Annotated in this window: 51 protein-coding genes (1 of these 51 running past the window's edge); 37 read left to right on the top strand and 14 right to left on the bottom strand. The window is 65.1% G+C overall.

Translation table 11 applies throughout. The annotated features are described in order from the left end of the window. From FHW58_RS21745 to FHW58_RS21735, 3 genes are all read left to right on the top strand, one after another. Positions 1-710: the 3' portion of a TolC family outer membrane protein gene (locus FHW58_RS21745; protein ID WP_179675275.1), read on the top strand. It extends 622 nt beyond the left edge of the window; the window shows 710 of its 1,332 coding nt (coding positions 623-1,332); the start codon falls outside the window, past its left edge; the stop codon is at positions 708-710. Between the two features lie 144 nt (positions 711-854). Further along, a complete protein-coding gene (locus FHW58_RS21740; RefSeq protein ID WP_179675274.1) occupies positions 855-1,589 on the top strand; it encodes an SDR family oxidoreductase in 735 nt (244 codons plus the stop codon). 13 nt (positions 1,590-1,602) lie between these two features. Then, complete coding sequence (locus FHW58_RS21735; protein WP_179675273.1) at positions 1,603-2,499, top strand: SDR family oxidoreductase; 897 nt, start codon at positions 1,603-1,605, stop codon at positions 2,497-2,499. On the opposite strand, the gene gloA is transcribed toward FHW58_RS21735, so the two are convergent. Genes gloA through FHW58_RS21720 form a run of 3 tightly spaced genes read right to left on the bottom strand, consistent with a single transcriptional unit; the run spans position 2,500 to position 4,533 of the window. Then, the gene (gloA, locus tag FHW58_RS21730) at positions 2,500-2,907 is read right to left on the bottom strand and encodes a lactoylglutathione lyase (protein WP_179675272.1); all 408 of its coding nucleotides are present in this window, start codon (positions 2,905-2,907) and stop codon (positions 2,500-2,502) included. A gap of 38 nt (positions 2,908-2,945) precedes the next feature. Continuing rightward, a complete protein-coding gene (locus FHW58_RS21725) occupies positions 2,946-4,271 on the bottom strand; it encodes a sorbosone dehydrogenase family protein (protein ID WP_179675271.1) in 1,326 nt (441 codons plus the stop codon). A gap of 19 nt (positions 4,272-4,290) precedes the next feature. Beyond that, a complete protein-coding gene (locus tag FHW58_RS21720; protein WP_179675270.1) occupies positions 4,291-4,533 on the bottom strand; it encodes a hypothetical protein in 243 nt (80 codons plus the stop codon). A gap of 131 nt (positions 4,534-4,664) precedes the next feature. Between FHW58_RS21720 and FHW58_RS21715 the strand changes: the two genes are divergently transcribed. The 13 genes from FHW58_RS21715 (at position 4,665) to FHW58_RS21655 (ending at position 18,763) form a co-directional block, all read left to right on the top strand. After that, a complete protein-coding gene (locus tag FHW58_RS21715; protein ID WP_179675269.1) occupies positions 4,665-5,759 on the top strand; it encodes a DUF3667 domain-containing protein in 1,095 nt (364 codons plus the stop codon). A 121-nt stretch (positions 5,760-5,880) separates the two neighbouring features. Continuing rightward, positions 5,881-6,798, top strand: a complete 918-nt coding sequence (locus FHW58_RS21710) for an NAD kinase (protein ID WP_179675268.1) — start codon at positions 5,881-5,883, stop codon at positions 6,796-6,798. A gap of 17 nt (positions 6,799-6,815) precedes the next feature. Continuing rightward, positions 6,816-8,468, top strand: a complete 1,653-nt coding sequence (gene recN, locus FHW58_RS21705) for a DNA repair protein RecN (RefSeq protein ID WP_179675267.1) — start codon at positions 6,816-6,818, stop codon at positions 8,466-8,468. Between the two features lie 56 nt (positions 8,469-8,524). Continuing rightward, positions 8,525-8,761, top strand: coding sequence for a hypothetical protein (locus FHW58_RS21700; protein ID WP_179675266.1), 237 nt, complete (start codon positions 8,525-8,527; stop codon positions 8,759-8,761). Positions 8,762-8,800: 39 nt separating this feature from the next. Then, positions 8,801-9,910 carry a ferrochelatase gene (gene hemH / locus FHW58_RS21695; protein ID WP_179675265.1) on the top strand — a complete coding sequence of 370 codons (1,110 nt, stop codon included), beginning with the start codon at positions 8,801-8,803 and terminating at the stop codon, positions 9,908-9,910. Between the two features lie 212 nt (positions 9,911-10,122). Next, on the top strand, positions 10,123-10,677 hold the full coding sequence (gene grpE, locus FHW58_RS21690) for a nucleotide exchange factor GrpE (protein WP_179675264.1): 555 nt from the start codon (positions 10,123-10,125) through the stop codon (positions 10,675-10,677). A 77-nt stretch (positions 10,678-10,754) separates the two neighbouring features. Next, a complete protein-coding gene (gene dnaK, locus FHW58_RS21685) occupies positions 10,755-12,698 on the top strand; it encodes a molecular chaperone DnaK (RefSeq protein ID WP_179675263.1) in 1,944 nt (647 codons plus the stop codon). A 116-nt stretch (positions 12,699-12,814) separates the two neighbouring features. Next, a complete protein-coding gene (gene dnaJ / locus FHW58_RS21680; protein WP_179675262.1) occupies positions 12,815-13,936 on the top strand; it encodes a molecular chaperone DnaJ in 1,122 nt (373 codons plus the stop codon). 90 nt (positions 13,937-14,026) lie between these two features. Then, a complete protein-coding gene (can, locus tag FHW58_RS21675; protein ID WP_179675261.1) occupies positions 14,027-14,710 on the top strand; it encodes a carbonate dehydratase in 684 nt (227 codons plus the stop codon). A 126-nt stretch (positions 14,711-14,836) separates the two neighbouring features. Further along, entirely contained in the window at positions 14,837-15,454 is a 618-nt protein-coding gene (locus FHW58_RS21670; protein ID WP_179675459.1) for an ANTAR domain-containing response regulator, read from the top strand. A 340-nt stretch (positions 15,455-15,794) separates the two neighbouring features. Then, positions 15,795-16,967 (top strand): CmpA/NrtA family ABC transporter substrate-binding protein, encoded by a 1,173-nt coding sequence (locus FHW58_RS21665; RefSeq protein ID WP_179675260.1) that lies wholly within the window; start codon positions 15,795-15,797, stop codon positions 16,965-16,967. Positions 16,968-16,982: 15 nt separating this feature from the next. After that, positions 16,983-17,945 carry a nitrate ABC transporter permease gene (gene ntrB / locus FHW58_RS21660; RefSeq protein WP_179675259.1) on the top strand — a complete coding sequence of 321 codons (963 nt, stop codon included), beginning with the start codon at positions 16,983-16,985 and terminating at the stop codon, positions 17,943-17,945. A gap of 11 nt (positions 17,946-17,956) precedes the next feature. Beyond that, positions 17,957-18,763 (top strand): ABC transporter ATP-binding protein, encoded by an 807-nt coding sequence (locus FHW58_RS21655; protein WP_179675258.1) that lies wholly within the window; start codon positions 17,957-17,959, stop codon positions 18,761-18,763. 68 nt (positions 18,764-18,831) lie between these two features. On the opposite strand, the gene FHW58_RS21650 is transcribed toward FHW58_RS21655, so the two are convergent. Continuing rightward, positions 18,832-19,899: an RDD family protein gene (locus tag FHW58_RS21650; protein ID WP_179675257.1), complete on the bottom strand. Its 1,068-nt coding sequence runs from the start codon at positions 19,897-19,899 to the stop codon at positions 18,832-18,834. Positions 19,900-20,033: 134 nt separating this feature from the next. On the opposite strand from FHW58_RS21650, the gene FHW58_RS21645 reads away from it, so the two are divergent. Together FHW58_RS21645 and FHW58_RS21640 are read left to right on the top strand one after the other, a co-directional pair. Then, on the top strand, positions 20,034-20,969 hold the full coding sequence (locus FHW58_RS21645; RefSeq protein WP_179675256.1) for a sensor histidine kinase: 936 nt from the start codon (positions 20,034-20,036) through the stop codon (positions 20,967-20,969). Then, positions 20,966-21,694, top strand: a complete 729-nt coding sequence (locus FHW58_RS21640) for a LytTR family DNA-binding domain-containing protein (RefSeq protein WP_179675255.1) — start codon at positions 20,966-20,968, stop codon at positions 21,692-21,694. The genes FHW58_RS21645 and FHW58_RS21640 overlap by 4 nt, the downstream gene beginning before the upstream one ends. Positions 21,695-21,699: 5 nt before the next feature. Here FHW58_RS21640 and FHW58_RS21635 read toward each other — a convergent pair whose 3' ends face one another. Then, positions 21,700-22,623 carry an alpha/beta fold hydrolase gene (locus FHW58_RS21635; RefSeq protein ID WP_179675254.1) on the bottom strand — a complete coding sequence of 308 codons (924 nt, stop codon included), beginning with the start codon at positions 22,621-22,623 and terminating at the stop codon, positions 21,700-21,702. Between the two features lie 40 nt (positions 22,624-22,663). On the opposite strand from FHW58_RS21635, the gene FHW58_RS21630 reads away from it, so the two are divergent. The 10 genes from FHW58_RS21630 to FHW58_RS21585 all read left to right on the top strand — a co-directional run bounded on the left by FHW58_RS21630 (position 22,664) and on the right by FHW58_RS21585 (position 36,339). Beyond that, entirely contained in the window at positions 22,664-23,542 is an 879-nt protein-coding gene (locus FHW58_RS21630) for a hypothetical protein (protein WP_179675253.1), read from the top strand. Between the two features lie 289 nt (positions 23,543-23,831). Continuing rightward, positions 23,832-25,127: an MFS transporter gene (locus FHW58_RS21625; RefSeq protein ID WP_179675252.1), complete on the top strand. Its 1,296-nt coding sequence runs from the start codon at positions 23,832-23,834 to the stop codon at positions 25,125-25,127. 12 nt (positions 25,128-25,139) lie between these two features. Continuing rightward, a complete protein-coding gene (nirB, locus tag FHW58_RS21620) occupies positions 25,140-27,674 on the top strand; it encodes a nitrite reductase large subunit NirB (RefSeq protein WP_179675251.1) in 2,535 nt (844 codons plus the stop codon). Between the two features lie 10 nt (positions 27,675-27,684). Further along, positions 27,685-28,032 (top strand): nitrite reductase small subunit NirD, encoded by a 348-nt coding sequence (gene nirD / locus FHW58_RS21615; RefSeq protein ID WP_179675250.1) that lies wholly within the window; start codon positions 27,685-27,687, stop codon positions 28,030-28,032. Beyond that, the gene (locus tag FHW58_RS21610) at positions 28,029-29,243 is read left to right on the top strand and encodes an FAD-dependent oxidoreductase (protein ID WP_179675249.1); all 1,215 of its coding nucleotides are present in this window, start codon (positions 28,029-28,031) and stop codon (positions 29,241-29,243) included. Before nirD ends, FHW58_RS21610 begins: the two co-directional genes overlap by 4 nt. Before the next feature lie 17 nt (positions 29,244-29,260). After that, entirely contained in the window at positions 29,261-31,990 is a 2,730-nt protein-coding gene (locus tag FHW58_RS21605; protein WP_179675248.1) for a nitrate reductase, read from the top strand. Between the two features lie 42 nt (positions 31,991-32,032). Next, positions 32,033-33,403, top strand: a complete 1,371-nt coding sequence (locus FHW58_RS21600) for a glutamine synthetase family protein (protein WP_179675247.1) — start codon at positions 32,033-32,035, stop codon at positions 33,401-33,403. A gap of 57 nt (positions 33,404-33,460) precedes the next feature. After that, on the top strand, positions 33,461-34,588 hold the full coding sequence (locus FHW58_RS21595) for an ABC transporter ATP-binding protein (RefSeq protein ID WP_179675246.1): 1,128 nt from the start codon (positions 33,461-33,463) through the stop codon (positions 34,586-34,588). 12 nt (positions 34,589-34,600) lie between these two features. Further along, positions 34,601-35,506, top strand: coding sequence for an ABC transporter permease subunit (locus FHW58_RS21590; RefSeq protein ID WP_179675245.1), 906 nt, complete (start codon positions 34,601-34,603; stop codon positions 35,504-35,506). Next, the gene (locus FHW58_RS21585) at positions 35,503-36,339 is read left to right on the top strand and encodes an ABC transporter permease (RefSeq protein ID WP_179675244.1); all 837 of its coding nucleotides are present in this window, start codon (positions 35,503-35,505) and stop codon (positions 36,337-36,339) included. The genes FHW58_RS21590 and FHW58_RS21585 overlap by 4 nt, the downstream gene beginning before the upstream one ends. Before the next feature lie 40 nt (positions 36,340-36,379). On the opposite strand, the gene FHW58_RS21580 is transcribed toward FHW58_RS21585, so the two are convergent. Next, a complete protein-coding gene (locus tag FHW58_RS21580; RefSeq protein ID WP_179675243.1) occupies positions 36,380-37,555 on the bottom strand; it encodes an MFS transporter in 1,176 nt (391 codons plus the stop codon). After that, complete coding sequence (locus tag FHW58_RS21575) at positions 37,552-39,090, bottom strand: PLP-dependent aminotransferase family protein (RefSeq protein WP_179675242.1); 1,539 nt, start codon at positions 39,088-39,090, stop codon at positions 37,552-37,554. The genes FHW58_RS21580 and FHW58_RS21575 overlap by 4 nt, the downstream gene beginning before the upstream one ends. Positions 39,091-39,185: 95 nt before the next feature. On the opposite strand from FHW58_RS21575, the gene FHW58_RS21570 reads away from it, so the two are divergent. The 7 genes from FHW58_RS21570 (at position 39,186) to tal (ending at position 47,084) form a co-directional block, all read left to right on the top strand. Then, complete coding sequence (locus FHW58_RS21570; RefSeq protein ID WP_179675241.1) at positions 39,186-39,938, top strand: gamma-glutamyl-gamma-aminobutyrate hydrolase family protein; 753 nt, start codon at positions 39,186-39,188, stop codon at positions 39,936-39,938. 18 nt (positions 39,939-39,956) lie between these two features. Next, positions 39,957-41,327, top strand: coding sequence for a glutamine synthetase family protein (locus FHW58_RS21565; RefSeq protein WP_179675240.1), 1,371 nt, complete (start codon positions 39,957-39,959; stop codon positions 41,325-41,327). A gap of 11 nt (positions 41,328-41,338) precedes the next feature. Next, positions 41,339-42,727: an aspartate aminotransferase family protein gene (locus FHW58_RS21560; protein WP_179675239.1), complete on the top strand. Its 1,389-nt coding sequence runs from the start codon at positions 41,339-41,341 to the stop codon at positions 42,725-42,727. Positions 42,728-42,738: 11 nt separating this feature from the next. Beyond that, complete coding sequence (locus tag FHW58_RS21555; RefSeq protein WP_179675238.1) at positions 42,739-44,217, top strand: aldehyde dehydrogenase; 1,479 nt, start codon at positions 42,739-42,741, stop codon at positions 44,215-44,217. A gap of 89 nt (positions 44,218-44,306) precedes the next feature. After that, positions 44,307-45,335 carry a phosphogluconate dehydrogenase (NAD(+)-dependent, decarboxylating) gene (gene gnd / locus FHW58_RS21550; RefSeq protein WP_179675237.1) on the top strand — a complete coding sequence of 343 codons (1,029 nt, stop codon included), beginning with the start codon at positions 44,307-44,309 and terminating at the stop codon, positions 45,333-45,335. After that, on the top strand, positions 45,335-46,000 hold the full coding sequence (locus FHW58_RS21545) for an HAD family hydrolase (protein ID WP_179675236.1): 666 nt from the start codon (positions 45,335-45,337) through the stop codon (positions 45,998-46,000). Before gnd ends, FHW58_RS21545 begins: the two co-directional genes overlap by 1 nt. A 13-nt stretch (positions 46,001-46,013) precedes the next feature. Continuing rightward, positions 46,014-47,084: a transaldolase gene (gene tal, locus FHW58_RS21540; protein ID WP_179675235.1), complete on the top strand. Its 1,071-nt coding sequence runs from the start codon at positions 46,014-46,016 to the stop codon at positions 47,082-47,084. 39 nt (positions 47,085-47,123) lie between these two features. Here tal and tkt read toward each other — a convergent pair whose 3' ends face one another. Continuing rightward, positions 47,124-49,196 carry a transketolase gene (gene tkt / locus FHW58_RS21535; RefSeq protein ID WP_179675234.1) on the bottom strand — a complete coding sequence of 691 codons (2,073 nt, stop codon included), beginning with the start codon at positions 49,194-49,196 and terminating at the stop codon, positions 47,124-47,126. 162 nt (positions 49,197-49,358) lie between these two features. Between tkt and FHW58_RS21530 the strand changes: the two genes are divergently transcribed. Then, the gene (locus FHW58_RS21530; protein ID WP_179675233.1) at positions 49,359-50,939 is read left to right on the top strand and encodes a GDSL-type esterase/lipase family protein; all 1,581 of its coding nucleotides are present in this window, start codon (positions 49,359-49,361) and stop codon (positions 50,937-50,939) included. A 7-nt stretch (positions 50,940-50,946) separates the two neighbouring features. Here the strand turns inward: FHW58_RS21530 and panB are convergent, their stop codons facing one another. The 6 genes from panB to FHW58_RS21500 are packed head-to-tail and all read right to left on the bottom strand — an operon-like array spanning position 50,947 to position 56,322. Further along, positions 50,947-51,831: a 3-methyl-2-oxobutanoate hydroxymethyltransferase gene (gene panB, locus FHW58_RS21525; RefSeq protein WP_179675232.1), complete on the bottom strand. Its 885-nt coding sequence runs from the start codon at positions 51,829-51,831 to the stop codon at positions 50,947-50,949. Between the two features lie 17 nt (positions 51,832-51,848). Continuing rightward, the gene (gene folK / locus FHW58_RS21520) at positions 51,849-52,388 is read right to left on the bottom strand and encodes a 2-amino-4-hydroxy-6-hydroxymethyldihydropteridine diphosphokinase (protein ID WP_179675231.1); all 540 of its coding nucleotides are present in this window, start codon (positions 52,386-52,388) and stop codon (positions 51,849-51,851) included. A 13-nt stretch (positions 52,389-52,401) separates the two neighbouring features. After that, a complete protein-coding gene (gene pcnB / locus FHW58_RS21515) occupies positions 52,402-53,841 on the bottom strand; it encodes a polynucleotide adenylyltransferase PcnB (protein WP_179675230.1) in 1,440 nt (479 codons plus the stop codon). Beyond that, the gene (locus FHW58_RS21510; protein WP_179675229.1) at positions 53,834-54,505 is read right to left on the bottom strand and encodes an HAD family phosphatase; all 672 of its coding nucleotides are present in this window, start codon (positions 54,503-54,505) and stop codon (positions 53,834-53,836) included. The genes pcnB and FHW58_RS21510 overlap by 8 nt, the downstream gene beginning before the upstream one ends. Continuing rightward, entirely contained in the window at positions 54,505-55,191 is a 687-nt protein-coding gene (hda, locus tag FHW58_RS21505) for a DnaA regulatory inactivator Hda (protein WP_179675228.1), read from the bottom strand. Before hda ends, FHW58_RS21510 begins: the two co-directional genes overlap by 1 nt. A gap of 45 nt (positions 55,192-55,236) precedes the next feature. Then, entirely contained in the window at positions 55,237-56,322 is a 1,086-nt protein-coding gene (locus tag FHW58_RS21500; RefSeq protein WP_179675227.1) for an AI-2E family transporter, read from the bottom strand. A gap of 172 nt (positions 56,323-56,494) precedes the next feature. Here FHW58_RS21500 and purM point away from each other — a divergent pair, with 172 nt between their 5' ends. After that, on the top strand, positions 56,495-57,538 hold the full coding sequence (purM, locus tag FHW58_RS21495; RefSeq protein WP_179675226.1) for a phosphoribosylformylglycinamidine cyclo-ligase: 1,044 nt from the start codon (positions 56,495-56,497) through the stop codon (positions 57,536-57,538). The last annotated feature ends 133 nt before the right edge of the window (positions 57,539-57,671 follow it).

Raw genomic sequence — 57,671 nt, 5'->3', positions numbered from 1 at the left:
ACAAGCGCACCGCGCTGCAGGTCATCGTCGGCAAGGCCGCCGGCGAGCTGGCGCCGCTGCGCACCGGCGTGACCATCGAGCCGCCGTCGCCGGCCACGGTTGATCCCTGGATCAGCTCGGCCGAGAGCCAGAACTTCTCGGTGGTCGCCGCTGGCCTGAACCTGGAAATTGCCAAGCGCGAAATCTCGCGCAGCCGCGCCGGCCATATGCCGACCGTCAACTTTGTTGCCAACAAGACCCACCAGTACAACACTGGCGCGGGCCAGGGCGGCAACACCGGCAACAACACGGCGGTCGGCGTCAGCTGGAGCATCCCGCTATTCAACGGCTTTGCCGTGACCAGCAAGGTGCGCGAGAACATTGCGCTGGAAGACAAGGCCCGCAACGACCTGGAGGCCACCAAGCGTCAGGCCTCGCAGACCGCGCGCCAGGCCTTCCTCGGCATGACCAGCGGCCTGGCCCAGGTCAAGGCGCTGGAGGCGGCAGAGGTGTCGAGCAAGTCGTCGCTGGATTCAAACAAGCTGGGCTACCAGGTCGGCGTGCGTATCAACATCGACGTGCTGAACGCGCAGAAGCTGCTGTACTCGACCCAGAAGGACCTGTCGAAAGCACGCTACGACACCATCATGAACGGCCTGCGCCTGAAAGCGGCCGCTGGCTCGCTGCGCGAGGAAGACCTGGCGCCGATCAACGCGCTGCTGCAGCACTAAGCTGATGCCGGCCCAGCGCCGGCATTTTTTTCGCCTGTATTATTAGCGAAAATTGCATAGTCATCGCAGGTTTCATGGATTTATTCCATTCGTTTGGAGGCGGATACTACATCCATCGCAACCAAACAACGAAGGAGCAAGACCATGAAACAAGTCGCTATCATCACCGGCGCATCGCGCGGCATCGGCGCGGCAGTCGCCCAACGTCTGGCCAAGGACGGCTTCGCCGTCGTCATCAACTATGCCGGCAACGTGGCCGAGGCCGATAAAGTGGTGGCCGCCATCACCGCCGACGGCGGCACCGCCATCGCCATCCAGGCCGACGTGGCCCAGTCGGCCGACGTGCGCAAGCTGTTCGACCAGACCATCGCCCAACTGGGCCGCGTGGACGTGCTGGTCAACAACGCCGGCATCATGCCGCCGCAACTGCCGCACCTGTCCGCCACCGACGACGACACCTTCGACCGCCTGGTGGCCGTCAACCTTAAGGGCAGCTTCAACGCCATGCGCGAGGCCAGCACCCGCCTGCAGCAGGGCGGCCGCATCATCAACTTCTCGTCCAGCCTGGTCGGCACGCTGTTGCCGGGCTACTCGGCCTATGTGGCCACCAAGGCCGGCATCGAGGGCATGACCACCATCCTGGCCAAGGAGCTGCGCGGCAAGAACATCACCGTCAACGCGGTCGCCCCCGGCCCGACCGCCACCGCGCTGTTCCTGGACGGTAAAACGCCGGAAGTGGTCGAACGTCTGGCCAAGATGGCGCCGCTGGAACGCCTCGGCACGCCGGAGGATATCGCCAACGCTGTGTCCTTCCTGGCCGGCCCGGACGGCGGCTGGATCAATGGCCAGACGCTGCGCGCCAACGGCGGCATGGTGTAAGGAGGAGGCCATCATGAGCAAATCGATTGTTCTCGTCACCGGTGCGGGCACCGGTATCGGCCACCTGTCGGTCAAGGCGCTGGCGCTGGCCGGCCACACGGTGTACGCCTCGATGCGCGACATCCACGGCCGCAACGCCGCCAAGGTGCGCGAGCTGCGCGACTGGGCTTTCGCCAACGGCGCCGATGTGCGGGCGGTGGAGCTGGATGTGCTGTCGCAGGCCTCGGCCAACGCGGCGGTGGACACCATCGTCACCGAGCGCGGCCGGCTGGACGTCGTGGTGCACAACGCCGGCCACCTGGTGATCGGCCCGACCGAGGCCTTTACGCCGGAGGAAATCAGCAAGGTGTTCGACACCAACTTCCTCGGCACCCAGCGGGTCAACAAGGCGGTGCTGCCGGTGATGCGGCGCCAGCAGCAGGGGCTGGTGCTGTGGGTCAGCAGCACTACCGCGCGCGGCGGCTTCCCGCCGTTCCTGGGCCCGTACGCGGCGGCCAAGGCGGCCATGGATTCGATCGCGGTGACCATGGCCTACGAGCTGGCGCGCTTCAACATCGAAACCTCGATCGTGGTGCCGGGCGCGTTCACGGCGGGCACCGACCACTTCGCCAACGCCGGCCATCCGGCCGACGCTGTCGTCAGCGCCGCTTACGATGCGCGTTACGCGGGCTTGATGGATCAGGTGGGGGCACGGCTGAGCGCGCTGATGCCGCCGGAAGCCGATCCAGCGGCGGTGGCGGCCGACATCGCCCGCATCGTCGGCCTGCCGCACGGCACCCGGCCGTTCCGCTCGATCACCGACTTCGTCGATGACGGCGCCACGGCGGTGACCGAGGTGGCCGAGCGGGTGCGGGTGGAGTTTGCCGAGCGCATCGGCATCGCCGACCTGCTCAAGCCCAGCCTGGGGTAATTACAGGCCGCTGCCGGCGCCGTCGAAGCTGCGTTCGATCAGCTCGATCTTGTAGCCGTCCGGGTCGGTCACGAAGGCGATCACCGTGGTGCCGCCTTTGACCGGGCCCGGTTCGCGGGTGACAGTGCCGCCGTTGGCCTTGACCGCGGCGGCAGCAGCGTAAATATCCTCGGTCGAAATCGCGATGTGGCCGTAGGCGTTGCCCATGTCGTAGCTGGTGGTGCCGTAGTTGTAGGTCAGTTCCAGCTCGGCGTGGTCCGGGTTGGCGCCGTAGCCGAGGAAGGCCAGCGTGTATTTGTACTCGGGGTTGTCGCTGGTGCGCAGCAGCTTCATGCCCAGTACCTTGGTGTAGAAATCGATGGAACGCTGCAGGTCGCCGACCCGCAGCATGGTATGCAGAATGCGCATGCTGAAATCCTTGTTGTGTAAGCCGAACGCGGATTTTATCAGCGGCTGGCGGTTTGCGCCGGGGCCGATGCGGCCGGCGCCACGCGCCAGACGGCGTTGCCGACATCGTCCGCCACCAGCAGCGCGCCCTGCTGGTCCACCGCCACGCCGACCGGCCGGCCGCGCGCCTTCTCGTCCTTGTCGAGGAAGCCGGCCAGGAAGTCCTGCGGCGGACCGGACGGCTTGCCGTTGGCGAACGGGATGAACACCACCTTGTAGCCGCTCAGCGGCTTGCGGTTCCACGAGCCGTGCTGGCCGATGAAGACGCCGCCGCGATAGGCCTGCGGGAAGGCCGTCCCTTCATAAAAGGTCAGGCCCAGCGAGGCGGTGTGGCCGCCCAGCGCGTAGTCCGGCACGATGGCCTTGGCCACCAGCTCCGGCTTTTGCGGCGACACGCGGGTGTCCACGTGCTGGCCATAATAGCTGTACGGCCAGCCGTAGAAGCCGCCTTCCTTCACCGAGGTCATGTAGTCGGGCACGAGGTCGTTGCCCAGTTCGTCGCGCTCGTTGACGGTGGTCCACAGCGTCTTGGTCTGCGGCTCCCAGCCCATGCCGTTGGGGTTGCGCAGGCCGGTGGCGTACAGCCGCGACTTGCTGGTGGCAATGTCGAACTGCCAGATGGCGGCGCGGCCGGCTTCGGCCTCGATGCCGTTCTCCGCCACATTGCTGTTGGAACCGACCGTGACGTACAGGTATTTGCCGTCCGGGCTGGCGATCAGGTTCTTGGTCCAATGGTGGTTGATGGTGCCGGCCGGCAGGTCCATCACCTTGGTGCCGGCGGCGCTGATGCTGGTGGCGCCTTCCTCGTACGGGAAGCGCAGCACGGCGTCGGTGTCGGCCACGTACAGGTTGTTGCCCACCAGCGCCATGCCGAATGGCGAGTGCAGGCCCTTGAGGAACACGGTGCGGGTCTGCGCCACGCCCTTGGCGTCCAGCCCGCGCAGCAGCGTGATGCGGTTGGCCGATTCGGTGACGGCGCCGGCCTTCTTCTGCACCTGCTTCATCACCATGCCCTTGACGCCCTTGGCGTCGTCCGGCTTGGGCGGGGCATTGGTTTCCGCCACCAGCACGTCGCCGTTGGGCAGCACGTAGACCCAGCGCGGATGGTCGAGGCCGCGCGCGTACGGCGTCACGCTGAAGCCGGCCGGCGCGGTGGGCTGTTCCTGCGCGCTCCAGGACGAGGCGGTGGCGATGTTGACCGTGGGGATCAGCTTGCGGTCCGGCTCCGGCAACTGCGGATTGGGGCCGAAGCCCACCGGGTAGGACTGGGCCGCGGCCCACAGCGGGAGCAGGGACAGGATGGTGACGATGGTGCGCTGGCGCATGGATGGGGCTCCTCGATGTTCAATCGCGTTTGGTGCCGGGCTGCGGCTGGGCCTGGGCGTTGTCGCGCGGCTTTTGCACGCCGCGCTGGTTGTGCAGGTCGGTGTCGACCATGCCGCTGTCGATGTCCTTGGCGGCCTGCTCGATGATGCTGCGCTGCTGGTGCGCGTGGCCGTCCGGCGCTTCGTCGCGCTCGTGCGGCATGCGCTTGACGCCGTCGTCCTTGGTCTTGGCGTCGGTATTGATGTGCTGTTGTTTCAGCATGGCGGCCTCCGTTACATTGTCTTGATGTCATCTTAACCAGTTGGATTTACGTCAGTCGCCACCTTGAATTTTGACAACTATGACGGGATCTCGTTTATCATTTAGACCATATTTCTTGATCGGGATCCTGCATGAGCACTGCCGCCGCACCGGAGAACTGCGCCAACTGCGACACGCCGCTGGGCGGCCACTATTGTTCCAACTGCGGCCAGGAGGCGGTGCTGCACCACGCCAGCACGCGCGAGTTCCTGCACGAGTTCATCGGCCACTACGTGGCGCTGGAGGGCAAGCTGTGGGGCTCGCTGGCGCGCCTGCTGTTCCGGCCCGGCCTGCTGACCAATGAATACATCCGTGGCCGCCGGGTGCGCTTCGTGCAGCCGCTGCGGCTGTATCTGTCGTTCAGCCTGCTGTTCTTCGCGCTGCTGAAGTTCGCCGGCCCCACCACCGGGCATGGCGAGGACGACCGCGACGAGGCGCCGGCCGCGCAAGTGAGCATGGCCGAGCAGGCGGTCAAGCAGGCCGGCGCGCTGGAGAAACTCAAGCTGAATACGCCGGAGGAGCGGCAAAGCGCGGCAGCTGCCGAGGCGGCCATCGCTGCCATGCAGAAGGACCAGCAGGCCGATGAGCGCGCGCGCAAGCAGTCCGCCGGCGACGCGCAGCAGGCGGCGACCGAGGCGGCCAGACCGGCGCCGGCCGCGCCGGCCAGCGTCAGCGAACCGGCGCACGGCGGCGTCAGCGCCGACCGCCAGATGGCGCGCGACGACGTCGACCGCTGGCTGGAGCAGCGCGGCTGGGAAACCCTGCGCCACAAATGGAACGCGCTCAACGACATGTCGACCGAGCAGCAGAAGGCGGCGCTGCAGGCCGGCTTCTACCACTACGCGCCGTACGCGATCTTCTGCCTGATGCCGGTGTTTGCGCTGTACCTGAAGGTGCTGTACCTCGGCTCCGGCCGCCGCTTCGGCGAGCACGTGTTGTTCGCGCTGCACACCAACGCCTTCGCCTTCCTGATCTTCAGCGTGATGCTGGTGGTGCGCATCGGCATCGTCGACTTTGCGCTGTGGTGCTGGCTGCTGGGCTACCTGCCGTGGGCCATGCGGCGCGTCTACCACAGCAGCCGCGCCGGCACGCTGCTGCGCTGGGCGGTGCTGATGTTCTTCTACATGATCTCGATCGGCGTGGCGCTGGGGCTGGCGGGCGCGCTGGGCGCGGTGACCGCGCACTAGGCGGCCGCTTGCATTAAATACTGTTTAAATGTACAGTGGCGACGCTGGCGGTGATAGCAGAAGCGGGCGATATGGGTTACCCTCCTGCGTGTTCCCGCACTAGCCCAAAGCCGAGATTTTTATGACCGCCACGCACGCTGTTTTCCACACTATCGCACTGGTCGTGCGCCCGAATACCGACGGCATCGCCGATTCGGTCACCAGCGTGGTCGATTTCCTGCGCCACGGCGGCTACGCGGTGGTGTTCGAGGAGCAGACCGCCGCCCACCTGGCGCAACTGGGCATGGACCTCGGCGACGCCCGCGTGCTGGACGCGGCCGGCATCGGCGCCGGCTGCGACGCCGCCATCGTCATGGGCGGCGACGGCACCATGCTGGGCATCGCGCGCCAGCTGGCGCCGTTCAACGTGCCGCTGATCGGCATCAACCAGGGCCGCCTCGGCTTCATGACCGACATCCCGCTGGACGGCATGCTGGACGTGCTGGCCCGCATCCTCAGCGGCAGCTACAAGGCCGAGCGCCGCACGCTGCTGGAGGGGCGGGTGGTGCGCGCCGGCGCCACCATCCACGTGGGCATGGCGGTCAACGACGTGGTGGTGTCGCGCGGCACCGGCGCCGGCATGGCCGAGCTGCGGGTCGACGTCGACGGCCAGTTCATGTACAACCAGCGCTCGGACGGCCTGATCATCTCCACGCCGACCGGCTCCACCGCCTACGCGCTGTCGGCCGGCGGGCCGCTGCTGCATCCGTCGCTGGGCGGCATCGTGCTGGTGCCGATCGCGCCGCACGCGCTGTCCAACCGCCCGATCGTGTTGCCGGAGTCGAGCCAGATCGTGGTGGAGATCATGCGCGGGCGCGACGTCAGCGTCAATTTCGACATGCAAACCTTTGCCAGCCTGCAGACGCAGGACCAGATCGTCATCCAGCGCTCGCCGCACGCGATCACCTTCCTGCACCCGGACGGCTGGAGCTACTACCACACCCTGCGCGAAAAGCTGCACTGGAACGAGTATCCGTCCGGTGAGGGCAAGCTCAATTAACCACTCTACAGGCCTCCATGCTGCGTACGCTGTCCATCCGTGATTTCGTTATTGTCGAGTCGATCGAACTGGAATTTTCCGCCGGCTTTACGGTGTTCACCGGCGAAACCGGGGCTGGCAAGTCGATCCTGATCGACGCGCTGACGCTGGCGCTGGGCGGCCGCGGCGACGCCAGCGTGGTGCGCGAGGGCGCGGCCAAGGCCGACATCACGGCCGATTTCGCGCTCAGCGCGCAGGCGCGCGACTGGCTGGCGGCCAATGAGTTCGCGGTGGAGGAGGGTGGCGCGCTGCTGCGCCGCGTGATCGACAACGCCGGCCGCAGCAAGGCCTACATCAACGGCATCGCGGCGACGGCGTCGCAGCTGCGCGAGCTGGGCGACCTGCTGGTCGACATCCACGGCCAGCACGCGCACCAGTCGCTGATGAAGACCGACGCCCAGCGCGATCTGCTGGACAGCCAGGCCGGCGCCGGCGGCGAAGCGCGCGCGGTGGCGGCGGCCTACAAGGCCTGGCGCGCGCTGGCCAAACAGCTGGAGGAATTCGAGACCAACGCGGCCAACGTGTTGTACGAGCGCGAGCGGCTGGAGTGGCAGGTCAATGAGCTGGAGAAGCTGGCGGTCAAGCCGGGCGAGTGGGCCGAGGTCAGCAACGAGCAGAGCCGCCTGTCGCACGCGGCCAGCCTGCTGGAAGGCGCGCAGGAGGCGCTGGCCGTGATTTCGGAGGCGGAGGAGCATCCGATCCTGTCGCAGCTGTCGTCGCTGAACCTGAAGCTGGGCAAGCTGGCCGACATCGACGCCGGGCTGCAGCCGATTGTCGACCTGATCGAGCCGGCGCGCATCCAGTTGCAGGAGGCGGTGTACGCGCTCAACGATTATCTGGACCGCGTGGACCTGGACCCGGCGCGGCTGCAGGCGGTGGAGGCGCGCATGGACGCGATCCATTCGGCGGCGCGCAAGTTCCGCGTGCCGGAGGACGAGCTGCCGCAGGAGCACGCCAAGCTGGCCACGCGCCTGGCGCAACTGGCCGACGCCACCGACCTGGACGGCCTGCGCAAGCAGGAGGAGAAGCTGAAGGCGGCGTACATGGCCGAGGCGCACAAGCTGTCGGCCACGCGCGCGCGCGCCGCCGCCGCGCTGGGCGAGGCCGTCACCCGGGCCATGCAGGAGCTGAACATGACCGGCGGCCGCTTCGAGGTGGCGCTGCATCCGTGCGAACCGGCGGCGTACGGCGTCGAGCAGGTGGAATTCCTGGTGGCCGGCCACGCCGGCGTGGCGGCGCGGTCGCTGGCCAAGGTGGCGTCCGGCGGCGAGCTGGCGCGCATTTCGCTGGCGATTTCGGTGATCACCTCCAACGCCACCACGGTGCCGACGCTGATCTTCGACGAGGTGGACAGCGGCATCGGCGGCGGCGTGGCCGAGGTGGTCGGGCGGCTGCTGCGCCGCCTGGGGCAGGAGCGCCAGGTGCTGTGCGTGACGCACCTGCCGCAGGTGGCCAGCCAGGCCGGCCAGCACTTCCAGGTGGCCAAGAGCACGCTGGACAACGGCAAGACCGCCTCGCGCATCGACGTGCTGGATGCCAAGTCGCGCGTGGAAGAAATCGCCCGCATGCTGGGCGGCCTGGAAATCACCGCCACCACCCGCAAACACGCCCGCGAGCTGCTCGCCTCTTGATATAAGTCAGGCCAGTCCCTGTGGAATGCACTATGCTTGATTGATGGAGGTGCAGCATGGAAGCGGAGCAGCGGTTCGAGCGCCTGGAGGCATTCAGGGAAGATACCCGGGAGCGGCTGGCGCGGATCGAGGCGCGGCTCGACGTGATCGAGTCGCAGCTTGGTCACATGGCGACCAAGGCCGACCTGGCCGCGCTGGAAACACGGCTGCTGACGTGGTTCATTGCCACCGCCTTCGCGATGACCACGGTGATGAGCGCTATCGCCTTCGCGGCAGTTCGGTTGGCCCATTAAATAGTAAGATAGTGGCTTACGGTAAAACCTAAGCCCCACATGACCTTCCAAAAAGAACCTCCGCACAAGCACGGCACCACTGGCCGCAGCGCCATCGTCCTGGTCAACCTCGGTACGCCCGACGAGCCGACGCGGTCGGCCGTGCGCCGCTACCTGAAGCAATTCCTGTCCGACCCGCGCGTGGTCGAGATTCCCAAGGCGGTCTGGTGGTTCATCCTGAACCTGATCATCCTGCCGTTCCGCTCCGGCCAGTCGGCCAAGAAGTACGCCACCATCTGGACCCGCGAAGGCTCGCCGCTGCGCACCCATACCGCCGCCCAGGCGCTCGGCCTGCGCGCCGCCCTCGGCGAACGCGGCCACGAGGACCTGACCGTCGCCATGGCCATGCGCTACGGCTCGCCGTCGTTGCCCGACGTGCTGGCCAAGCTGAAGGCCGACGGCGCCGACCGCATCCTGCTGCTGCCCGCCTATCCGCAATACTCCGGCACCACCACCGGCTCGATCTACGACGCCGTGTTCCAGCACTACGGCAGCGTGCGCAACATCCCGGAGCTGCGCTTCATCCGCAACTACCACGATCACGACGGCTATATCCACGCGCTGCAGCAGTCGGTGCTGACCCACTGGGAACAGCACGGCCGGCCGGACAAGCTGGTGATGAGCTTCCACGGCGTGCCCAAGCGCACGCTGCTGCTGGGCGACCCCTACCACTGCGAATGCCTGAAGACCGCGCGCCTGCTGGCCGCCGCCCTCAAGCTGACGCCGGACCAGTACGTGGTCACTTTCCAGTCGCGCTTCGGCAAGGCCGAGTGGCTGCAGCCCTACACCGCGCCCACCGTGGCGCAACTGGCGCGCGACGGCGTCAAGCGACTGGACGTGATCTGCCCCGGCTTCATCAGCGACTGCCTGGAAACGCTGGAAGAAATCTCGATGGAGGTACGGCACGATTTCGAGTCCAACGGCGGCAAGGAGTTCCACTACATCCCATGCCTGAACGAGTCGCCGGCATGGCTGGCCGCGCTGGCCGAGATCGCCGAGCAGCACATCATCGGCTGGCCGACCAAGCTGGCGCCCGCCGAGCGCGAGCAACTGAAAAAAGACGCCGAGGCCGGCCGCGCCCACGCGCTGGCGCTGGGCGCCTCGGACTGAAAAGCAACGTTTCCCCCGCCTTCCCACCGTCACCCGACAATCAGCACTTGCGGGTGACGAGTGCCAGCCTGTTAAAATAGCCGCCTGATACCAGCTTAACATTGTCGAAATGGCAGGCAAAATAACCCTTGAAAACGTAGGTTATCGCCCCATTTGCTGCCAGAGCGGTAACAAAAGTAATGTCAAACAAATACGATCGTAGGAGTCTTTAGATGCAAGATCAGGAAAATCAAGCCGTACCACCTAATCCAGAGGCGGCCGCAGCCGCTGCGTCGGCCCCGCCATCGACCCCGGAACAAGCCGCGCAGTCGTCGCTGGAACAACAGCTGGCCGAGACCGAAGCCAAGCTGGCTGAAATGCACGACGCCTTCATGCGCGCCAAGGCCGAGGGTGAAAACATCCGCCGCCGCGCCCAGGAAGACGTGGCCAAGGCCCACAAGTTCGCCGTCGAAAGCTTCGCCGAGGCCATGGTGCCGGTCAAGGACAGCCTGGAAATGGCGCTGAAGGTCGAGACGCCTACCGTCGAATCGCTGAAGGAAGGCGTGGAAATGACGCTCAAGCAACTGTCGTCGGCCTTCGAGCGCAACCGCCTGATCGCCATCGAGCCGGCCCAGGGCGAGAAGCTCGATCCGAACAAGCACCAGGCCGTGGCCGTGGTGCCGGCCGAGCAGGAAGCCAACACCGTTGTTGCTGTTCTGCAAAAAGGCTACATGATCGCCGACCGCCTGCTGCGTCCGGCCATCGTCACCGCCGCGCAAGCGAAATAATTTTTAAGCTCTTGAAAACATAGCGCTTTTCCACATATAAGCACCATCTGAACTCTAGCAAATAAGGAAATAAAATCATGGGTCGTATTATCGGTATCGATTTGGGAACCACCAACTCGTGCGTTGCCGTCATGGAAAACGGTCAGCCTAAGGTAATCGAAAACGCCGAAGGCGCGCGCACCACGCCATCCATCATTGCTTACCAGGATGATGGTGAAATCCTGGTTGGCGCGCCGGCGAAACGCCAGGCCGTCACCAATCCAAAAAACACCCTGTTCGCGGTGAAGCGCCTGATCGGCCGCAAGTTCGACGAGAAGGAAGTGCAGAAAGACATCGGCCTGATGCCTTACGCCATCACCAAGGCCGACAACGGCGACGCCTGGATCAGCGTGCGCGACAAGAAACTGGCGCCGCCGCAAATCTCGGCCGAAGTGCTGCGCAAGATGAAGAAAACCGCCGAAGACTACCTGGGTGAGGAAGTCACCGAGGCCGTCATCACCGTGCCGGCGTACTTCAACGACTCGCAGCGCCAGGCCACCAAGGACGCCGGCCGCATCGCCGGCCTGGACGTCAAGCGCATCATCAACGAACCAACCGCGGCCGCGCTGGCCTTCGGCCTGGACAAGTCGGAAAAGGGCGACCGCAAGATCGCCGTGTACGACCTGGGCGGCGGTACGTTCGACGTGTCGATCATTGAAATCGCCGACGTCGATGGCGAGAAGCAGTTCGAAGTGCTGTCGACCAACGGCGACACCTTCCTGGGCGGCGAAGACTTCGACCAGCGCGTGATCGACTACATCATCGAGGAATTCAAGAAGGTCAACGGCCTGGATCTGAAAAAAGACCCGATCGCCCTGCAGCGCATCAAGGCTTCGGCCGAGCGCGCGAAGATCGAGCTGTCGTCGTCGCAACAGACCGAAATCAACGAGCCGTACATCGCCATGGCGAACGGCGCGCCGGTCCACCTGACGCTGAAGATCACCCGCGCCAAGCTGGAATCGCTGGTGGAAGAGCTGATCAACGCCACCATCGAGCCATGCCGCACCGCCATCAAGGACGCTGGCATCAAGGTCTCGGACATCGATGACATCATCCTGGTCGGCGGCATGACCCGTATGCCGAAGGTGCAGGAAAAAGTGAAGGAGTTCTTCGGCAAGGATCCACGCAAGGACGTGAACCCGGACGAAGCCGTGGCCGTGGGCGCCGCGATCCAGGGCTCGGTGCTGTCGGGCGACCGCAAGGACCTGCTGCTGCTGGACGTCACCCCGCTGTCGCTGGGCATCGAAACCCTGGGCGGCGTGATGACCAAGATGATCCACAAGAACACCACGATCCCGACCAAGTTCTCGCAAGTGTTCTCGACCGCCGACGACAACCAGCCTGCGGTGACCATCAAGGTCTACCAGGGCGAGCGTGAAGTCGCGGCCGGCAACAAGAGCCTGGGCGAATTCAATCTGGAAGGCATCCCGCCAGCGGCCCGCGGCACCCCGCAGATTGAAGTGACCTTCGATATCGACGCCAACGGCATCCTGCACGTCGGCGCGAAAGACAAGGCCACCGGCAAAGAGAACAAGATCACGATCAAGGCCAACTCCGGTCTGACCGAGGCGGAAATCCAGAAGATGGTCAAGGACGCCGAGCTCAACGCCGAAGAAGACAAGAAAGTGAAGGAACTGGCCGAGTCGCGCAACCAGGCCGACGCGCTGGTGCACTCGACCCGCAAGTCGCTGACCGAATACGGCGACAAGCTGGAAGGCGGCGAGAAAGAGAAGATCGAAGCGGCGATCAGCGACCTGGAAGCCTCGATCAAGTCGGGCGACAAGGCCGAGATCGACGCCAAGGTGGCCGCGCTGTCGAGCGCCTCGCAGAAGCTGGGCGAAAAGATGTACGCCGACATGCAGGCGCAGCAAGCGGCCGGCGGTGAAGGCGCGGCCCCTGGCGCCGGCGCCGGTGCCGAACAGGCCAAGCCACAGGACGACGTGGTCGACGCCGACTTCAAGGAAGTCAAAGACAACAAGTAATCGTCACTCCCGTCATTCCCACCCAGGTGGGGATGGCCAGCCGAGTCGTGTGGCAACGCCGCCGGCTCGGCTTTTTCGCATAAATCAGTACAGAATATAAGCAGGATTCCGACACTATGGCAAAGCGTGATTTCTACGAAGTACTCGGTGTGGCTAAAAGCGCATCGGAAGACGAGATCAAGAAGGCCTATCGCAAACTGGCTATGAAGTACCACCCGGACCGCAATCCGGACAGCAAGGACGCGGAAGAGAAATTCAAGGAAGTCAAAGAAGCCTACGAGATGCTGACCAATCCGGAGAAGCGCGAGGCGTATGACCGCTACGGCCACGCCGGCGTCGATCCCAATATGGGCGGCGGCGGCGGTTTCGGCGGCGGCGGCTTCGGCGACGCCTTCGGCGACATCTTCGGCGACATCTTCGGCGGCGGCCGCGGCCGCAGCGCCGGCCCGCAGGTGTACCGCGGCGCCGACCTGCGCTACAATCTGGAAATCACGCTGGAACAGGCGGCGCACGGCTTCGACACCACCATCCGCGTGCCGTCGTGGGACAAGTGCGACACCTGCCACGGCACCGGCGCCAAGCCGGGCACCTCGCCGGTCACCTGCTCGACCTGCGCCGGCCACGGCCAGGTGCGCATGCAGCAGGGCTTCTTCAGCATCCAGCAGACCTGCCCGAAATGCCACGGCACCGGCAAGATCATTCCGGAACCATGCGCGGCCTGCTCGGGCCAGGGCCGCATCAAGCGCAACAAGACGCTGGAAGTGAAGATCCCGGTCGGCATCGACAACGGCATGCGCATCCGCTCGTCCGGCAACGGCGAGCCGGGCACCAACGGCGGGCCGTCGGGCGACCTGTACGTGGAGATCCACATCAAGCCGCACCCGGTGTTCCAGCGCGAAGGCGACGACCTGCACTGCGAAATGCCGATCTCGTTCGCCAAGGCGGCGCTGGGCGGCGAAATCGAGGTGCCGACGTTGTCTGGTAAAGTATCGTTTACGATCCCCGAGGGCACCCAGTCGGGCAAGACCTTCCGCCTCAAGGGCAAGGGCATCAAGGGCGTGCGCTCCGGCTTCGCGGGCGACCTGTTCTGCCACGTGGCGGTCGAGACCCCGGTCAAGCTGACCGAGAAGCAGAAAGAACTGCTGCGTGAATTTGAAAAATCCACCAGCGAGGGCGGCAACAAGCACAGCCCGCAGACGAAAACCTGGCGCGACAAGGTGAAGGACTTTTTTGAGTAACTTCGCCGTCACGCTGGATTGGTAATATCGGACCGCCGCGCTGCCCATTTCGGACAGACCGGCGGTCTTCTTATGTACGAGAGGAGCAACATGGAAACCCTGAAAAACAGCATCTCCCCCCTGCGTCACCTGTTGGAGAACAACCGCAAATGGGCGGCCTCGGAAGTGGAGCGCGACCCGGACTTCTTCAACCGCCTGGCCACGCAAGCAGCGCCGGAATACCTGTGGATCGGTTGCTCCGACAGCCGCGTGCCGGCGAATGAGCTGCTGGGCCTGGCGCCGGGCGACGTCTTCGTCCACCGCAACATCGCCAACGTGGTGGTGCATTCGGACCTGAACTGCCTGTCGGTGCTGCAGTTTGCGATCGAGGTGCTGAAGGTCAAGCACGTGATCATCGTCGGCCACTACGGCTGCAAGGGCGTGCACGCCGCCATGACCGGCACCCGCGTTGGCCTGGTGGACAACTGGCTGCGCCACGTGCACGACGTCCACCAGAAACACGAGCGCTACCTGGGCAGCGTGGTCAACGAGCAGAAGCGCTCGGAGCGCCTGGTGGAACTGAACGTGGTGGAGCAGGTGACCAATGTGTGCGCCACCACCATCGTGCAGGACGCTTGGGACCGCGGCCAGGACCTGACGGTGCACGGCTGGGTCTACGGCATCAACGACGGCAAGCTGATGGACATGGGCATCGCCGTCAGCGGCCGCGACCAGCTGGCCCCAGCGGTGGCCCAGCGCCTGGCGCAATACGACGCTGTAGCAGCCCCGGCGTAACACCCGGACGATAGGGTCGGACCCCGTACGGGGTCCGACCCCGGCGCGCCGCCGTGCGGGTTGGCGCTTCCCGCCCAGTCAGTTCTGACTTAGAATCTGCGCATGACCACCAAAACCCCGCCGGCCATGCCCAAACTGCGCATCGTTGTCGTCAATACCGTCATCCACGACGAGGATGACGAAGCGCTGCATGCGCAAGCCGAGCGTGCGCGGGTGTTGCGTATCGGTCTGCTGGAAGCCGGCTACGACATCATCGCCTCGCTGCCGCCGGACATGTACCTGCCCGAGCGCATCGCCCAGCTGCAGCCGGACATGATCATCGTCGACGCCGAATCGGACGCCCGCGACGTGCTGGAGCATATCGTCATCGCCACCCGCGACGAGCGCCGTCCCATCGTCATGTTCACCGAGGACCAGGACCCGGACAGCATGGAGGCCGCCGTCAACGCCGGCGTCTCCGCCTACGTGGTGGCCGGGCTGCAGGGCGAGCGCATCAAGCCGGTGCTGCAGGTGGCGCTGGCGCAGTTCAAGCGTGAGCAGAAGCTGCTGGACGAACTGTCCGACACCAAGAGCAAGCTGGCCGAGCGCAAGGTCATCGAGCGCGCCAAGGGCCTGCTGATGGCGCGCCAGCGCTTCTCCGAGGAGCAGGCCTACCAGAAGCTGCGCTCCATGGCCATGAGCAAGAACCTCAAGCTGTCCGAAGTGGCGCAGCGCATCCTCGACGTCGAAGACTTGCTGGGCTAAAAACGCCCCCCAAAATGATGCATCGCGCGATTGCGGTGCATTTTTTTCGTCCCCGGATTCCCGCGCTCCCTCTGTAGCCATGCTGGCATAGACATTGCATAGCTGTAATCAAGCGCAATGGTGCGCACGATGTGTCTTGCCAACGGCGGTGAGGCTCACCAGACAATGACGTCTACCAGATCATGAATTCATTCGTGAGGGTAGGCGTTTTTTTTGGCCCATACTGATTGACGACTAAAAATAAGGGGTAGCCATGAAGAACACGGAACGCGAAGCGGGTAACATCGACACCAGGCGCAGGAAAATCATTCATGGTGCAGGTCTGGTAGCGGGAGGAAGCATGTTGGGATTGGCAACGGGTGGCGTGTGGGCAGCGGGGTCGGACAAGCCGGAGAAGGAAGAAATCAAGATCGGCTTCATTCCGCTGACCGACTGCGCCTCCGTGGTGATGGCGTCGGTGCTGGGTTTCGACAAGAAGTACGGCGTCAAGTTCGTGCTCAGCAAAGAGGCCTCGTGGGCCGGCGTGCGCGACAAGCTGGCCAACGGCGATCTGGACGCGGCCCATGTGCTGTATGGCCTGCTGTACGGCGTGCAGATGGGGATCGGCGGCCAGAAGAAGGACATGGCGGTCCTCATGAGCCTCAACAACAACGGCCAGGCCATCACGCTGTCGAAGAAAATCGCCGACAAGGGCGGCGTTGACGGTGCCTCGCTGGCCAGGCTGATGCAGGCCGACAAGCGCGAGTACACCTTCGCCCAGACCTTCCCGACCGGCACCCACGCGATGTGGCTGTACTACTGGCTGGCCGCCAACGGCATCAATCCGCTGAAGGACGCCAAGGTGATCACCGTGCCGCCGCCGCAGATGGTGGCCAATATGCGGGTCGGGAACATGGACGGCTTCTGCGTCGGCGAGCCGTGGGGCCACCGCGCCATCATGGACGGCGTCGGCATCACCGCCATCACCACGCAGGACATCTGGAAGGACCACCCCGAGAAGGTGCTGGGCTCCACGCTGGAATTCGCCAAAAAAAATCCGAACACCTGCCGCGCGATGATGGCCGCCATCCTCGAAGCGGGCAAGTGGATCGATGCCTCGCTGGCCAACAAGAACAAGATGGCCGAGGTCATCGCCGACAAGTCCTACGTCAACACCAGCAAGGACGCGATCGACCAGCGCATCATGGGCCGCTACCAGAATGGCCTGGGCAAGACCTGGGACGATCCGAATCACATGAAGTTCTACAACGACGGCGCGGTCAACTTCCCGTACCTGTCGGACGGCATGTGGTTCATGACGCAGCACCGCCGCTGGGGTCTGCTGAAGGACGATCCTGATTACCTGGCCGTGGCCACCGCCGTCAACCAGATCGACTTGTACAAGGACGCGGCCACCATGACCAAGACGCCGGTGCCCAAGAGCCCCCTGCGCAGTTCGAAGCTGATGGATGGTTCCGTGTGGGACGGCAAGAACCCGAAAGCGTTCGCCGCCTCGTTCAAGATCAAAGCCTGATAACGGGAGAACGCCATGAACGCCATGCTGAAACCCGACGCCGCCGCGTCGGCGCCGCCCGACGCACGCCCGGACGCAGCGGCGGCCGACGTATCGACCGCCAACGCGTCTACCGCCGAGGCAGCGCCGGATGCCGCCGCGCCGGCGCGCCGTCCACGCCGCCCGCTGGCCGCCAACTCCACGGCGCGCGCGCGCCGGCAGGTCTCGGCCACCGTGCTGAAAATCGTCGCGCCGGTCGTGGGTGCGGCCTTGCTGGTCGCCGTATGGCAGCTGATCACGATGAACAACGCCACCTTCCCGACGCCGGCGGCCACGCTGGACGAAGCGGTCAAGCTGTTCTCCGATCCGTTCTACCGCAACAGCCCGAATGACCAGGGCATCGGCTGGAACCTGCTGGCGTCCCTGCAGCGCGTGGGCATCGGCTTTGGCCTGGCGGCGCTGATCGGCATCCCGCTCGGTTTCCTGATCGGCCGCGTGCAATTCTTCGGCAGCATGTTCGGGCCGATCATCAGCCTGCTCAAGCCCGTGTCGCCGCTGGCCTGGCTGCCGATCGGCCTGCTGGTGTTCAAGTCGGCGAATCCCGCCGCGATCTGGTCGATCTTCATCTGCTCGATCTGGCCGATGATCATCAACACCGCCGTCGGCGTGCAGCGCGTGCCGCAGGATTACATGAACGTGGCGCGGGTACTGAATCTCTCCGAATGGAAGGTGCTGACCAAGATACTGCTGCCATCGGCGCTGCCCTACATCCTGACCGGCGTGCGCCTGTCGATCGGCACCGCGTGGCTGGTGATCGTGGCGGCCGAGATGCTGACCGGCGGCGTGGGCATCGGCTTCTGGCTGTGGGACGAGTGGAACAACCTGAACGTACCGCACATCATCATCGCCATCGTTTCGATTGGCCTGGTCGGGCTGCTGCTGGAGCAGGCGCTGATGGCGCTGGCCCGTGCCTTCACCTACGAACAAGTATCCAACTAAGGAGCGCGATCATGGACGAATCACGATTCATCGATATCGAAGGCGTGGAGATGGTGTTCCACACGAAGAAGGGCGTGTTCCATGCGCTGCGCGAGATCGACCTCAAGGTGGCCAAGGGCGAATTCATCACGCTGATCGGCCACTCCGGCTGCGGCAAGTCGACCCTGCTCAACCTGATCGCCGGCCTGCTGCAGCCGAGCGACGGCGTGCTGTTGTGCGCCAACCGCGAAATCGCCGGGCCCTCGCCGGAGCGCTCGGTGGTGTTCCAGAACCACTCGCTGCTGCCGTGGCTGACCTGCTACGAGAATATCCACCTCGGCGTGGAGCGCGTGTTCGGCAAGGCGGAATCGAAGGCGCAGCTGAGGGAGCGCACCTTGCAGGCGCTGGCGCTGGTGGGCCTGACGCATGCGGAGAACAAGCGGCCGAATGAAATCTCGGGCGGCATGAAGCAGCGCGTTGGCATCGCCCGCGCGCTGGCGATGGAGCCCAAGGTGCTGCTGATGGACGAACCGTTCGGCGCGCTGGACGCGCTGACGCGCGCGCATCTGCAGGACGAGCTGCTGAAGATCGTCGCCGCCACCAAGTCCACCGTGGTGATGGTGACGCACGACGTGGACGAAGCGGTGCTGCTGTCCGACCGCATCGTCATGATGACCAACGGCCCGGCCGCCACCATCGGCGAAATCGTCGAGGTGCAGCTGGACCGTCCGCGCGACCGCGTGGCGCTGGCGGCCGACGCGCAGTACATGGCATACCGCACGGCGGTGCTGGAATTCCTGTACCGAAAACAGGCCCACCCGGCAAAGGAAGCCGCGTGATGGAGCGCGTCGCCGGCAAGCTGCGTGAATGATGGTCGAAGCGCGCTGGAGGCGGCCGGCCACGCGCTCTATCTGGCGCGCCACTCCCGCGGCGTGCGCACATAGTTCACGCTGCGCCAGACCTGGGCGATGCCGATGTCGAAACCGGAACTCAGCGTGACGGTCACGGTTTTCATCTGGTCGACGTTGGCGTAATTTTCCAGCGCGGCTTTGGCGACGCGACGCGCCAGCGCCTCCGGGTTCTGCGCCGAAGCATCGGTGACCGCCGTCACGGATAACGTCCTGGCGTTCTGCGGTCCGTAGTTGAGCATGACAGAGGCATTGCTGACGCCGGGCAGCGACATAACCGCCTGCCGGACCCGCAGCATGTCGCCGAGCGAACCCGGTAGCGCCATCCACACGCCTGCCACGCAGAACGCCACCAGCGCCGCTGTAACGATGGCGGCGTGGCCGCGCCACACGCGTTCCGTCGGCAGCGCCAGCGGCCCGCGCGCATCGTTGACGACAAATGCGCCCACCGCCAGATCGTGCAGCGTCTGTCGCGTCTTGCGATTGAAGATGAGCAGGTAAGTGGAACAAGCACCCACGCCAAAGATCAGCATCGAAAGGGCTGACGCCACCCATGCATTCAGCCCGCTGAACGCCGAGGGCAAGCTGCCGAGGAAATACGACAGGCAGAAAATGCCGGCACGGAGTAGCGACGCGCCCACGCTCAACGGCGTGCCACTGGCCGTGACGACTCTCAGGCCAAGCACCTTCATGCCGAGCGACTGGCCGTCGCCGACATGGCTTTGCGAGACGCCAAAGTACGCCGTGGCGATGGCAAAGCCCAACACCCGGCCCCATGGCCCCAGCACCGTCAACGGCTCATACAGGCATGCGCCGGCAATCGCGCCAACTATGCCCAGCAGCGCGAAATCGAGGACGAAGGCGACGGCGCGGCGCCAGAGACGCGCGCTCGTCACCGGCGACAGGTCTTCGTCAACGGAAGTGGTATCGCGCGGCACGGCGGCCAGCGCGGTGAGACGGGCTTCGATTTCCGCCACCCGCTCAGGATAGCGATCCGCATCGATATGCTTGCGAACCTGCCTGAGTTCCTGTTCCGAGTATTTGCTGTAGTCCGGCTGCTGGTCCATCCACTATCCATTTAAACTTTTGATAACTTAGTATATCGTCTTTTGAGGACGCCAAACCGTCGTTCGTCTCATGTATGCTGTCAAGCCGCCGCGCATGGCGTAGGCTGCACATGTGATCAACGATAGAGGCCGCCATGAAACAACGATTATTCACCGCCGCCTGCTGGCTGTTCGGCGTTCCGCTGCCGGACCATGGCCAGCCCACCGCGACGCGCCCGCTTGCACGCTTCGTCGTCACCCTGCTGCTGGGCGCCGTCATTGGCTATGTCATTGTCTGTTGCGCCGACGCCGCCCAGGATTTCGTCAACGGCTTTAACGCCGGTTGGCACAAGGATGAACCGCTGCCGCCGGAAGTGCGGTGGAGTGTCCCGTTGGGCGGCCTGATAGGCGCGTCGCTGGTGGCGCTGCTGTTCGCGCAAAGCCGCGTCATGAAATCCGCCATCCTGCTGACCGGCGACCGCCTCAATCTGGAGCGCGAACGCGCCAATCGTCAGCAACTGGAGGCGGAGCTGCGCCTGATGAAGGCACAAATCGAACCGCACTTCCTGTTCAACACCCTGGGCGCGGTACAGCAGCTGGCGGAAGACAAGGCGCCACAAGCCGCCGCGTTGACGGCGGAGCTGATCACCTTCCTGCGCGCCACCATGACCAGCCTGCGCGCCGACACCATCCGGCTGGCGGACGACAGCGCGGTATGCGCCGCCTACCTGCGCATCATGCAGGTCAGGCTCGGCGCGCGACTGGCGTTTTCCGTGGACTGCCCGCCCGATCTGGCGGACTTCCCGCTGCCAACCACCTTGCTGCTCACACTGGTGGAGAACGCCGTCAAACACGGCATCGAGCGCGCGCCCGCCGGTGGCCGCATCGACATCACCGCGGCCCGGCAGGAGGATCGTGTAATCATCATGGTGGCCGACACCGGCGCCGGCTTCGGCGCCACGATAGGGCAGGGCGTCGGCCTGCAACACATCCGCGAGCGCCTGGCGCTGGCCTACGGCGACAACGCCCGCCTGACGCTGGAAGAAAACACGCCGAGCGGCGCGATTGCCCGTCTCTATTTGCCGCTATGAAGATCCTGATCGCCGAAGACGAACCGCTGATGCGCGAGCGCCTGCTGGCGCAACTGGCGCAGGCCTGGCCGCAGGCGCGCGTGGTGGCCGTGGCGGAAAACGGCAACGACGCCTGGGACGCGTGGCTGGAGCACGAGCCGGACGTGGTCTTCCTCGATATCCAGATGCCCGGCCTCACTGGCCTGGAAGTCGCGCGCCGCATCGCCGAGCGCTCCCACATCGTTTTCGTGACAGCCTACAACCAGCACGCGCTGGAGGCGCTCCAGCGCGGCGCGGTGGATTATCTGCTCAAGCCGGTGGAGCTGGCCGCGCTGGAGCGCACGGTGGAACGCCTGCGTCGCCGCACACAGCGCCCGGCCGCGCTGGCGCCGGTACTCAGCGAGATCGCACAAGCGGCGCCGCAGCGCCTGACGTGGCTCAAGGCCAGCGTCGGCAAGCGCATCCGCCTGATTAATGTGAACGACGTGCTGTTCCTGCAGTCGGACACCAAGTACACCCGCGTGGTGCTGGCGGACGGCGACGCCCTGATCCGCATCGCGCTGAAAGACCTGCTGGAAGGACTCGACCCGGATCTGTTCTGGCAAATCCACCGTGGCACCATCGTCAACGCCCACGCCATCGCGGCGGTTGAGCGGACCGGGACCGAGCGCCTGCACCTGACCGTGAAAGGCAGCAGCGAGGTGCTGGTCGTCAGCCGCACCTTTACCCACCTGTTTCGCGACTAGCCTGGTCAACGCGGCGCTGGCCGGCGTCCTTTCAACCAGTCGGCAAGGCCGGCGATGTAATCCTGCAGGTGCGCCTTGTCCGGCGCCTGCAGCGCGTGGCTGGCGTTGGGGTATTCGATGAAGGTGAAGTCTTTCTCCGGATGGCGCGCGAAGTCGTCGCGCAACGCGCGGCCGGATTCGATGGCTTCGCTGTCGTCCTTCTCGCCCATGGCGGCGATGATGGGGATGTCCAGCTGCCTATAGGTGACCAGCGGATCGTAGAACAGGTGCGAGCTCCAGTAGCGGTAGGGGTGGCCCATGAACTCTTTTTGGAGGCTGTCCGGATCGGCCTTGATGGCGGCGTAGGTCCGCTGGAAGATATCGCGCGACAGCGGATCGGCGTAGGGCTTGACGCCACGGTCGGCGAAGATCAGGAAGCCTTCACTCTGCGGCAGACCGCCGCTGCCGCCGGTGGCCAGCCAGCCGATACGCTTGCTGCGCAACGCCACCAGCGGCGCCACCACGCCGCCCTCGGAAAAGCCCAGCACCGCCAGGCTGCGCGGGCCGAGCGCCTTCAGTGCAGGCAGGCTGTCGATAAAGGCCAGATTGTCGCTGACGCGGCGCTCCAGATAATCCGCCTCATTGTAGGCGGCGCTGCAGGTGTCGCCAGTGTCGCCTTTCCCGATGCCGGTCTTCTCCAGAAAATACACATCCACTGGCGCCGGGTAGCGCTCAAAGAAGAACGGCACGCGGCTGCCGAAGTCCTTGCATCCCGATCCGCTGATCAGCAGTATTGGCGTGCCGTTACCGGCGGCTTCGGTATCGTGCAGATGATAGTAGCGGCGCGGCTGGCCGTCGATGGTGATCGGCGCTTCGTCCAGCACGCGCGCGGCGAATGCGGAGGAGGCGAGCACGGTTGCGGTGGCGGCAAATAGGAGATGTCGATTCATGTGACAATATTAATCTATTGGCAAAAAAATGAGTATTTGAATGAAGACGATCGCTTACAGCTTGTTATTGGCGGCCAGCCTGGCCGCCTGCAATCGTGTCGAGAAAGCCGTGGAGCCGCCCAAGTCCGCAGTGGCCGCGCCGCCCACGTCGCCGATGCCGGCGGCAGCGCCACAGCCGCCCACCGCCGCCAGAATCAACGAAACGGAACTGATGCGCGCCATCTTTGGCGATGCCTACAAGCCGGCCGACAAGAAAGCCACCGCCACACTGGTCATCGAAGGCAGCGAAATGCTGCATGCGATGACGCCGGTCGCCAGCACGCAGCTGGCCGACGGCCGCGTCGTCCTCATCGTCAACGGCGCGCCAGCCGCCGACGATGGCTCGGAAATAGCGAGCCACGTGTCGTCCGGCATACTGAATGTCTACCTGCTGCGGCGCGAGGGCGATGGCTGGAAGGTATTGCAGCGTCATGAAAATCTCGCCGAGCTGGGATCGGAAGGCTTTATTGGCAGCGTCAAATGGGTGACGCTGGGACCGGGCAAACCAGGGTTCATCGTTTCCAATGGCGGCGTGTGGCAGGGCTATTCGATCAGCCATGCCGCCATTTTTGAACTGGGCAGCGAGGTGCGCGGTCTTGGCAGCTTCAAGGAAGCCTCCAGCAATGAAGGCGGCTGCGGGCCAACCAGCGGACAATGCTGGGACGTGGCGGGCGAGATCCGCTTCGCCCCCGAGCCACAGCAGAGCGGCTATAACGACATCATCGTCAGCTTCACCGACAAGCGCTTCACGGTCACCGAGGATAAAAACGCCGACTTCGTCATACACCCCGGGACCACTACCAAAACGAGCGCCCGCTACCACTTCGATGGCAAGGCATATGTGCTCGCCAGCGGCGCCAACCCGGTGCCCGACATCTGATCCACGCACCGCGATCGCGCACCGATAGTGTGCGCCGTGCACCGTCACATCGCAGCTCACCAATTTAAAAAACGTCATCAAATCGTGCTTCCCCTCTGAGCACAGCGCTCGCGAGGGGTGGCACGGCTCTTGCAACGCATAGGCCAAGGGATCAACGGCGATCTCCCCGAAGTACACGAATACATAGCTGGTCCAAGGACGGACTGGCAGGACAACGGCGTCCGCCCAACCCGGTCTTTGAGGCCTGTGGTTGTGCGGACGCCTTTTTGTTTTCTGAACGGGATAAAAAATGGCCAGCAAAGCTACCAGCATCAAGCTCTTCTCGATTTCAACGCCTCAGATGCGGGCGTTCCACTTGACCTGGATGGCGTTCTTCGTCTGCTTCTTCGCGTGGTTCGCCTGCGCGCCGCTGATGCCGGTGATTAAAGGAGAATTCGGCCTGACGCCAGGGCAGATCGCCAACATCAACATCGCCGCCGTTGCCGTCACCATCATCGTGCGCCTGATCGTCGGCCCGCTGTGCGACCACTTCGGCCCGCGCAAGGCCTATACCGGCCTGCTGCTGATCGGCGCCATCCCGGTCATCGGCGTGGCGTTCGCGCAGAGCTACGAGAGCTTCCTGTTCTTCCGCCTCGCCATCGGCGCGGCTGGCGCCAGCTTCGTCATCACCCAGTACCACACCTCGGTGATGTTCGCGCCCAAGGTGGTGGGCACGGCCAACGCCGCAGCCGCTGGCTGGGGCAATGCCGGCGGTGGCGTCGCGCAAGCCGTCATGCCGCTGCTGATGACTGCCATGGTCATGCTGGGCGTGAGCGAGGGCTTCGGCTGGCGCGCCGCGCTGATCGTGCCGGGTGTGCTGATGATTGTCATGGCCTTTGTTTACTACCGCTACACGCAAGATTGCCCGCAAGGGAACTTCAAGGAACTGCGCGCCGCCGGCGTTGCGATTGATGGTGGCAAGAAGGGCGGCTGGGAGTCGTTCAAGCTGGCCGCCGTCAACTACCGCGTGTGGCTGCTGTTCATCACCTACGGCGCCTGCTTTGGCATCGAGATCTTCATCCACAACATCGCCGCCACCTACTACGTCGATCACTTCAAGCTGACGCTGGCGCAAGCCGGCATGGCGGCCGGCAGCTTTGGCCTGCTGGCGTTGTTCGCCCGCGCGCTGGGCGGCTGGGTGTCGGACAAATTCGCCGCCAACGGCAACCTGAATAACCGCGTCACGCTGCTGTTCGCGCTGATGCTGGGCGAGGGCGCCGGCCTGCTGATGTTCGCCCACGCCGGCAACGCCCTGCTGGCCGTCGCCGCGATGCTGTTCTTTGGCCTGTTCACCCACATGGCCTGCGGCGCCACCTACGCCGTGGTGCCCTTCGTCGACAAGCGCGCCCTGGGCGGCGTGGCCGGCATCATCGGCGCCGGCGGCAACGTGGGCGCGGTCGCCGCCGGCTTCCTGATGAAGGGCACGGGCGACGTGCAGCAAACCCTGAGCATCCTCGGCGTGCTGGTCGCCATCTCCGCCTTGTGCGCACTGGCCGCGCGCTTCAGCAGCGCCACCGTGCAGGAAACCGCAGTCGCCACCGCATAAAGGAATCGCATCATGAAAATTATCGTTATCGGCCACGGCATGGTGGGCCACAAGTTCCTGGAAAGCCTGGCCACTGGCGGCCGCGCCAACCTGCAGGTGACAGTGCTGTGCGAGGAGCCGCGTCCCGCCTACGACCGCGTGCACCTGTCCGAATTCTTTTCCGGGAAAACCGCCGAAGACCTGTCGCTGGTGAAGCCGGGCTTCTTCGAACAAAACGACAGCATGGTGCTGCGCCTGAACACCCGCGCCACCGCCATCGACCTGAAAGCGAAGACTGTCACCACTGGCGAAGGCGAGGTTCTGCCCTACGACAAGCTGGTGATCGCCACCGGCTCGTTCCCCTTCGTGCCGCCGCTGCCGGGCAAGGACCGCAAGGACTGCTTCGTCTACCGCACCATCGAAGACCTCGAAGCGATGCTGGAATGCGGCCAGCGCGCGAAGACCGGCGTGGTGATCGGCGGCGGCCTGCTGGGCCTCGAATGCGCCAAGGCGCTACGCGACATGAAGCTGGATACCCACGTGGTCGAGTTCTCGCCGCGCCTGATGGCGGTGCAGGTGGACGACCACGGCGGCCGTGTGCTGCGCCGTAAGATCGAAGAACTGGGCGTGACCGTCCATACCGGCAAAAACACCACCGCCATCGTTGACGGCACCGAAGCCACGCACCGCATGGAGTTCGCGGACGGCGGCCACCTGGAAGCGGACATGATCGTGTTCTCGGCCGGCATCCGCCCGCGCGACATGCTGGCGAAAGAAGCCGGCCTGGCCATCGGCCCGCGCGGCGGCATCGAAATCAATAACAACTGCGTTACCTCCGATCCGCACGTCTACGCCATCGGCGAGTGCGCGCTGTGGGGCGGCTTGATCTTCGGCCTGGTGGCGCCGGGCTACGAAATGGCGCGCGTCGCCGCCAGGCATATGCTGGGCGAGGCGGCGGAATTCGCCGGCGCCGACATGAGCACCAAGCTGAAACTGATGGGCGTGGATGTGGCGTCGATCGGCGACCCGCATGGCAAGGAAGAGGGCAGCCACGCGTATCAGTTCATCGACGAGCGCAAACAGATCTACAAGAAGATCGTGGTGTCCAGTTGCGGCAAGTACCTGCTGGGCGGTGTGATGGTTGGCGACGCCAGCGAATATGGCACGCTGCTGCAGATGATGTTGAATAAGATCGAGCTGCCTGAATCGCCGGAATTCCTGATCCTGCCGCAGTCCGACGGCGCGGCTAAGCCTGCGCTGGGCGTGGATGCGTTGCCGGATTCGGCGCAGATCTGCTCCTGCAATAACATCTCCAAGGGCCAGCTGTGCGCCGCCGTGCAGAATGGCGCCACCACCATCGGCGAGCTGAAATCCTGCACCACCGCCGGCACCGCGTGCGGCGGCTGCGTGCCTCTGGTAACGCAGGTGATGAAAGCCGAGATGAAGAAGCAGGGCATGGAAGTGAACAACCATGTGTGCGAACACTTCGCGTATTCGCGCCAAGAGCTATTCCACCTGATCAAAGTCGGCAAGATCAGCACCTTCAACGATCTGCTGCACAAGCACGGCAAGGGCCTGGGCTGCGACGTCTGCAAGCCGCTGGCGGCCAGCATCCTCGCCACCATCAACAACGAGTTTGTGCTGAAGAAGGAACACGCCAGCCTGCAGGACACCAACGACTACTTCCTCGGCAACATCCAGAAGGACGGCACCTACTCGGTCGTGCCGCGCATGCCGGCTGGTGAAGTGACGCCGGACGGCCTGATCGCGGTCGGCCAGGTCGCCAAGAAGTATGGCTTGTACACCAAGATCACCGGCGGCGCGCGGGTTGACCTGTTTGGCGCGCGCGTCGAGCAACTGCCGCTGATCTGGGAAGAACTGATTGCCGCCGGCTTCGAGTCCGGCCACGCGTACGGCAAGTCGCTGCGCACGGTGAAGTCCTGCGTGGGCTCGACCTGGTGCCGTTACGGCGTCGATGATTCCATCGGCCTGGCGATTGAACTGGAAAACCGCTACAAGGGCCTGCGCACGCCGCACAAGATCAAATTCGGCGTCTCCGGCTGCACCCGCGAGTGCGCGGAAGCGCAGGGCAAGGACGTGGGCGTGATCGCCACCGAGAAGGGCTGGAATCTTTACGTGGCCGGCAACGGCGGCATGAAGCCACGCCACGCCGAACTGCTGGCGACGGAGCTGGACAAGGAAACGCTGGTCAGATACATCGACCGCTTCCTGATGTTCTACAGCCGCACTGGCGACCGCCTGCAGCGCACCAGCACCTGGCGCGAGAACCTGGAAGGCGGCCTCGATTATCTGAAGGACGTCATCGTCAAGGACAAGCTGGGCATCGGCGCCGAACTGGAAGCCGACATGCAGCACGTGGTCGATACCTACGCTTGCGAGTGGAAGGAGGCGGTGGAAAATCCTGAAACGCGCAAACGTTTCCGCCACTTCGTCAACAGCGACAAGGCCGACGAGAACGTGGTGTTCATGGAGGAGCGCGGCCAGATCCGCCCGGCCACCATTGAAGAGCGCAAGCGCGTTATCCCTATCGCAGTCAATGCAGCTTGAGGAGAAGAGTATGCACCGTGATGTTCATACCGATAACTGGATCGCCGTCTGCAACCTGGACGACATCGTGCCCAACACCGGGGTGTGTGCGCTGCTGAATGATATGCAGGTGGCCGTGTTCCACGTCGACGCCGGGGAGTCGCGCGTGTTCGCCATCGATAACTATGATCCGAATTCCGAGGCCTCGGTCTTGTCGCGCGGGCTGGTTGGTTCGCTGGGCGAACGCATCGTGGTGGCGTCGCCGATCTACAAGCAGCACTTCGATCTGCAAACCGGCGAGTGCCTGGAAGCGCCGGAGCATTCAGTGGGCACCTATCCTGCCCGCATCGAAGATGGCAAAGTCTGGGTAGGCCTGTGAAACCCGCGCTGGTCGTCATCGGCAATGGCATGGCCGGCATGCGCACGGTCGAGGAGCTGCACAAGCTGGCGCCGGATATGTACGACATCACCGTGTTCGGCGCCGAGCCGCACGGTAACTACAACCGCATCCTGCTGTCGCCTGTGCTGGCGGGCGAGAAAAGTATGGACGACATCATGCTCAACACGCGCGAATGGTATGTGCAGCACGGGATCACGCTGCACGCTGGCGACCCGGTCGAGCATATCGACCGCCGCAAGCGCATCGTGCGCGCGAAGTCGGGGCTGGAGGTCATGTACGACCGCCTGCTGATCGCCACCGGCTCCAAGCCCTTCATCATCCCCGTGCCGGGCCATCAGCTGAACGGGGTGCTGGCCTTCCGCGATATTCAGGATGTGGAGAACATGCTGGCCATGGCGCGCAATCACCGCAACGCGGTGGTGATCGGCGGCGGCCTGCTGGGGCTCGAAGCGGCCAATGGCCTGCAGCGCCAGGGTATGAATGTCACTGTGGTGCACGTGACCGACGCGCTGATGAACCAGCAGCTCGATAAGCCCGCTGCCGCGCTGCTGCAAAAAGCGCTGGAAGCCAAGGGCCTGAATTTCATGATGGCCGCGCAGACCGAGGAAATCCTCGGCCCGGACCGCGTGACCGGCGTACGCTTCAAGGATGGCACCGAGATCCCGGCCGACCTGGTGGTGATGACCGCCGGCGTGCGTCCGAATATCGAACTCGCCAAATCGGCCGGCCTGCATTGCGAGCGCGCCATCGTGGTGGACGATACGCTGCAAACCTACGACCCGCGCATCTACGCCGTCGGAGAATGCGTGCAGCACCGCAGCGCCACCTTTGGCCTGGTGGCGCCGATCTGGGACCAGGCGCGCGTTTGTGGCGCCCACCTGGCCGGCGCCGGCGTACGCCGCTACGTGCAGCAAACGTCGCCAACGCGGCTGAAGGTCACCGGCGTGGATCTGTATTCGGTGGGCGATTTCATCGGCGGCGAGGGCAGCGAAGACCTGGTGCTGCGGGACGCGCGGCGTGGCGTCTACAAGCGGCTGGTGATCAAGGACGGCCGCGTGACCGGCGCCGTGCTGTACGGCGACGTCAAGGACGGCCCCTGGTACTTCAACCTGATTCAGAACCGCACCGACATCACGCCGATCCGGCAAACCCTGTTATTTGGCGAGGCGCTCAGCGCCCGCGCCGCCTGACTGAGCGAGCAAGCATCTTGAACCTGTCCACCGATCATCTGGCTGTCCGTACCACCTGTGCCTATTGCGGCGTGGGCTGCGGCGTACAGGCCACGCAGAAGGACGATGGCAGCTTCGCCATCAGCGGCGACAAGCTCCATCCCGCCAACCAGGGCCGCCTGTGCGTAAAGGGTTCCACGCTGGGGGAAACCGTGGGGCTGGAAGGCCGCCTGCTGTATCCGCAAGTGCGCGGCGATGACGGCGCGGGCTTGCGACGCGTGTCGTGGGATGAAGCGCTGGGCAAGGTGGCCGACGCGTGGAAGGCCATCATTGCCGAACATGGCCCGGATGCGGTGGCGCTGTACGTCTCCGGCCAGCTGCTGACCGAGGACTACTACGTCGCCAATAAACTGATGAAGGGCTACGTGGGCAGCGCCAACATCGACACCAACTCGCGCCTGTGCATGTCATCCGCCGTGGCGGGCTACAAGCGCGCCTTTGGCGAAGACCTGGTGCCGGTCTGCTACGACGACCTGGAACTGGCCGACATGATCGTGCTGGTGGGCTCCAACACGGCGTGGTGCCATCCGATCCTGTTCCAGCGCATTCTGAAGGCGAAGGAAGCTCGGCCCGGGATGAAGCTGGTGGTAGTCGATCCGCGCCGCACCGCCACCTGCGAGCTGGCCGACCTGCACCTGCCGGTCAAGGCCGGCACCGACGTGTGGCTGTTCAACGGCCTGTTAAGCTACCTGTCGCGCATCGGCGCCGTCGATCCGCGCTTTATCGAGCAGCATACCAATGGCTTCGATGCCGCACTGGATGTGGCCAACGCCGATTGCGCCGATCCCGCCGTGGTGGCGAAGATCTGCCGCATCGAACTGGCGCAGCTGCTGGCGTTCTATGAATTGTTTGCCGCCACCCGCAAGACCATCACCGCCTACTCGATGGGCGTCAACCAGTCGTCGGCGGGCACGGACAAGGCCAACGCCATCATCAACTGCCACCTGATCGGCGGCCGTATCGGCAAGCCCGGCATGGGACCGTTCTCGATCACCGGCCAGCCCAACGCCATGGGCGGCCGCGAAGTGGGCGGCCTGGCCAACATGCTGGCCGCGCACATGGACCTGGAAAACGCCGGCCATCGCGACGTGGTGCAGACCTTCTGGGAGTCGCCGGCCATGGCCGACAAGGGCGGCCTGAAAGCGGTAGACCTGTTCAAGGCGATTGAAGAAGGCAGGGTCAAGTCGGTGTGGGTGATGGCGACCAATCCGGTGGTCAGCCTGCCGGACGCCGACCAGGCGCGCCGCGCGCTGGAAAAGTGCGATCTGGTGATCGCCTCCGACATCATGCAGGACACCGACACCACCGCTTACGCCGATGTACTGCTGCCGGCGCTGGGCTGGGGCGAGAAGGATGGCACAGTCACCAACTCCGAACGCCGCATCTCGCGCCAGCGCGCCTTTCTGCCGGCGCCGGGCGAGGCGCTGCCGGACTGGAAGATCCTGTCGTTGTTCGCGCAGCGCATGGGCTACAGCGGCTTCGATTACGCCGGCCAGCACGACGTGTTCAATGAACACGCAAGCCTGAGCGGCTTCCGCAACGCCATCGGCGACGTGCCGCGCGCCTTCGATATGTCCGGCCTCGCCGGCCTCAAGCAGCGTGAGTACGATGAGCTGGAGCCAGTGCAGTGGCCGATCCGCCGCACCGTGGGCGGCGAGCTGCAGGTGGAGGCGCGGCTGTTCAAGGACGGCGTGTTCGCCCACGCAGACGGCAAGGCGCGCTTCATCGCCACCGCGCCGCGCTTGCCGCGCCACGCCGTCAGCGAAGACTATCCGCTGTCGCTCAATACCGGGCGCGTGCGCGACCAGTGGCATACGATGACCCGCACCGGCAAGTCCGCCACGCTGGCCGACCATATCGCCGAATCGTTCGTCGATATGCACCCGCAGGATGCGCTGCTCAGTGGCGTGAAGGAGGGCGAACTGGCGCGCGTCACGTCCGAATGGGGCGCGATGGTGGCGCGCGTGCAGCACGGCGGGGGTATCCCGCGCGGCAGCGTGTTCATTCCTATCCACTGGAACGGCCAGACCGCATCCGACGCGCGCGTGGGCGCGGTGGTCAACCCGGTGGTCGATCCGGTGTCCGGCGAGCCTGAGTTCAAGCACACGCCGGTGCGCGTGGAGCAGTTCCGCGTCAACTGGCACGGCTTTATCCTGAGCCGCGATGCGCTGAATCTCGACAGCATCGCCCACTGGACGCGCATCCAGGGCCGCGAGTTCAGGCGCTACGAGCTGGCCGGCCGCAACACCATCACCAATTATGCCGAGTGGGCGCGCGCGCTGCTGGGCGTGACCGATCCCGATGCGGACTGGCTGGAATACGAGGACAAGACCGCCGGCGTGTACCGCGCCGTGCACGTGGTGGACGACCGCATCGCCCAGTGCCTGTTCATGTCGCCGCGCCAGGACATGCCGTCGCGCGCGTGGCTGGCCAGCCTGTTCGCCAAGGAGCAGCTCAGTGAGATCGACCGTGTCGGCCTGCTGGTCGGCATGCCGGTGGAGAAGGGCGCGGATACCGGGCCCACCGTGTGCTCCTGCTTCGGCGTCGGCCGCAACACCATCTGCAACGCCATTGTCGAGCGAGACCTGAAGACCGTGCCCGAAGTGACGGCCTGCCTGAAGGCCGGCGGCAACTGCGGTTCCTGCGTCCCTGAAATCAAAAAAATCCTGGTGCAGACACGCGTGGAGGCAGCGGAAGCAAGGTTGTGATTATGGTAAGCTAGACCTGTCGATAGCAACTTAGAGTTCGTCATGTCTATTCGTGAAAATTTCTCCGACGCTGATATGGACCAGTGGCTCAACGATAACCGGGTCACTGAGATTGAATGCCTGGTGCCCGACCTGACCGGCGTGGCGCGCGGGAAGATCCTGCCGCGCGCCAAATTCACGCAGGACCGCGGCATGCGCATCCCCGAGGCGGTGCTGGGCATGACCGTCACCGGCAACTACCCGACCGAGGACCTGGCCTACAACCGCGCCATCTCCAACACCGACCGCGACATGATCCTGCGCGCGGACCCCGGCAGCATCACCACCGTCCCCTGGGCCATCGACCCCACCGCGCAAGTCATCCACGATTGCTATTTCGCCGACGGCACGCTGGTGGACTTCGCGCCGCGCTCCGTGCTGCGCCGCGTGCTCAAGCTGTATGCGGACAAAGGCTGGAAGCCGGTGGTGGGGCCGGAGCTGGAGTTCTACCTCACCGAAAAGAACATCGACCCCGACCTGCCGCTGCGCGCGCCGATTGGCCGCAGCGGCCGCGCCGAGACCACGCGCCAGGTCTACAGCATCGATGCGGTCAACGAGTTCGATCCGCTGTTCGAGGATATCTACGACTACTGCGCAATGATGAATCTCGACGTCGACACGCTGATCCACGAAACCGGCGCTGGCCAGATGGGCCTCAACTTCCAGCACGGCGACGCCATGGCGCTGGCCGACAATGTGTTCTATTTCAAGCGCACCTTGCGCGAGGCGGCGCTCAAGCACGATATGTATGCCACCTTCATGGCCAAGCCCATGGCCGGCGAGCCCGGATCGGCCATGCACGTGCACCAGAGCGTGAGCGATGCCGACACCGGCCGCAATATCTTCAATCTGCCGGATGGCTCGCCATCGCCTCAGTTCCGACACTACATCGGCGGCCTGCAGCGCTACACGCCGTCGGCGATGGCCATCCTGGCGCCGTACGTCAACTCCTACCGCCGCATCGTGCGCCACACGGCGGCGCCGATCAACGTCCAGTGGGGCATGGACAACCGCACCGTGGGCTTCCGCATTCCGATTTCCGGTGTCGAGCAGCGCCGGGTCGAGAACCGCATCATCGGCGCCGACGCCAATCCCTATCTGGCCATGGCGGTCACGCTGGCCTGCGGCTATCTCGGCCTGGTCGACCAGCTGGAGCCAACGCCGATGTACACCGGCAGCGCCTACGATCATCTGTATGAACTGCCGCAAGGCCTGCCGCAGGCGCTGCAACTGATGCGGCGCGAAGACCGCCTGCGCGAGGTGCTGGGGGAGCGCTTCGTCGACGTCTACACGGCCATCAAGGAACTGGAACACCAGGAGTTCATGACGGTCATCAGCCCGTGGGAGCGGGAACACCTATTGCTGCATGTTTGAGCGCTGCTGGCTTTATAATCACCGGTTTGGCAAATATTATTTTACCTTTTTAATAACATGACCATAGAGCGAGCTGCTGAACCTTTCCTCCTGATCCGCAACCTGGTTAAGGAATTCGACGGCGTCCGTGCCGTCAATGACGTATCGGTCGCGATCAACAAGGGCGAAATCTTCGCACTGCTGGGCAGCTCGGGCTGCGGCAAATCCACCCTGTTGCGCATGCTGGCCGGCTTTGAAACGCCGACCTCCGGCAGCATCACGCTGGCGGGCCAGGATATCGTCAGCGTGCCGCCGTACCAGCGTCCGATCAACATGATGTTCCAGTCGTACGCGCTGTTCCCGCACCTGACGGTGTGGGACAACATCGCCTTCGGCCTGCGCCGCGACGGTCTGCCGAAAGACGAAATCGCCGCGCGCGTGGAGAAGATGCTGGCGCTGGTGCAGTTGACCGAGTACGCCAAACGCAAGCCGCACCAGCTGTCCGGCGGCCAGCAGCAGCGCGTGGCGCTGGCGCGCTCGCTGGCCAAGCGTCCGCAGTTGCTGCTGCTGGACGAGCCGCTGGGCGCATTGGACAAGAAGCTGCGCGAACGCACCCAGATGGAGCTGGTGTCCATCATCGAGGAAGTGGGCGTGACCTGCGTGATGGTCACCCACGACCAGGACGAAGCCATGAGCATGGCCACCCGCATCGCCGTCATGAGCGCCGGCCGCATCCTGCAGGTGGGCGCGCCGGATGAAATCTACGAAACGCCGAACTGCCGCTTCGTGGCCGACTTTATCGGCAGCGTCAATCTGTTCAACGGCGCGGTGGCGGAAGATGAGGCAGACCACGTCATCATCGATACGCCCGAGGGCAAGCATTACGTCACCCACGGCATCACCGGCACCATGGGCATGCCGGTGTCGGTGGCCGTGCGTCCGGAGAAGATTGCCGTGCAGGCCGAGGCGCCCACGCTGGAGCAGCGCGCCAAGGCGGCCGAACATGGCTACAACTGCGTGCAGGGCGTCATCACCGGCATCTCCTACTTCGGCAACGAGACCAGCTACCACGTCACGCTGGACAGCGGCATGGTGCTCAAGGTCTCCCGCACCAACGCGGCGCGCCACGACGACGCGGCGCTGAAGCGCGACCAGCGCGTGTACGCATGGTGGGACGGCGCCGACGTCGTCGTGCTGACCAGCTAAGGCGGGACCGGCATGAACTTCCTCAAGAACCTGTTCAAGCATCCGGGGCGCGCGGCGGTCATCTCCGTGCCGTTCCTGTACCTGGCGTTTGCTTTCCTGATTCCATTCCTGATCGTGTTGCGCATCAGCTTCACGGACCTGGACAGCGGCGACGGCAGCCCGTTCGGCACGTTGATGACGGTGGCGGACGGCGTGCTGACGCTGAAGATCAAGATCGCCAACTACCTGTTCATCGCGCAGGACGAGCTGTATGCGCTGACCTATCTGAACTCGATCAAGTTCGCCGCCATCACGGCGGCGCTGTGCCTCATCATCGGCTACCCGTTCGCCTACTTCATGGCGCGCGCCAAGCCGACCGTGCGCCCGGTGCTGCTGATGCTGGTGATGATGCCGTTCTGGACTTCCTTCCTGCTGCGCATCTACGCGTGGAAGGGCATCCTGGCCAACAACGGTATCCTCAACAGCTTCCTGCTCGACATCGGCGCCATCACGGAACCGCTGCACCTGATGAACACCCAGTTCTCGCTGATCATCGGCATGGTGTATGCGTACCTGCCGTTCATGATCCTGCCGCTGTATGCCAACCTGGTGAAGATGGACGTGCGCTACCTGGAGGCGGCGGCCGACCTGGGCGCGACGCCGTGGCAGACGTTCTGGCGCATCACCGTGCCGCTGTCGAAGTCGGGCATCATCGCCGGCACCATGCTGGTGTTTATCCCGGCGGTGGGCGAGTACGTGATTCCCGAACTGCTGGGCGGGCCGGAGACGCTGATGATCGGCCGCCAGCTATGGGACGAATTCTTTACCAATAACGATTGGCCGCTGGCGTCCGCCGTGACGGTGGTGGTGATCCTGTTCATTCTTGTGCCGATGGCGATCTTCAACAAATACAAGGCAGACCAGGAGGCGCGCAAATGACGCAATTCCTGCATCGTTGGTTCGGGCGTGGCTGGCTGTCGCTGGGCTACCTGTTCCTGTACATCCCGATTGTGGTGCTGGTGGTGTTCTCATTTAACAGCTCGCGCCAGGACATGGTGTGGAGCGGCTTCTCGCTGCAGTGGTACGCGGCGCTGGCGAGCGACACGGAAATCATCAGCGGCTTCGGGCTGTCGCTGCGCATCGCGCTGCTGACGGCGTGCGGCTCGGTCATCCTCGGCACCTTTGCCGCGTTTGTGCTGGACCGCTACCAGCGCTTCAAGGGCCGCACGCTGTTCGCCGGCATGGTGAGCGCGCCGCTGGTGATGCCGGAGGTGATTATCGGCCTGTCGCTGCTGCTGATGCTGGTGTCGGTGCAGAAGATGTTCGGCTTCCCGGAGCGCGGCCTGGTCACGATCTGGCTGGGCCATACCTTGCTGGGCATGGCCTATGCGACGGTGGTGGTGCAATCGCGTTTGCAGGAGATGAACAAGTCGCTGGAAGAAGCGGCCATGGACCTGGGCTGCCGGCCTTTCCAGGTGTTCTTCCTGGTGACGCTGCCGAACATCAAGCAGGCGCTGGGATCGGCATGGCTGTTGACGTTCACGCTGTCGCTGGATGACGTGGTGCTGTCGGCGTTCCTGTCCGGCCCCGGCTCGTCGACCATGCCGATCGTGATCTTCTCGCGCGCCCGCCTGGGCCTCGACCCGCGCGTGAACGCGGTGGCGGCGCTGACGATACTGGTGGTATCGATCGGGGTCATCGCCTCAAGCCTCTACATCGCCCGCGCCGAGCGCCTGCGCTCGAAGCAGTTGGCCGCCGCCGCCAAAGGCTAAAAACAGCACCCCAGACGATGGGGTCTGACCCCGTACGGGGTCAGACCCCGCGCCGCACCGGTGTGCGGGTTTCGCGGGTGCCGTCCGCCCGCCTATCCCACGCCGCGCTGGCGATGAAAATCGCCGCGCCAACCCACAGAACGGCCGGCAGCGCATTCACGCCGGCCGTCTGCATCAGTACCCCCGTCACCAACGGCCCACCCGCGCTGGTGACGCCCCAGCTGGCATTGACCACCGCGCTCGCCGCCACCAGCGACTGTCCCTCGAACCGCTCGCCGCACGCCACCAGCGACAGCATGTAAATCGCCCCCGCCACCGCGCCGAGCAAGAGCAGCACCGTCCACCAAAGCCACGGCGTACCCGCCGCAAACGGCAACAGCGGCAGCAACACGCACACCGCGATCCCGCAGCCGACGTGCACCTTGCGCCGCCCCACATGATCGGCCAGCCAGCCGAACGCAAACTGCAGCGCGGTATCGCCCACCAGCACCACGCTGGCCGACAGCACCGCCAGTTCGGTCGCTATGCCATGACGCATCGCATACACCGGCAGCAGACTCAGCGCCACCGTATCGAACATGGCGAAGAACGCGGCGCCAATGGCGATCATCCACATGCGCGGCAGGATGCGCTGCCAGGCCACCGGCGGCTCATCCTCATGTCCCTGCGCGCCGCCGCGAATCAGCAGCATGCCGGGCAGCGCCAACAGAAACAGCATCCCGCAAGCCGCAAACGGCAGCGCCACCTTGCCCGCCAGCGCCGCCACGAGCGCGGGACCGATCAACTGGAACAGCGTGAACGCGGTGGTGTAAATCGCCACCACGCGCCCACGAGAATTCTCCGGCGCCAGGTTGTTGACCCATGCCTCGCCGATGGTGAACAACATGCCCATGCAGGCGCCAAACACAAAGCGCAGCAGCCCCCACGCCAGCAGACTGTCCGTGGTCTCCATCAGCGTCGTGGAGAGCGCGGCAAGCGCAATCGCGCCGATCATGCAACCGCGCGGCCCGTGGACGGCCACCCAGCGCGAGACGAAAGGCGCCGCCGCCAGAATGCCTACCGCACTGACGGCCGTAATGACGCCGATGATGTCGGTGCCTGCGCCGCGCTGGTCCAGCGTCAGCGCGGTCAGCGGAATCGTCGCGCCCAGCCCCAGGCCCACCACGCCGATGCTGGCAACCAGCGCGCAGAAGTCGCGCCACGGCATATTCTTCATGCCGCCACCTCCGCTGCGATGATGGCGCCCAGCTTGCGCCCGTAGTCGGTAATCTGCTCCGGCGTGCAGTAGGCGTAGCCCACCAGCAGGCCGCGCCGCACGCGCTTGTTGAGGTAATACGTCGACAGCGCCTTGACCGAAATCTCTTGCGCCGCCGCGCGCTGCGCGAGCGCGACATCATCCACATGGTCCGGCAATTCCACCACCAGATGCAGGCCAGATTCCTCGCGCGAGATGGTGACGCCGCGCGGCAGTTTTTGCGCCAGCATGTGGCGCAGCAGTTCGCGCCGCGCGCCGTAGGTCTGGCGGATCTTGCGCACGTGGGCGGTAAAGTGGCCGAGCGTGATGAAGTCCGCCAGCGTGGCCTGCACCGTCAGCTGGCCGGGACGCTGCAGGTCATACAGCGCGCTGCGGAAGGCGGCAATCAGCGCCGGCGGCACCACCAGGTAACCGACCTTGATGCCGGGGTAGAGCACCTTGGAGAAGGTGCCCATGTAAAGCACGCGGTCATCGTTGTCCAGGCCTTGCAGCGCGGCCAGCGGGCGGCCGGTGTAGCGGAATTCACTGTCGTAGTCGTCCTCCAGTATCCATGCGTCCTTGCGCACCGCCACGTCCAGCAGCTCGCGGCGGCGCGCGAGGCTCATCACCGCGCCGGTGGGGTACTGGTGCGATGGCGTGACGTAGATCAGGCGCGGGTGGGTGGACAGGTCGGCGGCCGAGATGGCGATGCCGTCGCTGTCCACCGTGATCGGCCGCAGCTTCAGCTCGCGCGCCTGGAACACGCGGCGCGCGCCCCAGTAGCATGGATCTTCCACCCACGCGGTGTCGCCGGCATCGGCCAGCAGTTGCGCGCACAGGTCCAGCGACTGCTGCGTGCCGGCGGTGATCATCACCTGTTCCACCTCCACCTTGACGGAGCGCGAGATGCGCAGGTATTCGGTGATGGCCTGCCGCAGCGGCAGGTGGCCGCCGGACTGGCCGTAGTCCAGCAGATCGTTGCGCGCCTCGCGCCAGACGCGGTTCTGCAACCGCTGCCATAGCTTGAACGGGAACGATGAGAAGTCCGGATCACCCGGCGCAAACGGCTGGATCTCGAATCGCGGACCGGCGGCAACGCTGCTGAGTTCCCGCCCCCGACGCGATAGCCCGGCCGCGCCGCTCGCGGAGCGCGCCGCGGCAGCGACGACGCCGGAACCAGCGTTCGCGCCCGCCGCCAGGCGACCCTGTGGTGCGCCGCCCACACCACGCATCGACGCGCTGTGCGCCTGCAAATCCGCCACGTAGGTGCCGCTGCCGCGCGCGCTGACCACGTAACCTTCGGCCGCCAGCTGCTCAAACGCGGCGATCACCGTATTGCGCGCCATGCCCAGATCCCGCGCCAGATCACGGCTGGAGGGCAGTTTGCTGCCGGCGCCAAGGCGCTGCTGGTGGATCGCGGCCTTGGCGGCTTCGTACAACCTGCGCTGTTGCGGAAGACGCGGATGGAAGCCGGATTGCGCCAGCGCGGCGGCCAGCAGGTCGGAAGTCGGGGACATCTACAAAGTGGTTCTATCAAATGTCAAAAAGTGGCGCTCACAATAATACCAAAATAGGCATATCATTTAGTTAAATCAAATAGATGAAAGCTTCTATGCGTAGCCCTGTCGTTTTGGTTCCCGCCTGCGTCAAGCAGATCGGCGCACATCCGTATCACACCGCGCAGCTCAAGTACGTGGCCGCCGTGGCGGACGGCGCGCGCTGCACGCCGCTGATCGTGCCGGCCCTCGGCGCGGCCACCGACTTTGAGGCGCTGCTGGCGCTCGCCGATGGCGTGATGCTGACCGGTTCTCCCTCCAACGTCCACGCCAGCCTGTATGGCGAGGCATTGCTCGATCCATCGCTGCCGCTCGACCCCGCGCGCGATGCCACCACGCTGCCGCTGATCCGTGCCGCCATCAAGCGCGGCATACCGCTGCTGGCCATCTGCCGCGGCTTCCAGGAAGTGAACGTGGCGCTGGGCGGCTCGCTGCATCAGGCGGTGCAGGACGTGCCGGGCATGGCCGACCACCGCGAACGCGAGGACGACACGCTGGAACAGCAATACGCGCCATCGCACCGCGTGCTGCTGGATCCCGGAGGGCGCCTGGCGCAGATCCTTGGTGGAGCTTCCGGGATCATGGTCAATTCGCTGCACGGCCAGGGCATCCACCGGCTGGCTGACGGGCTGGCGGTGGAGGCGCGCGCCGACGACGGTCTGGTGGAAGCCTACCGCGTCGCGGACGCCAAAGGATTTACGCTCGCGGTACAGTGGCATCCAGAATGGCGCTTTTCCGAGAATCCGGACGCCGTCAAATTATTCAGCGCCTTTGGCGACGCCTGCCGCGCCTACAAGGCCGCCCGATAACAACAAAGAGAGAAGCAAATGGCAATCCGAGAGAACTTTACCTATACCGATATGGACCTGTGGCTGAACGAGAAACGCGTCACGGAAATCGAATGCCTGGTCCCCGACCTGACCGGCGTGGCGCGCGGGAAGATCCTCCCGCGCGGCAAATTCACCCAGGAGCGCGGCATGCGCATTCCGGAGGCGGTGCTGGGCATGACCGTCACCGGCAATTATCCGACCGAGGACGCGGGCTACGACCGCGCCATCTCCAGCACCGACCGCGACATGATACTGAAGGCCGATCCCACCACCATCACCATGGTGCCCTGGGCCGCCGACCCGACCGCGCAGGTGATCCACGACTGCTACTTCGCCGATGGCCGCCTGGTCGATTTCGCGCCGCGCTCCGTGCTGCGCCGCGTGCTCAAGCTGTACGCCGACCGTGGCTGGAAACCGGTGGTGGCGCCGGAACTGGAGTTCTACCTCACTGCCAAGAACAGCGATCCCGATCTGCCATTGAAACCGCCGATCGGTCGCAGCGGCCGTGCCGAAACCAGCCGCCAGGTCTACAGCATCGACGCGGTGAACGAATTCGACCCGCTGTTCGAAGACATCTACGATTACTGCGACATGATGGGCCTGGACGTGGACACGCTGATTCACGAAATCGGCGCCGGCCAGATGGAAATCAACTTCCTGCACGGCGAGCCGCTGGGCCTTGCGGACAAGGTGTTCTTCTTCAAGCGCACCCTGCGCGAGGCGGCGCTCAAGCACGATATGTACGCCACCTTCATGGCCAAGCCGATGGCCGGCGAACCGGGATCGGCGATGCACGTGCACCAGAGCGTAGTGGACGCGCACACCGGCAAAAACATCTTCAGCGCCGAGGACGGCTCGGCGTCGCCGCTGTTCAAGCACTACATCGGCGGCCTGCAGCGCTACATGCCATCGGCGATGGCGATTGTGGCGCCGTACGTGAATTCGTACCGCCGCATCGTGCGCCACACGGCCGCGCCGATCAACATCCAGTGGGGCATGGACAACCGCACGGTGGGCTTCCGCGTGCCGGAATCCGGCGTGCAAGACCGCCGCGTGGAGAACCGCATCATCGGCGCGGACGCCAATCCATATCTGGCGCTGGCGGTCACGTTGGCCTGCGGCTACCTCGGCATGGTGGACCAGCTGGAGCCGACGCCGATGACCACCGACAGCGCCTACGACTTGCGCGTGGAGCTGCCGCAAGGCCTGCCGGAAGCGTTGCAATTGCTGCGCGCCGAAGACCGCCTGCGCACCGTGCTGGGCGAGCGCTTCATCGATGTCTACGCGGCCATCAAGGATCTGGAGCATCAGGAATTCATGACCGTCATCAGCCCGTGGGAGCGCGAGCACCTGCTGCTGCACGTTTAACCGGAGGCCATATGAGCGACTACGATACCGCCGCGATTCAACAGCTGGATAACGCCCACTACCTGCATCCCTTCACCGACCACCAGGCGCTGGGTCAGAAAGGCGTGCGCGTGATGGTGCGCGGGGATGGCATCTACCTGTGGGATTCGGAGGGCAAGAAGATCATCGACGGCATGTCCGGCCTGTGGTGCGTGAACGTGGGCTATGGCCGCACCAGCATCTCGGAGGCGGTGTACCGGCAGATGGAGACGCTGCCGTTCTATAACAGCTTCTTCAACACCACCAATGTGCCGGCGGTGCAGCTGGCTGCCAAGCTGGCGCGCATCTCGCCGCCGCAGTTCAACCATGTGTACTTCACCAGCTCCGGCTCGGAGGCCAACGACACCAATGTGCGCATGGTGCGTCGCTACTGGGATGTGCTGGGATACAAGGAGCGCCACACCATCATCAGCCGCCACAATGCCTACCATGGCAGCACCATGGCCGGCGCGTCGCTGGGCGGCATGGAGGGCATGCACGCGCAGGGCGGCTTGCCGATACCCGGCATTGTGCACATCGGCCAGCCGAATTATCTGGAATCCGGCAAGGGCATGACCGAGGACGAATTCGGCATCGAGGCCGCGTCCTGGCTGGAGAAGAAGATACTGGAAGTGGGGCCGGAAAAGGTGGCGGCGTTTATCGGCGAGCCGATACAGGGAGCGGGGGGCGTGATCATTCCGCCGTCCACCTACTGGCCGGAGATCCAGCGCATCTGCGACAAGTACGGCATTCTGCTGATTGCCGACGAGGTGATCTGCGGCTTCGGCCGGCTCGGGCGCTGGTTCGCGTCCGAACTGTTTGGCATCAAGCCGGACCTGATCACCTTCGCCAAGGGCGTGACGTCGGGCTATGTGCCGCTGGGCGGTGTGCTGGTGGGTGATCGCGTGGCCAGGGTGCTGATCGAGCAGGGCGGCGAGTTCAATCACGGCTTCACGTATTCCGGTCATCCGGTCGCCTGCGCGGCGGCGCTGGAGAATATCCGCATCATCGAGGAAGAAAAGCTCGTCGAACGCGTGGCCAATGACACCGGCCCCTATCTGAAACAGCGCTTTGCCGCGCTGGCGGATCACCCGCTGGTGGGCAGCGCGAACAGCTGCGGCTTTGTGGCCGGCCTCGATCTGGTGCGCAGCAAGGGCGCCACGGTGCACGAGAACGTGGCGTTCGATGAATCGCTGGCTGTCGGCATGGTGTGCCGCGGCTACATGTTCAACAACGGCATGATCATGCGCGCCGTCGGCGACCGCATGATCATCGCGCCGCCGCTGGTGCTGACCAGGGCGCAGATCGACGAGATGGTGGCGCTGATCCGGCACTGCCTGGATCTGACCTACGCCGATGTGAAAGAACGCGGCTGGCTGTAAAGGAGACGCACATGGGACAATGGCACGACAAGGCGGCCGCGCTGCAAGCGGATGGCCGCGCCTTCATCGGCGGTGAGCGGGTATGGGCGAAGTCCGGGCAGCAGTTCGAGAATCTGTCGCCCATCGATGGCCGCTCGCTGGGCATGGTGGCGCGCTGCGATGGCGCCGATGTGGACATTGCGGTGGCGGCCGCACGGGCGGCGTTCGAGGACGGACGCTGGGCCGGCAAGTCGCCGGCGCAACGCAAGCGGGTGCTGATCAGGTTTGCGGACCTGATGCAGCAGCACGTCGAAGAGCTGGCGCTGCTGGAGACGCTGGACATGGGCAAGCCAATCAAGTACAGCCAGACCGTGGACGTGGGCGGTGCGGCCAACTGCATCCGCTGGTATGGCGAGGCGATCGACAAGGTGTACGACGAAATCGCGCCGACGCCGGCCAGCAGCCTGGCGCTGATCACGCGCGAGCCGGTCGGCGTGGTGGCGGCCATCGTACCGTGGAATTATCCGATGCTGATGGCGGCGTGGAAGATCGCGCCGGCGCTGGCGGCGGGGAACAGCGTGGTGCTCAAACCATCCGAGAAGTCGCCGCTGACGGCGCTGCGACTGGCGGAGCTGGCGCTGGAAGCGGGCGTGCCGCCCGGCGTGTTCAATGTGCTGCCGGGCTTCGGCGCGGAGGCCGGCGCGGCGCTGGCGCTGCACATGGATGTGGACTGCATCGGCTTTACCGGCTCCACGCGCGTGGGCAAGCAGATCATGCAGATGGCCGGGCAGTCGAACCTCAAGCGGGCGTGGACGGAATTGGGCGGCAAGTCGGCCAACATCGTGTGCGCCGACTGCCCGGATCTGGATGCGGCGGTGGAGGCGGCGATAGGCTCCATCTTCTTCAACCAGGGCGAGAGCTGCAACGCGCCTTCGCGCCTGTTTGTCGAGGACTCGATCAAGGACTGCTTCATCGAGAAGGCACTGGCCATGGTGCCGGCCTATCAGCCGGGCGACCCGCTGGATGAGAGCACCGTCATGGGTGCGATTGTCGACGCGACGCAGCTCAAGACCGTCATGGGCTACATTGATGCCGGCCGCGCTGGCGGCGCGCGGCTGCTGGCCGGCGGCAGGCAGGCGCGCACGGAAACCGGCGGCTACTACGTTGAGCCGACGCTGTTCGATCAGGTGGACAGCGGCATGGTCATCGCGCGCGAAGAAATCTTCGGCCCGGTGCTGTCGGTGCTCAGCTTCAGCGACGTGGAGGACGCGGTGCGGCAGGCCAACGCCACACCGTACGGCCTGCATGCCGCCGTGTGGACGGCGGACCTGAGCAAGGCGATACGGACGTCGCGCGCGCTGCGCGCCGGCACGGTGCACGTCAACCAGTACGACGGCGACGACATCACTGTGCCGTTCGGCGGCTACAAGCAGTCCGGCAATGGCCGCGACAAGTCGCTGCATGCCTTCGACAAGTATACCGAGCTGAAAACAACCTGGATACAAATCTGATCGCTGGAGCGGGCCATTATGTGGCCAATCTAACCGAACTCATCCTTATCGAAGTCTAAGCTGCAAGCCTCAACGCGAAGGATATTGCTATGCAAATTGGTATGATTGGACTGGGGCGCATGGGCGCCAATATGGTTTGGCGTCTGGCGGCGGCCGGGCACCAATGTGTGGCCTACGCGCGTCATGTGGAAACCGTCAACGCGGTGCTGCGTGAAGGTGTGACCGGCGCCTCGTCGCTGCAGGACCTGGTGGGCAAACTGGAGCGCCCGCGCGTCTTGTGGCTGATGGTGCCGGCCGCGTCGGTCGACGCCACCCTGGATACGCTAAAGCCGCTGCTGTCGCCGGGCGACATCATCATCGATGGCGGCAATTCGCATTATCACGACGATATCCGGCGCAGCGCGCAGTTGAAGGAACAGCAGCTGCATTACGTTGATGTGGGCACCAGCGGCGGCACCCATGGCCTGACCCGCGGCTACTGCCTGATGATTGGCGGCGAAACGGACACCGTCAAGCATCTGGAGCCGCTGTTCGCGACGCTGGCGCCGGGGCGTGACGCGGCCACGCCCACACCCGGCCGCGACAAGCCTGGCAGCAGCGCCGAACAGGGTTATCTGCATTGCGGCCCGAATGGCGCCGGCCACTTCGTCAAGATGGTCCACAACGGCATTGAGTACGGCATCATGGCCGCTTACGCCGAAGGCCTGAACATTCTGCGCCACGCGAACATCGGCAAGCTGGAACAGCAGGTGGACGCCGAGACCACGCCGCTGCGCCATCCCGAACATTATCAGTATGATCTGGATCTCGGCGAGGTCGCCGAGCTTTGGCGGCGCGGCAGCGTCATCAGTTCCTGGCTGCTGGACCTGACCGCCGACGCGCTGCTCAAGGACCCGCAACTGGACGCCTTCGCTGGCCGCGTGTCCGATTCCGGCGAGGGCCGCTGGACCATCGCCGCCGCCATCGATGAAGGCGTGCCGGTGCCGGTGTTGAGCAATGCGCTGTTTGAGCGATTCAGCTCGCGCGGCAATGCGGAATTCGCCGGCAAGGTGTTGTCGGCGATGCGCGCGGGGTTCGGCGGTCACGTGGAAAAAGCCGCTGGAAAAGGGACGGCGTGATGGCCGACGACATTGTCTTCCTGATCGATGTGGACAATACCTTGCTGGACAATGACGGTGTGCAGCAGGATATCCGCGCTTATCTGGAGCGGCAGTTCGGCGTCGCGGGGCGCGACCGCTACTGGGACATCTACGCCAGGCGCTTTGCGGAGCTGGGCTATGCCGATTATCTGGGCGCGGCGCAGCAGTTCCGCCTGGGCGCGTTAAGCGATCCAGACATGCTGCTGCTGGGCGAGTGGCTGATGGACTACCCGTTTGCAGAGCGCCTGTATCCGCAGGCGCTGCAGGTAATCGGTCACCTGTCGCAGTGGGGCAAGGTGGTCGTGCTGTCGGATGGCGACGCCGTATTCCAGCCGCGCAAAGTCCGGCGCGCCGGGATATGGGACGCGGTGGAAGGGCGGGTGCAGATCTATGTGCACAAGGAGACCATGCTGACGGAGATCGAGCAATCCTGTCCCGCGCGCCGTTATGTGATGATCGACGATAAGGTACGCATATTGGCGGCGATGAAGCAGGGCTGGGGCGAGCGCCTGACGACCGTGTTTCCGCGCCAGGGGCATTATGCCTTCGCCCCTGATGTCGCCAGTTTCACGACGCCGGATGCGACGATTGAGCGCATCGGCGACCTGCTCGACTATGACTTGCCGGCTTTCGCTGGCACGTAAAGGAGACACCGATATGAATTCCGCTTTACAGTTGCACCAGCTGGGCCAGCGCCTGTGGCTGGACAATATCACGCGAGGCCTGCTGACCAGTGGCACGCTGAAACAGTATATCGATGATTACGACATCAGCGGCCTGACCTCCAATCCCAGCATTTTTGAGGCAGCCATTCATGGCGCCGATTTCTACGATGAGGCCATTCGCGCCAAAAGCACGGCCGGCAGAGAGGGCGAACAGTTGTTCCTGGAGTTGGCGCTGGAAGATTTGCAGCAGGCGGCCGATCTGTTCCTGCCCATGCACGAGGAGTCGCACGGCCTGGATGGCTGGGTGTCGATGGAGGTGTCGCCCTTGCTGGTGCACGATGCCGAGGGCACGTTGCGCGAGGCGCGGACCTTGCATGAACGCTTGCAGCGCAAGAATGCGTTCATCAAGATCCCCGGCACCGAGGCGGGTGTGAAGGCGATCGAGGAGGCGATTTTCGCAGGCATTCCGGTCAATGTGACGCTGCTGTTTTCGCGCGCCCAGTATCTGGCGGCAGCCGAGGCGTATCTGCGTGGCGTGCAGCGCCGCCTGGATGCGGGCCTGGACCCCAAGGTGGCGTCCGTGGCATCGTTGTTCGTCAGCCGCTGGGATGCCGGCGTCAAGGACACGGCGCCGGCGGCGCTGCAGAACAAGCTGGGTATCGCGGTGGCTCGCCAGACGTATGCGGCGTATCGCGAGTTGCTGGCGTCACCGCGCTGGCGCAAGCTGGCGGAGGCTGGCGCGCTGCCGCAACGCTTGCTGTGGGCAAGCACCGGCACCAAGGACCCGGAGGCGTCGGATGTGCTGTATGTGGAATCGCTGATGGCGCCACAGACCATTAACACGGTGCCGGAAAAAACGCTGAAGGCGTTTGTCGATCACGGCGTGGTGAATGGCAGCATGCCGCCCGAGGGAGGCGATGCTGAAAAAGTCCTGGCGCAGTTTGCCGACGCTGGCGTTGATGTCGAGGCGCTGGCGGCGCGGCTTCAGCACGAAGGCGCGGAGTCGTTCAGCAAGTCATGGCGGCAGCTGATGGATGTCATCGCCGAGAAGAGCAAGGCCTGAATGGTCTTTCCGGCGTGCGCCGGAACGACGGTATTAGTATTAGAGGTTGCGGGCCAGCACCGCGTGCGCCAGCAGGCAGACGTTTTCCACGCTGAAGCCGTATTCGCGCAGCACGCGCTCGCCGGGCGCGGAGGCGCCGAAACGGTCGATGCCCAATACCTCCCCGCGTGTGCCCAGATAGCGATGCCAGCCCTGCGAGGCGCCCGCCTCGATCGCCAGGCGGGCCGTCACGGCCGGCGGCAGCACCTGGTCGCGATATTCCTGCGGCTGATCTTCAAACAGCTCCCAGCTCGGCATCGAAACCACCCGCGCGCGCACGTTGTCCGCATGGAGCTGGGCTTGCGCGGCCAGCGCCAGGTGCACCTCGGAGCCGGTGGCGATCAGGATGATCTGCGCTGCGCCGCCCTGTGCCTCGCTCAGCACATAGGCGCCGCGCCGCAAGCCGTCGGCTGCGGGGAATTGGGCGCGGTCGAGCGTCGGCACATGCTGCCGCGTGAGCACCAGCGCCACCGGGCGGGCGACCGATTGCACCGCCACGCGCCAGGCCTCCGCGGTCTCGTTGGCGTCGGCCGGGCGTATCACCACCAGTCCCGGCATCGCCCGCATGCTGGCCAGATGCTCAACCGGCTGGTGGGTCGCGCCGTCCTCGCCGAGGGCGATGCTGTCGTGCGTGAACACATACACCACCTGCAATCCCATCATCGCCGACAGGCGCATGGCTGGACGAAGATAATCGGCAAACACCAGGAAGGTGGCATTGAATGGCAGCGCGCCGCCGTGCGCGGCGAGGCCGTTGCAGATGGCCGCCATGGCGTGCTCGCGCACGCCGAAATGGAGATTGCGGCCGGCGCGGCTCCAGCCGCCGCCATTCGAGCCCTGGCGGTCGCCCGCTTCTTCGGCGCCGGGCGGGCTGTCCGGCTGGAAGTCACCGAAGTTGGCCAGCGCGGTAAAGGTCGACGGGTCCAGGTCGGCCGAGCCGCCGATCAGCGCCGGCAGTCTGGCGGCGATGGCGTTGGCCACCTTGCCGGCCGCCGTGCGCGTGGCCACGCCCTTGGCATCGGCCGGGAACAGCGCAATGTCGGCATCCCAGCCGTCCGGCAGGCCGCCGCCGCCTTCCATCAGCTGGCGCAACTCGCGGGCCAGTTCGGGGAAATCCCGGGCATAGGCGTCCATGCGGTCGCGCCACTCGGCTTCCTGGTGGCCGCCGCGCGCGCCGGCTGTTGCATATGCCATGCGCGCCTCCTCGGGAATCAGGAACGCCGGCTGCTCCGGCCAGCCCAGCGCGCGCTTGGTCAGCGCGACTTCGTCGGCGCCCAGCGGCGAACCATGGGCGTCGATCTTGTCCTGTTTATTGGGCGAGCCATAGCCCAGGTGACTGCGCACCAGTATCAGCGACGGCTTGTGCACTTCGGCGCGCGCGGTGGCCAGCGCCTGCTCGATGGCGGCGATGTTGTTGGCGTCGTCCACCGTCTGCGTGTGCCAGCCGTAAGCGGCAAAGCGCGCGGCGCGGTCTTCGCTGAAGGTCATGTCCGCGCCGGCCGAGAGCGTGACCTGGTTGTCGTCGTACAGGTAAATCAGCTTGCCCAGTTTCAGGTGGCCGGCCAGCGACGCCGCTTCCGAGGCGATGCCTTCCATCAGATCGCCGTCGCTGACGATGCCATAGGTATGGTGGTCGATCACGTTGTGGCCCGGACGGTTGTAGCGCGCTGCCAGGCTGGCCTCGGCGATGGCCATGCCGACGCCGTTGGCGAAGCCCTGGCCCAGCGGCCCGGTGGTGATCTCGACGCCGGGCGTGACGCCGCGTTCAGGATGGCCGGGCGTGATGCTGTCCCATTGGCGGAATTGTTGCAACTGCTCCAGCGGCACGTCGTAGCCGCTCAGGTGCAGCAGGCTGTATAGCATGGCCGAGCCATGGCCGGCCGACAGCACGAAGCGGTCGCGGTCGAACCAGCGCGGATTGGCGGGATGATGCTTGAGGAAGCGCGTCCACAGCACGTAAGCCATCGGCGCGGCGCCCAGCGGCAGGCCAGGATGGCCGCTGTTGGCCTTTTGTACCATGTCGACACTGAGGAAACGCAGGGTGTCGATATTCAGTTGATCGGGAGAGGTCATGCGTGCATCCTTCGAAGACAGTCTCACTGCACAGTAGCGCTGGCGGCGGCGCCACTCTGTGCGGCACGCCACTTAGGCGGCCGCGCAGCGCACGGCTGCACTGCGCCGTGGATTTGTATTTCTTGCTATGTTGCGAGGACGATCATCCTTTTGGAGAAACGCATGCATGCCAGTTTGCAAAACCTTGGCCGGGTCCTGCTTGCCGCGCCGCTGATCGCGGCCGCCATGGTCGCCATGCCCTCGCGCGCCGCCGATGCCGTTCCCTGGACCGGCACCTGGTCGGTCACGCCCTGGACCACCGACGATGCCGGCTTCCGCAACCAGACGATCCGGCAGATCGTCCACACCAGCATCGGCGGCACGGCGGCGCGCATACGCCTGTCCAATCGCTTCGGCACCCAGCCGGTGACGCTGGGACCGGTCTATATCGCGCTGCGCGCCAGCGAGGCGGCGACGGTGCCGGGCAGTGGACGGCAGGTGCTGTTCAATGGCCGGAGTACTGTCACCATACCCGCCGGCGCGGAAGTCAGCAGCGACACGGTGGCGTTCGCGGTGCCGGCGCTGAGCGACATCGCGGTCAGCCTGTACGTGCCCGGCGCCACCGCGCCGCGCGCCACCGGGCATGGCGGCTCGCTGCAGGACGTGTATATCGCCCCGGGCAATGCCGCCGCCGATACCAATATGCGCAGCGTGAGCACCAATTCCGCCAGTGGCCAGGCTTACTATTTCCTCACCAATGTCGATGTGCAAAACGCCGCCGCCACCGGCGCCGTGGTGGCGTTCGGCGCCTCGATCACCGATGGCGTGGCCTCGCGCCCCAACGTCAATCTGCGCTGGACCAACGACCTGGCGCTGCGGCTGCAGCAGGCCGGCATGACGGTGGGGGTACTAAACCAGGGCATCAGCGGCAATAACTTCTTTAGCGACGGCGCCGGCCAGGCCGGCCGTACGCGCTTTGCGCACGACGTGCTGCAGCAGCCGGGCGTGAAGTGGGTGATCGTGTCGGATGATGCGGTGAATAACCTGAACAACGCCAACCCGGTGCCGGCTGCCGATCTGATCGCGGTGCTGAAGGAACTGATCGCCGCCGCCCACCAGTCCAACGTCAAGTTCCTGTGCTCGACGCTGACGCCGTTCCATGGCACGCCGCAGTGGACCCAGGCGGCGGAGGAGAGCCGCGCGCAACTCAACGCCTTCATGAAGAGCGCCAACAGCGGCTGCGACGCGGTGGTCGACCAGGCGCTGGCCACCAGCGATCCCGCCGACCGCAGCCGCTATCTGGCGCAGTACGATGCCGGCGATAGCCTGCATCCCAACGAGGCGGGCCTGCAGGCGATCGCCGATGCCGTGCCGCTGACGGCATTGGGGCAGCCGTCGTCGCTGCCGCCGGTGGCCGCGCCGACCCAGTGCGGCCAGCTGCTGCCCGGGCAGGGGCTGAAACGCGGCCAGCAGCTGCAGTCCTGCGACGGCCGGTTTGGTCTCAACTTGCAGAACGATGGGAATCTGGTGATTTATCTGGGGGCGACACCGCTCTGGAATACCGCCACCCAAGGCAGCAGCGCGGCGCTGTTGCTGATGCGGGACGACGGCAACCTGGTGGAATACGATGCCGCCGGCGGCATCCTGTGGCAGAGCGGCGTCCATGTTTCCGCCAGCGTTGCCACCTATCTGCAAAATGACGGCAACTTCGTCACCTACAGCGCCGGGAAGCCGGTGTGGTACACCGGCACCTGTTGTCACTGAGCGCGGCTTAGAAGCAGTGTTCCGGCGCCGGGAAGCTGCCGTCTTTTACCCCGCTGACGTAGGCAGTGATGGCGGCGTCGATGCTGGTCTGACCTTCCATGAAGTTTTTCACGAAGCGCGCCTTGCGGCCCGGGAAGACGCCCAGCAGGTCGTGCATCACCAGCACCTGGCCCGAGCAGTCCGGGCCGGCGCCGATGCCGATCGTCGGAATCGACAGCAGCTCGGTCACTTCCTTGCCCAGCTGCGATGGAATCGCCTCCAGCACCAGCAGCGAGGCGCCGGCCGCTTGCATGCGCAGCGCATCGGCGCGCAGCAAGTCCGCGCTCTCGGTGGTTTTGCCCTGTACCTTGTAGCCGCCCAGCTGGTGCACCGACTGCGGCGTCAGGCCCAGGTGCGCGCATACCGGAATCGCGCGCTCGGTCAGGAACTTGACCGTGTCCGCCAGCCACGCGCCGCCTTCGATCTTGATCATGTGGGCGCCGGCCTGCATCACCTGCACGGCGTTGGCGTAGGCGGTTTCCGGGGTGCCGTAGGCGCCGAACGGCAGGTCGGCGACGATCATGGCGTTCTTGGCGCCGCGCGCCACCGAGGCGGTGTGGTAGACGATGTCGTTGACGGTGACCGGCAGCGTCGACGTGTGACCGGCGCAGACCATGCCCAGCGAGTCGCCGATCAGCAGGATCTCCACGCCGCAGCGGTCCATCAGCGAGGCGAAGCTGGCGTCGTAGCAGGTCAGCATGGTGATCTTTTCGCGCGCGGCGCGCAGCGCCTGCAGCGTGTTGACGGTGACGGCCTTGTTGACCACCGCCTTGGCGGGCGCCGGTGCGGGGGCGTTGGCGTCGGCAGGCTTTTGGCCCGCGGCCAGCTCGTTGCCTTGCAGGTATCCAGACATGGTAAATCCTTTACTGATTAAATCGGGTTGATGCCCTGGTCGGCCACGCCGGCGGCGTACTGCGACGCCGCGCCATGGCCGGGTATGTGTATCGATGGCGCCAGTTCCAGCAACGGCACCAGCACGAACGCGCGTTCGGTCATGCGCGGGTGCGGCACGGTCAGCGTGGGACTGTTGATGACGGCGTCGCCGTACAGTAGCAGATCCAGGTCGAGCGTGCGCGGGGCGTTGCGGTAGGGCCGCTCGCGCCCGTGCGCCTGCTCGATGCCGTGCAGCGCCTGCAGCAGCGCCTCGGCATCCAGCGTGGTGGCGATGCGGGCGACGGCGTTGATGTAGTCGTCGCCGCTGGAATCGATCGGCGCGGTGCTGTACAGGCTGGATGCCGCCAGCAGCGTGCAGCCGGGCTGGCGTTGCAGCCGCGCCAGCGCATCCTGCACGTTGGCGCGGGCATCGCCCAGGTTGGCGCCGATGCCGATGTAGGCGATGGTGAACGCGAACGGCGCCTTGTCGTCCGGGGCGGAGGCGGGCGCCAGTCCTGCGGAAATTGCGGTGTGCATGATGCCGGAGAGTTTACTCGGCGCCGCCGTCGTGCGCTGGCGCCGGCGCGTCGGCGTTGCCGCCTTCGCCGCCACGGCCGCCGCGATTGCGGCCGCCACGGCGCGGGCCGCGTTTGCGCTTGGCGCCGCCGCCGGCGCCACCGCCACCGCCTGCGCCGCCACCGCCGCCTTCACGCGGCGCGCTGGCCGAGGCGATCAGCTCTTCGCGGGTGATCTCGTCGCCCTCGTAGAAGGCGGTCCACCAGTCGCCGATTTCGGCGTCGATCTCGCCGGAGGCGCAGCGCAGCAGCAGGAAGTCGTAGCCGGCGCGGAAGCGCAGGTGCTCCAGCAGCTTGTACGGCGCCTTGCCGGTGCGGCGCTCGAAGCGCGGCTGCATCGACCAGATGTCGCGCATGTCGGTACCGATCTTGCGCTGCAGGGCCAGCTTTTCGGTCTGCGAATCGAGCACGTCGTCGGCCGCCAGGTGCAGCGCCGGAATGGCCTGCTCGCCGGACGCACGGTAGGCGGTCCACTTCTCCAGCACCTGGTGCCACAGCAGGGAGGCGAACAGGAAGCCCGGCGACACGGTCTTGCCGGCGTGGATGCGGGCGTCGGTCGAGTCCAGCGCCAGCGTCACGAACTTGACGCCCAGCGGCTGCTCCAGCACCACGTCCAGCAGCGGCAGCAGGCCGTGGTGCAGGCCCTCCTTGCGCAGCTGCTGCAGGCAGGCCAGCGCGTGGCCGCTCATCAGCAGCTTGAGCATTTCGTCGAACACGCGCGCGGCCGGCACGTTGTTGATCAGCGGCGCCATGACCTTGATCGGCGCGCCGGTTTCCGGCTCGATGGTGAATTTCAGCTTGGCGGCAAAGCGCACCACGCGCAGCATGCGCACCGGGTCTTCGCGGTAGCGCGCTTCCGGCTGGCCGATGATGCGCAGCGTCCTGGCGCGGATGTCCTCGATGCCGCCGTGGTAGTCCAGCACCTGCTGGGTGGCCGGGTTGTAGTACATGGCGTTGACGGTGAAGTCGCGCCGCTCGGCGTCTTCCGCCTGCGAGCCGAAGGTGTTGTCGCGCAGGACGCGGCCATGTTCGTCCTTGGGCGCGTTCTCCGACGTGGTGCCGCGGAAGGTGGTCACTTCCAGCAGGTCCTGACCGAACATCACGTGCACGATCTGGAAGCGCTTGCCGATGATGAAGGCGCGCCGGAACAGGCGCTTGACCTGCTCCGGCGTGGCGTTGGTGGCGATGTCGAAGTCCTTGGGCTTGACGCCCAGCAGCAGGTCGCGCACGGCGCCGCCGACCACGAAGGCTTCGTAGCCGGCTTCCTGCAGCGTGCTGGTGACGCGGATGGCGTTGTTGGACAGCAGGCGCGGGTCGATGCCGTGGGCTTCCGGCCCCAGCACCACCGGCGTATTCGTGTCGCGGGCCGCTTTACTCTTGGTGCCGAGGATTTTGCGGATCAGTTTCTTAATCATTGAACAGCTCAATTAATGGCCAGCCTTGTGCGGCGGCGTGCGTTTTCAGTTTTTCGTTGGGGTTGGTCGCCACCGGATGGCTGACGATGGACATCAGCGGCAGGTCGTTGTGCGAATCGCTGTAGAAGTGGACGGTGCCAAAGTCTTCCAGCGTCTTCCCCATTTTTTCCAGCCACGCCTTGGTGTGGACGATCTTGCCCGGCCCTTGCGTCGGCGTGCCAAGCAGGCGGCCGGTCAGGTTGCCGTCGGCGTCCACTTCCGGCATGGCGGCGATCAGGTGCTCCACGCCCAGCGCCTTGGCGATCGGCGCGGTGACGAAGTGGTTGGTGGCGGTGACGATGGCCACCAGGTCGCCGGCGTCGGCATGCTTTTTCAGCAGCGCCAGCGCGGCCGGGCGGATCGCCGGCTGCACCACTTCGGCCATGTACTGCGCCTGCATCGCCGCCAGCCGCGCGCGCGGAAAACCGGCCAGCGTGCCCAGGGCGAACTCCAGATATTCTACCGGATCGAGGGTGCCGGCCTGGTATTGGGCGAAGAAGGCCTTGTTGCGGCGGTCGAATTCGACGGCATCGACGGCGCCGGTGCGCACCAGGAACTGGCCCCATTCGTAGTCGGAGTCGATCGGCAGCAGGGTGTGGTCGAGGTCAAAGAGGGCGAGATTCATCATTCTTTCGCTTCCGCCTGCAACCACTCGCGCAGCAGCGGCAGAGTGATCGGGCGTTGGGTTTCAAGGGAATACTGGTCCAGCGAGTCGAGGATGGTCGACAGCGACCGCATGTCGCGCTGGAAGTGCGACAGCAGGTAGGGTATCACGCCGGCCGACAGCGTCAAGCCGCGGGCCGCCGCCGCCGCCGCCAGCGCGGCGCTTTTCTCGTCGTCGGTCAGGCCGTGGATCTGGTAGATCAGGCCCCAGCCCATGCGCGTGCGCAGGTCCTCGCGCACCGGCAGCACGGCCGGCGCCACGTTGCCGCTGCAGACCATGAAGGCGTTGTTGGCGCGGATTTCGTTGAACAGGGCGAAGGCGTCGATCTGCGCCACCGGCGACAGCTTCTCGCAGTCGTCCAGCAGGTACAGGTCCACCTCCGGCGAGTAGACGAATTCGGACTCGATCGAGAACGGCGAAATGTAGCGCGCGCGCGCCTGCTCGGCCTCGGAGCCGCTGCTGGCCAGGGCCTTGAGCAGGTGCGACTTGCCGACGCCGACCGCGCCCCACAGGTAGGCGAAGTGCTCGCGCGCCGTGCGATCGGCGAACTGCCGCATCAGCGCTGCCGCTTCGGCATTCTGTCCCACCTCGAACGATGCGAGGCTGTGCGTTGGTTCCGCGCCTAAATCGAGCACCAGTTGTTTCATGGCGTTCGCCTTGTGGTCTTTTGCATAACGTTTATCTGTTTCACATCATGCATTATAAAAGCTGCTCGCCAGATAGTGGCGTCTGAGGTGGCGGAAGGCCACCATCAGCACCGCCGACGCGGGCAACGCCAGCAGCACGCCGACAAAGCCGAACAGCTGGCCGAAGGCCAGCAGCGCGAAGATCACGGCCAGCGGATTGAGGCCGATGCGCTCGCCCACCAGCCGCGGCGTCAGCACGAAACCTTCCAGCACCTGGCCGAAGCCGTAGATGATGGCGACGGCGATGACGCCGCTCCAGTCGGCGAATTGCAGCACGGCCGAAATCAGCGCCAGCACCAGGCCGAAGCCAAAGCCGAGGTAGGGGATGAACACCAGCAGGCCGGTGATGATGCCGACCGGCAGGGCGACGTCGAAGCCGGCGATGGCCAGCGCCGCCGAGTAGTAGATGGCCAGCACCAGCATCACCAGCAACTGGCCGCGCAGGTACTGGGCCAGCAGCGTGTCGACCTCGCGCGCCATGCCCATGGTCGGCGCGATGTAGCGGCGCGGCACGCAGTTGGCCACGCGCGCCAGCATGGCCGGCCAGTCCAGCAGCAGGTAGAACAGCACCACCGGGATCAGCGTCAGCGTGGCCAGCCAGCCGACGATGGCGGTGCCGCCGACGCGGGCGGAATTCAGCACGGCGGCCCAGATGGCGTCGCCGGACGCGGCCAGCTGCTCGGACGCCAGCTGCTTGATGCCGGCGCTGTCCAGCCGCACCTTGACGCCGAGGTCCTGCAGCCGTGGCGCCAGCAGGTCGTTGGCCTTGGCCAGGAAGGCCGGGATCTGCGCCTGCAGCAGCGGGATCTCTTTTTGCAGCACCGGCACCACGATCAGCACCAGCGCGATGATGGCGGCGAAGAACAGCGTGACCACGATGGTCACCGACAGCGGGCGCGGCATGCTGAAGCGGCGGCCGAAGCGGATGCGGTCCAGGCGGTCGACGCCGGGGTTGAGCGCGTAGGCGAAAATGGCGGCCGCCAGGAAGGGCGTCAGCACCGGGCCGAGGGTCATCAGCAGGAACAGGAATGCCGCCCACACCGCCAACCAGAATGCCGTTTGCTTTTGCTCTACCGAGAGGGGAAATGGCATGGAGGTGAATTCGATGGTTAAAAAGGCGGTTGGACGGGGCAATTTTGATAAAATAGCGGATTGACCGGGTTGTTGCGCTGAATTTGGCGCATTTTCGTGCGATTTTGGCACGGAAATAGCAAAACAGCAGGTCTCCGCCTTCTATTTTACCGCCTCCGCTGCGAAATACACCATGAGCCAAACTTCTAATGTTTCCCTGTCCTACCGTGACGCCGGCGTCGATATCGACGCGGGTGATGCCTTAGTCGAAGCGATCAAGCCATACGCCAAGCGCACCATGCGCGAGGGCGTGCTGGCCGGCTTGGGCGGTTTCGGCGCCATGTTCGAGATCAGCAAAAAGTACAAGGAGCCGGTGCTGGTGTCCGGCACCGACGGCGTGGGCACCAAGCTGAAACTGGCGTTTGAACTGAACCGCCACGACACCGTCGGCATCGACCTGGTGGCCATGAGCGTCAACGACATCCTGGTGCAGGGCGCCGAGCCGCTGTTCTTCCTCGACTACTTCGCCTGCGGCAAGCTGGACGTGGCGACCGCGTCCAACGTCATCAAGGGCATCGCCCAGGGCTGCGAGCAGGCCGGCTGCGCGCTGATCGGCGGCGAAACCGCCGAGATGCCGTCGATGTACCCGGACGGCGAGTACGACCTGGCCGGTTTCGCGGTCGGCGCGGTGGAAAAATCGAAGATCATCGACGGCACCAGGATCGCGCCGGGCGATGTGATCCTGGGCCTGGCGTCGTCGGGCGTGCACTCCAACGGCTACTCGCTGGTGCGCAAGATCATTGAAGTGTCGAAGCCGGACCTGGCCGGCGACTTCCACGGCCGTCCGCTGGCCGACGTGCTGATGGCGCCAACCCGCATCTACGTCAAGCCGCTGCTGGCGCTGATGGAATCGATCGACGTCAAGGGCATGGTGCACATCACCGGCGGCGGCCTGGTGGAAAACATCCCGCGCGTGCTGCAGCCTGGCCTGGTGGCCGAGCTGGATGCCACGTCGTGGACGCTGCCGCCGCTGTTCCAGTGGCTGCAACAGCACGGCGGCGTGGCCGACGCCGAAATGCACCGCGTGTTCAACTGCGGCATCGGCATGACCGTGATCGTGTCGGCCGAGAACGCGGCGGCGGCCAAGGCGCAGCTGGAAGCGGCCGGCGAAACGGTCTACACCATCGGCAAAATCCGCGCCCGCGTCGGCGACGAGCACCAGACCATCGTCGTGTAAGCGATACTTTGCGATACAAAAAAAGCGGGCCGCGTGCCTAATGCCGTTCAGTTAAGGTCTCGTTTCAAGACCCGAACGGTGTATCGCTGAGGTAGTGCTTTAACGGCCCGGTCGTAATGACGACCGGGCCGTT

The sequence above is a fragment of the Duganella sp. 1224 genome (assembly GCF_013408245.1).
GTDB lineage: Bacteria > Pseudomonadota > Gammaproteobacteria > Burkholderiales > Burkholderiaceae_D > Rugamonas.
The sequence above is the reverse complement of the archived record's forward strand: the minus strand, read 5'-3'. Positions and strand labels throughout refer to the sequence as shown.

Coding starts and splice junctions, on each gene's coding strand:
- FHW58_RS21740 (WP_179675274.1), top strand. CDS start 855: ATGAAACAAGTCGCTATCATCACCGGCGCATCGCGCGGCATCGGCGCG.
- FHW58_RS21735 (WP_179675273.1), top strand. CDS start 1,603: ATGAGCAAATCGATTGTTCTCGTCACCGGTGCGGGCACCGGTATCGGC.
- gloA (WP_179675272.1), bottom strand. CDS start 2,907: ATGCGCATTCTGCATACCATGCTGCGGGTCGGCGACCTGCAGCGTTCC.
- FHW58_RS21725 (WP_179675271.1), bottom strand. CDS start 4,271: ATGCGCCAGCGCACCATCGTCACCATCCTGTCCCTGCTCCCGCTGTGG.
- FHW58_RS21720 (WP_179675270.1), bottom strand. CDS start 4,533: ATGCTGAAACAACAGCACATCAATACCGACGCCAAGACCAAGGACGAC.
- FHW58_RS21715 (WP_179675269.1), top strand. CDS start 4,665: ATGAGCACTGCCGCCGCACCGGAGAACTGCGCCAACTGCGACACGCCG.
- FHW58_RS21710 (WP_179675268.1), top strand. CDS start 5,881: ATGACCGCCACGCACGCTGTTTTCCACACTATCGCACTGGTCGTGCGC.
- recN (WP_179675267.1), top strand. CDS start 6,816: ATGCTGCGTACGCTGTCCATCCGTGATTTCGTTATTGTCGAGTCGATC.
- FHW58_RS21700 (WP_179675266.1), top strand. CDS start 8,525: ATGGAAGCGGAGCAGCGGTTCGAGCGCCTGGAGGCATTCAGGGAAGAT.
- hemH (WP_179675265.1), top strand. CDS start 8,801: ATGACCTTCCAAAAAGAACCTCCGCACAAGCACGGCACCACTGGCCGC.
- grpE (WP_179675264.1), top strand. CDS start 10,123: ATGCAAGATCAGGAAAATCAAGCCGTACCACCTAATCCAGAGGCGGCC.
- dnaK (WP_179675263.1), top strand. CDS start 10,755: ATGGGTCGTATTATCGGTATCGATTTGGGAACCACCAACTCGTGCGTT.
- dnaJ (WP_179675262.1), top strand. CDS start 12,815: ATGGCAAAGCGTGATTTCTACGAAGTACTCGGTGTGGCTAAAAGCGCA.
- can (WP_179675261.1), top strand. CDS start 14,027: ATGGAAACCCTGAAAAACAGCATCTCCCCCCTGCGTCACCTGTTGGAG.
- FHW58_RS21670 (WP_179675459.1), top strand. CDS start 14,837: ATGCCCAAACTGCGCATCGTTGTCGTCAATACCGTCATCCACGACGAG.
- FHW58_RS21665 (WP_179675260.1), top strand. CDS start 15,795: ATGTTGGGATTGGCAACGGGTGGCGTGTGGGCAGCGGGGTCGGACAAG.
- ntrB (WP_179675259.1), top strand. CDS start 16,983: ATGAACGCCATGCTGAAACCCGACGCCGCCGCGTCGGCGCCGCCCGAC.
- FHW58_RS21655 (WP_179675258.1), top strand. CDS start 17,957: ATGGACGAATCACGATTCATCGATATCGAAGGCGTGGAGATGGTGTTC.
- FHW58_RS21650 (WP_179675257.1), bottom strand. CDS start 19,899: ATGGACCAGCAGCCGGACTACAGCAAATACTCGGAACAGGAACTCAGG.
- FHW58_RS21645 (WP_179675256.1), top strand. CDS start 20,034: ATGAAACAACGATTATTCACCGCCGCCTGCTGGCTGTTCGGCGTTCCG.
- FHW58_RS21640 (WP_179675255.1), top strand. CDS start 20,966: ATGAAGATCCTGATCGCCGAAGACGAACCGCTGATGCGCGAGCGCCTG.
- FHW58_RS21635 (WP_179675254.1), bottom strand. CDS start 22,623: ATGAATCGACATCTCCTATTTGCCGCCACCGCAACCGTGCTCGCCTCC.
- FHW58_RS21630 (WP_179675253.1), top strand. CDS start 22,664: ATGAAGACGATCGCTTACAGCTTGTTATTGGCGGCCAGCCTGGCCGCC.
- FHW58_RS21625 (WP_179675252.1), top strand. CDS start 23,832: ATGGCCAGCAAAGCTACCAGCATCAAGCTCTTCTCGATTTCAACGCCT.
- nirB (WP_179675251.1), top strand. CDS start 25,140: ATGAAAATTATCGTTATCGGCCACGGCATGGTGGGCCACAAGTTCCTG.
- nirD (WP_179675250.1), top strand. CDS start 27,685: ATGCACCGTGATGTTCATACCGATAACTGGATCGCCGTCTGCAACCTG.
- FHW58_RS21600 (WP_179675247.1), top strand. CDS start 32,033: ATGTCTATTCGTGAAAATTTCTCCGACGCTGATATGGACCAGTGGCTC.
- FHW58_RS21595 (WP_179675246.1), top strand. CDS start 33,461: ATGACCATAGAGCGAGCTGCTGAACCTTTCCTCCTGATCCGCAACCTG.
- FHW58_RS21590 (WP_179675245.1), top strand. CDS start 34,601: ATGAACTTCCTCAAGAACCTGTTCAAGCATCCGGGGCGCGCGGCGGTC.
- FHW58_RS21585 (WP_179675244.1), top strand. CDS start 35,503: ATGACGCAATTCCTGCATCGTTGGTTCGGGCGTGGCTGGCTGTCGCTG.
- FHW58_RS21580 (WP_179675243.1), bottom strand. CDS start 37,555: ATGAAGAATATGCCGTGGCGCGACTTCTGCGCGCTGGTTGCCAGCATC.
- FHW58_RS21575 (WP_179675242.1), bottom strand. CDS start 39,090: ATGTCCCCGACTTCCGACCTGCTGGCCGCCGCGCTGGCGCAATCCGGC.
- FHW58_RS21570 (WP_179675241.1), top strand. CDS start 39,186: ATGCGTAGCCCTGTCGTTTTGGTTCCCGCCTGCGTCAAGCAGATCGGC.
- FHW58_RS21565 (WP_179675240.1), top strand. CDS start 39,957: ATGGCAATCCGAGAGAACTTTACCTATACCGATATGGACCTGTGGCTG.
- FHW58_RS21560 (WP_179675239.1), top strand. CDS start 41,339: ATGAGCGACTACGATACCGCCGCGATTCAACAGCTGGATAACGCCCAC.
- FHW58_RS21555 (WP_179675238.1), top strand. CDS start 42,739: ATGGGACAATGGCACGACAAGGCGGCCGCGCTGCAAGCGGATGGCCGC.
- gnd (WP_179675237.1), top strand. CDS start 44,307: ATGCAAATTGGTATGATTGGACTGGGGCGCATGGGCGCCAATATGGTT.
- FHW58_RS21545 (WP_179675236.1), top strand. CDS start 45,335: ATGGCCGACGACATTGTCTTCCTGATCGATGTGGACAATACCTTGCTG.
- tal (WP_179675235.1), top strand. CDS start 46,014: ATGAATTCCGCTTTACAGTTGCACCAGCTGGGCCAGCGCCTGTGGCTG.
- tkt (WP_179675234.1), bottom strand. CDS start 49,196: ATGACCTCTCCCGATCAACTGAATATCGACACCCTGCGTTTCCTCAGT.
- FHW58_RS21530 (WP_179675233.1), top strand. CDS start 49,359: ATGCATGCCAGTTTGCAAAACCTTGGCCGGGTCCTGCTTGCCGCGCCG.
- panB (WP_179675232.1), bottom strand. CDS start 51,831: ATGTCTGGATACCTGCAAGGCAACGAGCTGGCCGCGGGCCAAAAGCCT.
- folK (WP_179675231.1), bottom strand. CDS start 52,388: ATGCACACCGCAATTTCCGCAGGACTGGCGCCCGCCTCCGCCCCGGAC.
- pcnB (WP_179675230.1), bottom strand. CDS start 53,841: ATGATTAAGAAACTGATCCGCAAAATCCTCGGCACCAAGAGTAAAGCG.
- FHW58_RS21510 (WP_179675229.1), bottom strand. CDS start 54,505: ATGAATCTCGCCCTCTTTGACCTCGACCACACCCTGCTGCCGATCGAC.
- hda (WP_179675228.1), bottom strand. CDS start 55,191: ATGAAACAACTGGTGCTCGATTTAGGCGCGGAACCAACGCACAGCCTC.
- FHW58_RS21500 (WP_179675227.1), bottom strand. CDS start 56,322: ATGCCATTTCCCCTCTCGGTAGAGCAAAAGCAAACGGCATTCTGGTTG.
- purM (WP_179675226.1), top strand. CDS start 56,495: ATGAGCCAAACTTCTAATGTTTCCCTGTCCTACCGTGACGCCGGCGTC.